Source organism: Luteimonas sp. MC1782, assembly GCF_014164605.1.
Lineage (GTDB): Bacteria > Pseudomonadota > Gammaproteobacteria > Xanthomonadales > Xanthomonadaceae > Luteimonas.
This window is the reverse complement of record NZ_JACJFT010000001.1, coordinates 1,475,332-1,532,008: the sequence shown is the minus strand read 5'-3', so window position 1 is coordinate 1,532,008 and position 56,677 is coordinate 1,475,332. Positions and strand designations below refer to the sequence as shown.

Here is a 56,677-nt window from a genome sequence, read left to right as displayed (position 1 = left end):
GCGACCGCGAGTTCAACGCCGACGTCAGCCACGAGCTGCGCACGCCGCTGGCGGTGATCCGCGGCGCGATCGAGCTGCTGCTGTCGCGTCCCGACCTCGATGAGAAGACGCAGGCACGCCTGCAGCGCATCCAGCGCGCCGAACAGCAGTGCACCGACCTGATCAGCGCCCTGCTGCTGCTGTCGCGCGCCGAGCGCGGCCACGGCACCACCGACGTCGGCCGCGTCGCCGAGCAGCTGCTCGATGCGCACAGGGCACAGCTTGGCGGCAAGGACCTGGTGCTGCGCCTGGAAGGCGGGCCGGGGCGCCTGGTGGTCGACGCGCCCGAGTCCGCCGTGTCCGTCGCGCTGGGCAACCTGATCGGGAACGCCATCAAGTACACCAACTCCGGCGAAGTGGTCGCGCGGCTGCACGACGACGCGATCGACGTCATCGATTCCGGCCCCGGGCTCAGCGCCGAGGACGCGGCGCGGCTGTTCGAGCGCGGCTACCGCGGCAGCCACGCCGAACATACCCAGGGCGGCGGCATCGGCCTGTCCATCGTGCGCCGCCTGTGCCGGCTCTACGGCTGGCAGGTGCGGGTGGTGCCCGGCGCCGAACGCGGCGTGGTGGCCACGCTGCGCTTCAGCGACGACAGCGGCGGGCACGCCCAGGCGTGAGCCCGCGCACGTCGGCGGCTCAGGACTGCAGCGGCTGCAGCCAGCCGTGGCGGTCCGGTGTGCGGCCGTCGAACAGGCCGAAGAACAGCTCCTGCATGCGCAGCGTCACCGGCCCGGCGCGGCCGGCCCCGATCTGGCGGCCATCAACCGAGCGGATCGGCGTGATCTCGGCCGCGGTGCCGCACATGAACAACTCGTCGCACAGGTACAGGTACTCGCGCGGCAGGTCGCGTTCGACAACTTCGATGCCGACATCGCGCGCGAGGCGGATGATTGAATCGCGGGTGATGCCGTTGAGCAGCGCGGCGCTGACCGGCGTGGTGTGCAACGCGCCGTCGAACACCAGGAACAGGTTCTCGCCAGCGCCTTCCGAAAGCAGTCCGGTGGAGGCCAGCGCGATGCCCTCGCCGAAGCCCAGGCGCCGCGCTTCGCGCGCCACCAGCTGGCCGGACAGGTAGTTGCCGCCGGCCTTGGCCCCGGCCGGAATGGTGTTGGGCGCGAAGCGCTGCCAGCTGGACACGCAGGCGTCGATGCCCTCGGTCAGCGCACCCTCGCCCAGATAGGGACCCATGTGCCATGCGGCGACCGCGACATCGATCGGCGTCTCGGCCGACAGGCCGAATCCGCCGAGTCCGCGCCAGGCGACCGGGCGAAGGTAGGCGCGCTCGAGACCGTTGCGGTTGATCACCTCGTGGCAGGCTGCGTTGATCTCGTCGGCGCTGTACGGGATGGCCATCTCGTAGATGCGCGCCGACGCATGCAGGCGCCGGGTGTGGTCGTCGAGGCGGAAGATCGCCGTGCCGGACGTGGTCTTGTATGCGCGGATGCCTTCGAACACCGACGAGCCGTAATGCAGGGCGTGCGACATGACGTGCGTGGTGGCATCGGCCCAGCGCTTGATGATGCCGTTCTGCCAGATCCATTCGGGGTACTGCTGCATGCCGCTGCTCCGCTGCGCGTGGGCCGTCATTTTGCAGCAAAGCGGAAGCGTGGCGCGCTCAAAGCGTTACCCACCAGCAGTCCATGTGCCGGCGCAGGCCGAACGTGGTGCGTGATGGCGTGATGCCGTCCGATAGCACCTGGTCGATGCGCAGCGCCACCGGGCGTTGCGGGGCGCGCAAGGTGGCGTGCTCGGCGGCGATGCGGGCCGCGTCGGCGGCCGTGCCGGACAGCGACCACCCGCTCGCGGCCGGGCCGGTGCCGGCGTGGGCCATGGTGGCCGGGTCGGCCACGACCACGGTGTCCGCCGGGCGCAGCGCGGTGATGTTGAGCAGCGGCCTGCGGGTGATGGCATCCAACCGGTCGATCGTGGCGTTGCCGCCGCGCGTCGAATGCCCCGGCCAGTGGTAGCTCGCCGCGAGGCGATTGACGTCGCCGGATTCGATCGCCGTGGTCACTTCGAACACCAGGTCCTGCAGTCGGCGCGAGCAGCCACCGCGGTAGCGCGTGCCGGTGGCCCCGCCGCCGGGTGGCGGGGCGGTATTCTCGCTCGCGCCGAACACCGCGCAGGGACGGTCGCTGTACAGCGTGCCGCCGTCGGCGGTGGTGCAGCGGTGCACCTGCGCCACAGCGGGGCGCATGGGCCCAAGCGCAAGGGCGAAGGCGATGGACAGCGCGCCGGCGGCGACGCGTTGGATCGGATGCGACATGCCCGAAGCCTACCGCCGCCGCGCCCCGCGCCGATAGCGCTGGAGGTCACGGAGCGGCGCGCGAAGTGCCGCGCGTGGCCCGCCGTTCAGGCCATGGCGTCGAGCACGGCCAGCGTGGGCCGCGCCAGGTTGAGCGTGTAGAAGTGCAGCGACGGCGCGCCGCCGTCCACCAGCCTTCGGCAGAGGTCGGCGACGAAGTCCGCGCCCAGCGCGCGCACGCTTTCGGCGTCGTCACCGTAGGCCGCCATGCGCTTGGCCAGCCAGCGCGGGATTTCCGCGCCGCAGGATTCCGAGAAGCGCCGCAGCTGGCTGAAGTTCGAGATCGGCATGATGCCGGCCGCCACCGGCACCTCCACGCCAAGCCGGCGCACCGCGTCGACGAAGCGGAAGTAGGCATCGGCGTTGTAGAAGTACTGGCTGATCGCGCCGTCGGCGCCGGCATCGACCTTGGCCTTGAAGTGGCGCAGGTCGGCCAGCGCATCCTCGGCCTGCGGGTGGGTTTCGGGGTAGCAGGCGACGTCGACGCGGAAATGGTCGCCGTGTTCGGCGCGGATGAATTCCACCAGGTCGGACGCATAGCGAAGGTCGCCGGGATGGCCCATGCCCGAAGGCAGGTCACCGCGCAGCGCCACGATGCGCCGGCAGCCCGCATCCCGGTACTCGACCAGCAATGCGGCGATTTCCTCGCGGGTGCCGCCGACGCAGGACAGGTGCGGCGCTGCGTCGAAGCCCTGGGCGAGCAGCCCGCGGATCGTGTCGCCGGTGTAGCTCAGGGTGGAGCCGCCGGCACCGAACGTGCAGGACACGTATTCCGGCGCATGCGGCGCGAGCCTGGCGGCGGTGCGTTCGAGCTGCGCGCGCTGCTCGTCGTTTTTCGGCGGGTAGAACTCGAAGCTGATCGGGGTCATCAGGCAGCATTCCGGCGGGGACGGCGAAGTGTATCGCTATATCGCGATGGATGGTAAGAGCGCGCGGCGTGCAGCGGCGTCCGTCGGCGCACGCACAAGCAGAACGGGCGCCTTTCGGCGCCCGTTGCTGCTGCATCGATCGGTGCGGCCGCTCAGTAGCGGTAGTGCTCGGCCTTGTACGGGCCGTCCGGCGACACGCCGAGGTAGTCGGCCTGTTCCGTGGTGAGCCTGGTCAGCTTCACGCCGATCTTTTCCAGGTGCAGGCGCGCGACTTCCTCGTCGAGCTTCTTCGGCAGGATGTACACCTTGTTCTCGTAGCTGTCCTTGTTCGCCCACAGGTCGATCTGTGCGAGCGTCTGGTTGGCGAACGAGTTGGACATCACGAAGCTCGGGTGGCCGGTGGCGCAGCCCAGGTTGACCAGGCGGCCCTCGGCGAGCAGGAAGATGCTGTTGCCGTTGCCGAACGTGAACTTGTCGACCTGCGGCTTGATGTTGATCTTCTCGACGCCGGCGAGCGAGTACAGCGCGTCGACCTGGATCTCGTTGTCGAAGTGACCGATGTTGCAGACGATCGCCTGGTCCTTCATCGCCTGCATGTGCGCGACGGTGATGATGTCCTTGTTGCCGGTGGTGGTGACGTAGATGTCGCCGCGGCCGAGGGTGTCCTCGATCGTGGTTACTTCGTAGCCTTCCATCGCCGCCTGCAGCGCGCAGATCGGGTCGATCTCGGTGACGATCACGCGCGCGCCGTAGGCGCGCAGCGAAGCCGCCGAGCCCTTGCCGACGTCGCCGTAGCCGCAGACCACGGCCACCTTGCCGGCCAGCATCACGTCGAGCGCACGCTTCAGGCCGTCGGCCAGCGACTCCCGGCAGCCGTACAGGTTGTCGAACTTCGACTTGGTGACCGAGTCGTTGACGTTGATCGCCGGCACCAGCAGCTGGCCGGCTTCGGCCAGCTGGTACAGGCGGTGCACGCCGGTGGTGGTCTCTTCGGAGACGCCCTTCCAGTCGCGGACCACGGTGGCCCAGAAGCCGGGACGCTCCTTGGCGACGCGCTTGAGCAGGTTCTTGATCACCTGCTCCTCGTGGCTCGACGCCGGGCCGTTGACGAAGCTCTCGTCGCCCTGTTCCAGCTCGTAGCCCTTGTGGATCAGCAGCGTCACGTCGCCGCCGTCGTCGACCACCATCTGCGGGCCGAGGAAGCCGCCCTTGCCGTCGGGGAAGGAAAGCGCCTCGAGCGTGCAGTCCCAGTACTCCTCCAGCGTCTCGCCCTTCCAGGCGAACACGGGGGTGCCGGTGGCGGCGATAGCGGCCGCGGCGTGGTCCTGGGTGCTGAAGATGTTGCACGAGGCCCAGCGCACGTCCGCGCCGATATCCTTGAGCGTCTCGATCAGCACCGCGGTCTGGATGGTCATGTGCAGCGAGCCGGTCACGCGCACGCCCTTCAGCGGGGCGTCGGCGGCGTGCTTGCGGCGGATGGACATCAGGCCGGGCATCTCGTGCTCGGCGATGTCGAGTTCCTTGCGGCCCCAGTCGGCCAGCGAAATGTCGGCGACCTTGTAGTCGCCTTCCTGGGAAAATGCTCGCTGAGAGCTGGTCTTGACCTGTGCGTTCATGCGGAAGCTCCGGTTTCTGCTCCCTGTCCCGCTCGGGGAGAGGGTGGGGTGGGGAACCGGGCGCCGTTGGGGTGTATTCCGCCGAGCCTGGCCGTGCTGGTTCCACGGTCGCAGCGCCCCTCGGCGGAGCCGCCGATTATATCCCCATGACCCCTGCCACGGTACGGGCGACCCGGCGGCGGGCTAGGCTGGCGGATCGCATCTGTACAGGATCCACGCATTGGCCACACTCGCCCTCAGGCATCTCGCCGCCCCATTCCTGGTCGCCACGCTGCTGTGGTCGTCCGCTCCCGCGCAGGCGCGCGACGCCCAGGCCGCCGCGGCGGCGGTAGCCGAATCCGGCTACCGCCTGCCGCCGCCGGCGCTGCGTGCGCTGGTCGACGCACCGCAGCCGCCGCGGCTGTCGTTGTCGCCACGGCGCGACCTGATCGCCTACATGCAGGTGCCTTCGCTGCCGGGCATCGACGTCGTCGCGCAGCCCGAGCTCAGGCTGGGCGGGCTGCGCATCCACCCGCGCACCCATTCCGCCAGCGCCTTCACCTTCGTCGACGACCTGTGGCTGCAGGCGGTGGACGGCGGTGCCGAGCGCCGCATCGCAGGCCTCCCGCAGCCGCTGGCCCTGGCCGCGATGCAATGGTCGCCCGACCAGCGCCATATCGCCTTCAGCCACGTGGACACGCGCGCCGGGCGCGTGGAGTTGTGGCTGGTGGACGTGGCGGCCGGCCAGGCACGCCGGCTGACGGACCAGCCGCTGGCGACGGTGGTGGGCGACGGCTTCGACTGGCTGCCGGACGGTTCCGGCCTGCTCGCCACGCTGCGGCCGCAGGGGCAGGGCGCAGCGCCCGCCAGCGACGGCGTGCCGCGCGGCCCGAGCATCCAGGAGACTGACGGCGACGGACGCGTGCAGAGCCTGCGCACCTACCAGGACCTGTTGCGCAATCCCCAGGACGCGGAGGTGCTGGCGTACTACATGACCACGCAGCTGGCGCGCGTCGGGCTCGACGGCCGCGTGACGCCGATCGCCGCGCCCGGCATGCACGTCGGCGCCGCGGTCTCGCCCGATGGCCGCCACTTGCTGCGCCAGCGCATCGAGCGCCCGTTCTCGTACCTGGTGCCGTATTCGCGCTTCCCGCGCCGGATCGACGTGATCGATCTCGACGGTCGCCTGCTGCACACCGTGGCCACGCTGCCGCTGGTCGAAGGCCTGCCGACCGGCAACGACGCGGTGGCGCCGGGCGTGCGCCGCGTCGCGTGGCGCGCCGATGCGCCCGCGACCCTGGTCTGGGCCGAGGCGCAGGACGGCGGCGATCCCGCACGCGAGGCCGAGGTGCGCGACCGCGTATTCGCCCACGCCGCGCCGTTCAAGGGCAAGCCGCAGGTGCTCGCCGACCTGTCGATGCGCTACGCCGGCGTGCGCTGGGGCCACGGCAGCCTGGCGTTGCTCACCGAGTCCTGGTGGAAGACCCGCAGGCTGCGCGAATGGCGGCTGGCGCCCGATGCCGGTATCGCACCGGTGCTGCTGCGCGAGGGTTCGCGCGAGGACCGCTACGCCGACCCGGGCGAGCCGGTGACGCACGCCGACGCGCGCGGATTCCAGCGACTGCTGACCACCGCGGACGGCGAGGGCATCTATCGCATCGGCGAGGGCGCCTCGGCCGAAGGCGACCGCCCGTTCCTGGATCGCCAGCAGTTCGGCGCGGGTGCCGGCACCAAGCGCCTGTTCCAGTCCGAAGCGCCGGTCTACGAAGCGGTGATCGCGGTGCTCGACGCCGCCGGCGCGCGCATCCTCACCACCCGCGAGTCGCCCACGTCGCCGCCGAACGTGTACCTGCGCGTACTCGGCAATGGCGCGGCACCGGTCGCGCTGACCGACGTCCCGCACCCCACGCCGGAACTGCGCGACGTCAGCAAGGAGCAGATCCGCTACACCCGCGCCGACGGCGTGGAGATGACCGCCAACCTGTACCTGCCGCCGGGCTACCAGGCGCAACGCGACGGTCCGTTGCCGATGCTGGCCTGGGCCTACCCGCGCGAGTTCAAGTCGGCGGATGCCGCGGGCCAGGTCACCGGTTCGCCGCACCGCTTCAACCGCATCAGCTACTGGGGACCGCTGGCCTACCTGGCGCAGGGCTATGCCGTGCTCGACGGTCCGACCATGCCGATCGTCGGCGAGGGCGATGCCGAGCCCAACGACACCTACATCGCGCAGCTGGTGGCGAGCGCGCAGGCCGCGGTGGACGAAGTGGTCAAGCGGGGCGTCGCCGATCCGGACCGCATCGCCATCGGCGGGCATTCGTACGGTGCGTTCATGACCGCCAACCTGCTTGCGCATTCCGACCTGTTCCGCGCCGGCATCGCGCGCAGCGGCGCCTACAACCGCTCGCTCACGCCGTTCGGCTTCCAGGCCGAGGAGCGCAGCTACTGGCAGGCCACCGACACCTACCAGGCGATGTCGCCGTTCGACCACGCCGATCGCATCGACGAGCCGGTGCTGATCATCCACGGCGAGCAGGACAACAACTCCGGCACCTTCCCGATGCAGAGCGAACGGCTGTTCTCGGCGATCAAGGGACTGGGTGGCCAGGCGCGGCTGGTGATGCTGCCCAACGAGTCGCACGGCTACCGCGCGCGCGAGTCGATCCTGCACATGCTGGCGGAAACCAACGACTGGCTGGAGAAGTACGTGCGCAACGCGCCGCCGCGGGCGGCGGGTGTCGAGGTGCGGGCTGCGGCCACTCCGTAACGGGACGCGGCGGGCCCCTGTGGTGGCCGTGAGGCCTTCGCGGCTCATGTCCCCCGGCATCCGCCTTGCAGCGGATGCCTCCTCCTTTACTTCCCCGCGAAGGCCTCACGGCCACTTCGGGGCTTTGCGCTCGCCGCGAGTACTGCAAGCATGCGACTCCGTACTTCGGGCTGTGCTCCCGGGCCAACGCGTAAGCCGGCACACCGGGTGCCAAGGCCCTTGAGGGCGAAGTCAAGGAGGAGGCGATGGCCGCAGGCCATCGCCGGGGGACATGAGTCCTCAAGGGCCTTGGTGCCCGGCGCCGGCGTTGCACCAGTACCGCGTGCTCGCATGGACCAAAAAAAACGGGCCGCGATGGCGGCCCGTTTCCTGTTGCACGCGTTGCCAGGGATTACTTCAGCTTCGCGGCCTTGCGCAGCTCGTCGGCCTTGTCGGTCTTCTCCCAGGAGAACGCCGTGGCGGTCTGGGTCTTGCCATCGGCGCCGACGTAGGTGACTTCCTGCGGCTTGCGGCCAAAGTGGCCGTAGCTGGCGGTGCGCTGGTAGATCGGGTGGATCAGGTCGAGCATCTTGATGATGCCGTACGGGCGCAGGTCGAAGTGCTTGCGGATCAGCTTCTCGATCACGTCGTCGCCGACCTTGCCGGTGCCGAAGGTGGTGACCGAGATCGAGGTCGGCTCGGCCACGCCGATCGCATAGCTCAGCTGCACTTCGCAGCGGTCGGACAGGCCCGCGGCCACGACGTTCTTGGCGACATAGCGCGCGGCGTACGCCGCCGAGCGGTCGACCTTGGACGGATCCTTGCCCGAGAACGCGCCGCCGCCATGGCGCGCCCAGCCGCCGTAGGTGTCGACGATGATCTTGCGGCCGGTCAGGCCGCAGTCGCCCACGGGGCCGCCGATCTCGAACTTGCCGGTCGGATTGATGTGGTACTTGGTGCCCTTGTGCAGCCACTTGGCCGGCAGCACGGGCTTGAGGATCTCCTCGCGGACGGCCTCGATGAGGTCCTTCTGGCGGATGCCCGGGGCGTGCTGGGTGGACAGCACCACCGCGTCGATCGCGGTCGCCTTGCCGTTGTCGTAGCGCAGGGTGACCTGGCTCTTGGCGTCGGGACGCAGCCACGGCAGCGTCGAGTTCTTCTTCTTGCGGATTTTCGCCTGCTGCTCGACCAGGCGGTGCGACAGGTGGATCGCCGCCGGCATGTAGCTGTCGGTCTCGTTGGTGGCGTAGCCGAACATCAGGCCCTGGTCGCCGGCGCCCATTTCCTCGGGCTTCTTGCGGTCCACGCCCTGCGCGATGTGTGGGCTCTGCTTGCCGATCAGGTTGAGCACGCCGCAGGTGGCGCCGTCGAAGCCGACGTCGCTGGAGTCGTAGCCGATGTCCAGGATCACCTTGCGCGTCAGGGCCTCGAGGTCGATCCACGCGGTGGTGGTGATCTCGCCGGCGACGATCGCCACGCCGGTCTTGACCATGGTCTCGCAGGCGACGCGGGCGCCCTTGTCCTGGCCGATGATGGCGTCGAGGACCGCGTCGGAAATCTGGTCGGCGATCTTGTCGGGATGGCCTTCAGAGACCGATTCGGAGGTGAACAGGGTGCTCGACATCGCTTATATCCCTTGATTCGGATGAAAAGATGGTCGGCATGATACACCGGCGCGCCGCTATGAGCATTCTGCCGGCATGTCGGGCGACACGGTCAAGCTTGGCGCGCTGCTAGCATCCGGCAATGGATTCCCTGACCCAGATCGTTCTCGGCGCCGCCGTCGCCGCCGCCGTCGCGCCTGCGCGACACCGGCGTGCGGCGCTGCTGGCGGGCGCCGCGCTCGGCACCTTGCCGGACCTCGACTCGCTGCCGATCGCCCTGCTCACCGACGATCCGGTGGCGCTGATGACGCTGCACCGCGGCGCCAGCCATTCGCTGTTCGTGCTGCCGCTGCTCGCCTGGGCGATCTGGACGTTCTTCCGGCACCGCGCCGGCCGCGTGGCCGAAGCGCCAGCGCGCTGGTTCTGGGCGATTCAGCTGGCGCTGGTCACCCACCCGCTGCTCGACGCCTTCACCGTATACGGCACGCAGCTGCTGTGGCCGCTGGCGACGCCGCCGGTGATGTGGTCCAGCGTGTTCATCATCGATCCGCTGTACACGGTGTGGCTGCTGCTGGCCTGCGCCGCGGCCTTCTTCCTGCGCGGGCGCGTGGCGGCGCAGCGTGCGCTGGTCGCCGGGCTGGTGCTGAGCACCGCCTACCTCGGCTGGTCACTGGCCGCCAAGGCGATGGTCGAGCGCGAAGCCGACCGCGCGCTGGCTGCCATGGGGCTGGCCCACGCGCCGCGGTTCTCGGTGCCGATGCCGTTCACCACGCTGCTGTGGCGGGTGGTGGCGATGACGCCGACGGGCTACGTCGAGGGCTTCCGCTCGCTGGTCGCGGACGACGGTGCGATGCACTTCGAAGGTCATGCCTCCAACGTGCAGGCGCTGGCCGAGGCATCGCATGTCCCGGCGGTGGCGCGCCTGGCGTGGTTCAACCACGGCTTCATGCGTGCGCGCGACGTCGATGGCGAGCTGGTGCTCAGCGACCTGCGCATGGGCAACGAGCCCGACTATTTCTTCAACTTCGCGGTCGCGCGCCGCGGTGGGCCCTGGCAGGCCATCGCACCGCGGCAGCTGCGCGTCACGCGCGACCTGGCTGGCACGTGGGACACCACGTGGCAGCGCACCTGGCGGGACCCCGGCGCGTGCCTGTCGCCGTGTCAGGCGGCCTCGTACAGCGACGGCGCGACGCCGGCGGAGAGCGCGTCGAAATAGTCGCGGGTCAGGTCGATCTGCGCGCGCGCGGTCTCGGCGCGGTTCACCACCGCGCGGAACGCGGCGTTTTCGGGCCGGTCCTTCGCGTACCAGCCGAGATGCTTGCGCGCGATGCGCACGCCCGACGGCTCGCCGTAGAACGCGTGCAGCGCCTCCAGATGCGCGATGAGGATGTCGCCGACCTCGCCCAGCGTGGGCGGCGGGAGGTGCGCGCCGGTCGCCAGGAAATGTGCGATCTCGCGGAAGATCCACGGCCGGCCCTGCGCCGCGCGCCCGACCATCACCGCGTCGCAGCCGGTGTGTGCGAGGACCGCGGCGGCCTTTTCGGGGGAGTCGATATCGCCATTGGCCAGCACCGGGATGGCCAGCCGCGACTTCACTTCCGCGATGGTGTCGTACTCGGCGTTGCCGGTGTACTGCTGGTCGCGGGTGCGGCCGTGCACGGCGAGCGCGGCGATGCCGGCGTCCTCGGCGATGCGCGCGATGGCCACGGCGTTGCGCTGGCCGGCTGCCCAGCCGGTGCGGATCTTCAGCGTCACCGGCACGTCGACGGCGGCGACCACGGCGGTGGCGATGCGCGCCACCAGCGCCTCGTCGCGCATGAGTGCCGAACCCGCCCAGGCATTGCAGACCTTTTTCGCCGGGCAGCCCATGTTGATGTCGATGACCTGCGCGCCGTGGTCCACGTTGTAGCGCGCGGCGTCGGCGAGCTGCGCGGGTTCGGTGCCGGCGATCTGCACGCCGACCGGATCGGGTTCGCCCGCGTGGTCCATGCGCCGCAGCGACTTCTCCGTGCTCCAGAAGCGCGGGTCGGAGATGGTCATCTCCGACATCGCCAGCCCGGCGCCCAGGCGCTTGCACAGCAGCCGGAACGGCTTGTCGGTGACCCCCGCCATGGGCGCCAGGACCACGTTCGGGGCGATGCTGAAGGGGCCGATGCGCATGCCGGCATTGTCGCCGATCACCGCCGCGTCGGCAGGCGCGCGCCCTTCCGCGTTCAGGCGTCCGCGGGCAGCCGTGGCATGGCCGATGCGGCCCCCGGCAGGCGGGTGGCCTCGCCGGCGTAGCGGCAGGCGAAGGCGACATGGGCCGCGAACGGCGCCGGCGTGGTGCGTGCCAGCGACGCCGCCAGCGCGCCGTTGAAGGCATCACCGGCACCGGTGGTGTCGACCACCTCGACGCGCGTCGCCGCGGAGCGGTAGAAGGCAAGCGCGTCGCCACGCAGCTGGTCCTCGCGGTGCGAGACGAAGGCACCTGCCGCGCCCAGCGTCACCACCACCGTGCCGCGTGGCAGCAGCGCGCGGCACAGGCGATGGAGCTGCGCGTCGTCGCTGCGCGCCACGGCGTCGGCGTCGATGTCGTCGTCGCAGTGGTGGGCGAGCAGGGCGGCGAACTCGGTTTCGTTCGGCGTCAGCACATCGGCGACCGCCAGCAGTTCACGCGGCGCCGCGACGTTCGCGGGGGCCGGGTTCAGAAGGGTGGTGGCGCGCGCGGCACGCGCGACGCGCAGCGCCTCGAGCACGCTGGCGACGGGCGACTCCAGCTGCGCCAGCACCACCGCGGCGGCGGCGATCGCCGCGCCCTGCGCGGACACGAACGCCGCCGACAGCGCGGCGTTGGCGCCGGCACCGATGACGATGCTGTTGCGGCCGTCGCGGTCGACGTAGATGCCGGCAGTGCCGGTGGGCCTGTCCGTCGGCTGCGCGCGCAGGTCGATGCCGTCGCCGGCGGCCAGGCTGCGCGCGAGCGCGCCGCCGGGATCGTCGCCGAGCGCGCAGATGAAGGTGGTCGCGGCGCCCGTGCGTGCGCTGGCCGTGGCTTGGTTGAAGCCCTTGCCACCGGGGCCGCTGGCGTAGGCGCCGGCGCGGGTCTCACCCGGCCGGGGCAGGGCGTCGCAGCTCCAGACGTGGTCGACGTTGAACGAGCCGACGACGACAACGCTCGCCATGGCCGGGTCCTCAGGCGCCGATGTTGGTCAGCACGCCGGCGATCGTGGCGGTCATCAACGTGGCCACCGTGCCGCCGAGCACCGCGCGCAGGCCGAACCGCGCCAGGTCGTGGCGGCGGTCCGGGGCCAGGCCGCCGATGCCGCCGATCTGGATCGCGATCGAGCTGAAGTTGGCGAAGCCGCACAGCGCGTAGGTCGCGATCAGCCGGCCTTCGCCGGTCAGCGAGACGCCTTCGACGCGGCCATTGACGATGTCGGCAAGCTGCAGGTAGGCGACGAATTCGTTGATCACCACCTTCTGCCCGATCAGCGAGCCGACGGTGCCGGCATCGGCCCACGGCACGCCGATCAGCCAGGCCACCGGCGCCAGCACGTAGCCGAAGATCGCGGACAGGTCGGTGGGCTTGCCGATCATCGCCTGCAGGCCGGTGATCTCGCCGAGCCAGGTGAGCGGCGCGTTGATCATCGCGATCAGGGCGATGAAGGCGAGCAGCATGGCGCCGATGTTGAGCGCCAGCTTGAGGCCGTCGCCGGCGCCGGCGGCGGCGGCGTCGATGACGTTGCTGGTGGTCTTCTCGACCTCCATCTTCACCGTGCCGCGGGTCAGCGGTTCGCCGGTTTCGGGGATCAGGATCTTGGCGATCACCAGCGTCGCCGGCGCGGCCATGATCGAGGCCGCGAGCAGGTGCTTGGCATAGAACGCCTGCTCCACCGGATCGCCCGCGCCGAGCATGCCCACGTAGGCGGCCAGCACGCCGCCGGCGATGTGCGCCATGCCGCCGATCATCATGGTGATCAGCTCGGATTCGGTCATGCGCGAAATGTAGGGGCGCACGGTCAGCGGCGCCTCGGTCTGGCCGATGAACACGCTGGCGCAGACGCTGGTGGTCTCCGCGCCCGACACGCGCATCACCTTGGTGATCGCCAGTGCCATGACGCGGACGACGAACTGCATGATGCCCAGGTGGTAGAGCACCGCCATCAGCGAGGCGAAGAAGATGATGGTCGGCAGCACCTGGAAGGCGAAGATGAAGCCGTAGGTCTGCACGTCCATCAGGCTGCCGAAGATGAACTCCGAGCCGGCATTGACGAACCCGAGGATGCGCACGAACAGCTGGCCGAGCCAGTCGAAGACTTCGCGCCCGCCCGGCACCAGGATCACCAGCGTGGCGAACGCGATCTGCAGCGTCACGCCGGTCGCCACCAGCTTCCAGTCGACCCGTCCGCGGTTGTTCGAGAACAGCCAGGTGAAGGCGATCAGTACGACCAGTCCGAACAGGCCGAAGCCGACGCGCGACAATACTTCCATCCTGACCCCGTTCCCCGGACAGCCGCGGGTGCGCGGCGACGGGGCAGACTAGTTCACGCCGGCGGTGCCGGCAACCGCGGTCAGGCGTCGCGGGCGGCGATGCGGTTGCCGCCGGTGGCCTTGGCCTGCTTGAGCCGGCGGTCTGCACAGCCCAGCAGCGCCGAGGTGTTGCCGCCGTCGTGCGGCCAGGCGGCCAGCCCGGCACTGAACGTGAACGCGAATGCGTCGCTGCCACGCTCCGGCAGGAACGGACGCTCCGCGAGGTCGCGCCGCAGGCGGTCCAGGCGTTCCCAGGCACTGCCCACCGGGCACTGCAGCACGAGCACGAACTCCTGGCCACCGATCCGGGCGAGGTGTTCGTCGGTGGCCAGCACGCCGCTCATGGTGGCGGCAATGTGGCGCAGGGCGCGATCGCCCACCTCCGCACCGGCCTCGTCGTTGACGCGCTTGAACCGGTCGATGTCGAGGAGCACCAGGGTGAGCGAGGCGCCGGCGTTGCGCGCGGCGGCGAACACATGCGGCATGCGCTGCAGCAGCCATGAGCGATTGGGCAGGCCGGTCAGGCCGTCGTGCCCGGACAACTCGACCAGGCGCTGCATGCGATGCACCACGGTGGCCGCCAGTCCGGTGGCGATCACCAGCAGCAGCAACCGCCAGGCCTGCCCGCCCATCCCGACCGCGCCATGCTCCGGTGACAGCAGCGCGTCGTGCGCGGGCGCGGCAGCCAGCAGCACCGCCAACAGGAGCGTGTACTGCGCGATCGCCAGCGCGCCGACGAACAGCGTGAGGCGGCCGTTGTTGCGCAGGGCCGTGAACCAGATCGCGATCAGGTAGAAGCACCAGGCCACCGGGTTGGCCAGGCCGGCCACGGGGTCTTCCAGCGCCAGCAACGCGAGCGCGGCCGAGGTCAGGGTCACGTCCCAGGCGCCGGTGGCGTAGGGCAGCCACGGCCAGCGGCGCGCATGTCGCGCCAGGGCGAGCCACAGCATCGCCATGCCATTGGCCAGCACCGCCACGCCCAGGGCCAGCAGCAACCGCCGGGTACCGGCCCCGGTGGCCGCGGCCACCAGCGGCAGCAGCAGGATCAACGCCGACAGCGCCGCCCGCACCCGGGCGACCAGGAGTTCCCCCGATGCGCCAAGCTCGCGCATGAGTTCGTCCGGCGGCGCCAGCAGGCGCTGCAGCGTGTCGCGGATCCGGATTTCGCTGGCATGCATCGGTCTGTGTCCCCCACATCCGGGCTGCAGGATAGCGCGCCGCGCCGCGCGTACACTGCGGCGTTCGAGAAGGCTGGAGCAGCGCGATGGACTACCGCAGGCTTGGCGCGTCAGGACTCGCGCTGTCGGCGCTCTCGCTGGGCGCGTGGACGACGTTCGGTGCCGGCATCGGGCGTGGCGCGGCACGCGACCTGGTGGCCGCCGCCTGGGACCACGGCATCAACTTCTTCGACAACGCCGAGGGCTACGCCAACGGCGAGGCCGAGCGGGTGATGGGCGACGTGATCGCCGACCTGCGCCTGCCGCGCGACGGGTTCGCGGTGTCGAGCAAGGTGATGTTCGGGTCCGCCGCCGATCCGCTGCCCATGCAGCGCGGGCTGTCGCGCAAGCATGTGCACGATGCCTGCCACGGCGCGCTCAGGCGCCTGCGCGTCGACTACCTTGATCTGTACTTCTGCCACCGCCCCGATCCCGACGTGCCGGTGGCGGAAACCGTGGCCGCGATGGACGCGCTGATCCGCCAGGGCAAGGTGCTGTACTGGGGCACCTCGGAGTGGCCGGCGGCGCTGGTGCGCGAGGCGCATGCGGTGGCGCGTGCCCACCACCTGCACGCGCCCTCCATGGAGCAGCCACAGTACAACCTGCTTCATCGCCGTCGCGTGGAACTGGAGTACGCCCCGCTGTACGCCGAGTTCGGCATGGGCGCCACGGTGTGGTCGCCGCTCGCGTCGGGCCTGCTTACAGGGAAGTATGGCGCCGGCATTCCGGAGGACAGCCGGCTCGGGCGTGATCCCGGCCTGGCGCGCATGGTCATCGAAGGCGACGGCGAGGCTCACCGTGTCGCGCGCGCGCAGCGCTTCGCCGCGCTCGCCGCGGAACTGGGCGTGGCGCCCGCCGCGTTGGCGATTGCCTGGTGCCTGCGCAATCCGCACGTGTCCACGGTGCTGCTGGGCGCGAGCCGGGTCGGGCAGCTGTTGGAGAACCTCGGCGCACTTGCGCTGGCCAATCGCCTGGATGATGCCGCGTTCGCGCGCGCCGAGGCGGTCACCGCGGGCTGAGGGCTTGTCGGGTCACAGATGGCGTCGGGGCGCCGTCTATACTCCAGATCAACAACTGGGGAGTGTGTGCAATGGCCGGTGGAACCTTCATCGCAGCGGTACTGGCGGTCGCGTTCATCGTGTTCTTCTTCAAGATGGTCCGCATCGTGCCGCAGGGCTTCGAGTGGACGGTCGAGCGCTTCGGCAAGTACACCCACACACTGTCGCCGGGCCTGCACCTGCTGATCCCGGTGATGCAGGCCATCGGCCGCAAGGTCAACGTGATGGAACAGGTCCTGGACGTGCCCTCGCAGGAGGTCATCACCAAGGACAACGCGGTGGTGAAGGTTGACGGCGTGGTGTTCTTCCAGGTGCTCGATGCCGCGAAGGCCGCCTACGAGGTGTCCAACCTCGAGATCGCCACTATCGCGCTGGTGCAGACCAACATCCGCACCGTGATCGGCTCGATGGACCTGGACGAGTCGCTGTCCAACCGCGAGACCATCAACGCCCAGCTGCTCAACGTGGTCGACCACGCCACCAATCCCTGGGGCATCAAGGTCACCCGCATCGAGATCCGCGACATCCAGCCGCCGCGCGACCTGATCGATTCCATGGGCCGGCAGATGAAGGCCGAGCGCGACCGTCGCGCGGTGATCCTGGAAGCCGAAGGCCATCGCAGCTCGGCGATCCTGCGCGCCGAGGGCGAGAAGCAGGCGGCGATCCTGCAGGCCGAAGGCGAGCGCGAGGCCGCCTACCGCGAGGCCGAGGCGCGCGAGCGCCTGGCCGAGGCCGAGGCCAAGGCCACCGAGATGGTGTCCAACGCGATCGCCGCCGGCGACGTGCAGGCGATCAACTACTTCATCGCGCAGAAATACGTGGAGGCGTTCCGCGAACTGGCCACCGCGCCCAATGCCAAGTTCGTGATGATGCCGATGGAGACCAGCGGCATCATCGGCTCGATCGCCGGCATCGCCGAACTGGGCAAGGAAGCGCTGGGCAAGCAGCAGGTCGACACGCGCGCGCGGATCGACGCCAAGCGCGGCGGGGCCTGAGCCATGCGCTGGGGCGCCGATACCACCGTCTGGGCCGCGATCGCGCTGGTGCTGATCGCGGCCGAGACCTTCATGCCGGGTGCGTTCCTGCTGTGGATGGGCATCGCCGCGGCGCTGGTCTGGCTGGTCGTGCTGCTGGTGCCGGGCCTCAGCATGCTGGCCCAGGTGATCCTGTTCGTCGTGCTGAGCGTGGTCGCGGTGCTGGCCTACAGGAAATGGTTCCGCCGTCGCGAGCGCCCCAGCGACCGGCCGCTGCTGAACCGGCGTGCCGACCAGCTGGTCGGCCGCGTGGTGCCGCTCGACCACGCCATCGTCGGTGGCCGCGGACGGGTCAAGATCGACGACGCATACTGGGTCGTCCGCGGCGTGGAGCTGCCGGCCGGCACCCTGGTGCGGGTGGTGGGCAGCGACGGCATGGTGCTCGAGGTCCTGCTGGCGGAGTGAAGTATCCGCCGCGGGCTGGGATAATGCGCGGTCACCGACCAGGAGCCGCGCCATGACCCGCAAGACGATCCTCAACGACGCCCACCGCAGCGCCGGTGCGAAGATGGTGGACTTCGGCGGCTGGGACATGCCGCTCAACTATGGCTCGCAGATCGACGAGCACCACCAGGTGCGCCGCGATGCCGGCATGTTCGACGTCTCGCACATGACGGTGGTCGACCTGCACGGGGCCCGGGTCAAGGACTTCCTGCGCCACTTGGTGGCCAACTCGGTCGACAAGCTCAAGGTCACCGGCAAGGCGCTCTACACCTGCATGCTCAATCCGCAGGGTGGCGTGATCGACGACCTGATCGTCTACTACCTCGGTGACGACTTCTATCGCCTGGTGGTCAATGCCTCCACGCGTGACAAGGACCTGGCGTGGATCGGCGGCCAGGCCGGGCCGTTCGACATCGAGGTCCGCGAGCGCGATGACCTGGCGATGATCGCGGTGCAGGGCCCGAACGCACGCGACAAGGTGCTGGGCCTCATCGACGAGAGCGACCGCGCGGCGGTCGCCAAGCTCGCCAAGTTCGCCGCGCGCGACGTGCAGGCGGCCACGGGCGCGCCGTTGTTCGTTGCACGCACGGGCTACACCGGCGAGGACGGCTTTGAGGTGGTCATGGCGCAGGAGCACGCGGTGGCGTTCTGGGATGCGCTGCTGGCGGCCGGCGTGGCGCCCGCCGGGCTCGGCGCGCGCGACACGCTGCGCCTCGAAGCCGGCATGGGCCTGTACGGCCAGGACATGGACGAATCGGTGAGCCCGCTGGAAGCGTCGCTGGCGTGGACCGTGTCCTTCGACGAGGGTCGCGACTTCATCGGCCGCGCGGCGCTGGAGTCGCAGCGCGACGCGGGCGACGCGCGGCAGATGATCGCCGTGGTGATGGACGACAAGGGCGTGCTGCGCCACGGCCAGAAGGTGGTCGCGGGCAACGGCGAGGGCGAGATCCTCTCGGGCACGTTCGCACCCACGCTGGGCAAGGCGATCGCGTTCGCGCGCGTGCCGGCGGGCGAGCCGGGCGAGGTGCGCGTCGACATCCGCGGCCGCGAGGTGCCGCTGCGCGTGGTGCAGGCGCCGTTCGTCCGCGATGGCAAGGCACGCGACGGGATTTGATGCGCCCGGCCCGGCCTTCGCTAAACTAGCCCCCCACTTCCCCAGTCAGCCGTATCCGGAGCACAAGCCATGACCGATATCCCAGGCGACCTCATGTTCATGAAGTCACACGAATGGACCCGCATCGAGGGTGACGGCAAGGTCACCGTCGGTATTTCCGACCATGCCCAGGGCCTGCTCGGCGACCTGGTGTACGTCGATCTTCCGGGTGTCGGCGATCGTGCCGAAGCGGGCACCGCCGCGGCGGTGGTCGAGTCGGTGAAGGCGGCGTCGGACGTGTACGCGCCGGTGTCGGGAACGATCGTCGCGGTCAACACCGCGCTGGCCGACAAGCCCGAGACCATCAACGAGGATGCGTTCGGCGAAGGCTGGCTGTTCGTCATCGAGATGGACGAGCCGGAACAGCTCAAGGAACTGCTCGGGCCGGACGAATACGCCGAGCTGATCGAAGCCGACGAGTAACGTCGTCCGCGGCGCGCCGGCGACATGCCGGCGATGCCGGTTGGATGCAACGCCGGGCGCATGCCCGGCTTTTTTTTTGCCTCGCACGGGTCGTCGGACGCGTCGGGAAGTTTGCGCACTTTCGCGCAATCCGACATCCGCGACGCCTCGCAAGGCAATCCATGGGGGCATGCGTGCACGTCGCGTTCACCGGCGCAGCGACGCCGTCCACCGCTGAGGCGGCAGCGCTCGCGTTGTCGGCGCTGCATCGACTGCATCGCGCAGTCGATTGGCGATAGCGCCTAAAACAAGCGCTTTCGCAATGGCCCGCCGCGCGCGTCGCTGGCGCGCGCCCGGAACACCATGGTCGACGCGGCAGGCCGTCAACTCGGTTCGCGGGTCGCGCGCGGTGTGTTCGACGCGCGCGTTCGTCGTCGGGGTGTTGACAGCGAAAAAAACCGTGATTAGGTTTCGCCACAACAACAGGTGGCCACAGCAGCGAGTGAGTGCGAACCCGGCGACAGCAAGCAGCACAACACAGTCCTCCGCCCGCAAGGTCGTCATGGTGGACTCGGGATTTGTCTCCCTCGCAAAACCTCAAGGTGGGCAACGACACGCGACCCGCGGCGCCGAGCGCAGCGGGTTTTTTCGTGCCGTGCCAACCGGAGTGATCCGTACCGACGCGCCCGGCGCGTCGGCGGTTGATCGCGGGTCCGATACCCGCGGTGCGTTTCGTACTGGGCAGTAGTACCTGCAAGACCCACTGACGAGGAGAGCCATCTCATGGCCACGAAGAAAGTCGCGAAGAAAAAAACCGCCAAGAAGGCGACCAAGAAAGCCGTCCGCAAGGCGGCACCGGCGCGCAAGGCCGCCAAGAAGGTCGCCAAGAAGAAGGTCGCCGCCAAGAAGGTAGCCAAGAAGACCGCGAAGAAGGCCACCAGGAAGGTCGCCAAGAAGGCCGCCAAGAAGACCGCCAAGAAGGCAGTGAAGAAGACCGCGAAGAAGGCCGCCAAGAAGACCGCCAAGAAGGCGGTGAAGAAGACCGCCAAGAAGGCCGCCAAGAAGACCGCCAGGAAAGCGGTGAAGAAGACGGCGAAGAAGGCTGCCAAGAAGACCGCGAAGAAGGCCACCAGGAAGACCGCGAAGAAGGCGGCGACCAAGGTTGCCAAGCGCCCGGCCAAGAAGGCGGCGAAGAAGTCACCTGCAAAGAAGGCCGCGAAGAAGGCCGGCACCAAGAAGGCGAAGCCGGCCCGCAAGGCCAAGGCTCCGGTTGTCGCGATTCCCGCGGCGCCCGCGCCCCTGATGTAAGCAACCCGATTGCCGTAAGACGCGACCCCTCTCCCGTTGCCCAGGCGGGGGAGGGGTTTTTCATTTGCGCGGTGCCGCGGCGCGCAAGGCGCCGTGGCGGAGCCTCAGTCGGGACGCGCCACAGAGGCCGCCGCACCGCCGGCGCCCGCCTGCGCCGCCGTGATCGTCGCGGCACCAGCCTGTGGCCGCCCGCCGCTTTCGGTCCCGGCCTGCAGCATGTCGTCCACCGCATCGAAGTCGACGTCGAGCCAGCGCTGCGGGGCCAGCCCGATCGCGCTGTCGAGGATCGTCGGCAGCAGGCCGGAGGGCACGCTGCTGTCGCTGTTCCACAGCAGCACCACGCCGAGGTCGCGCTCGGGGATCATCGCCATCAGCCCGCGGTAGCCCTGCACGGCGCCGCCATGGAACACCACGCGATGGCCGGAGTAGTCGTACACGCGCCAGCCGAGCGCATAGCCCGCCTCGTTCAGGCGCTGGCGCCGCCATGACGAGCTGCGAAGTTCGCCCGGGGTGGACACCAGCGACTGTTGCAGCGTCGCGAGCAGCGGCGCGGGCAGCACGTCGGGTCGCCGACCGGACTGCGCAAGCAGCCACTGCGCCATGTCACTGATGCTGGCGTTGACGCCGGCCGCCGGCGCGACCCGATAGTAGGTGGGCTTGGGCGTGAGCGAGGTCCAGCCGCCGCCGGCGCGCACGTGCGGCCGTGCCCAGCGCGGGCTCGCCTGGATGCCTTCGAGGCCGTAGCTGGCATCGTTCATGCCCAGCGGCTTGAAGATGCGCCCGGTCACCGCCTCGCTGAAGAACTGGCCGGTGGCGCCGAACACGACGTCGCCGACCAGGCTGAAGGCGATGTTCTGGTAGCTGTAGCAATCGCCGACGCCGCAGGTCATCGGTGCGCTGGCCAGCTGCTGCACCAGGGTGCGGTAGTCGGCGTTGCGCTCGAGGTCGCGGTCGAAGGTGTTGCGGCCAAGGCCCACGCGGTGGCTCAGCACGTCGGCCACGGTGAGCCGGCTCGCCGCCTGCGGGTCGGAGAAGCGCAGCGACGGCATGTAGTCGGCGACATGGCTGTCCCAGCGCAGCGCGCCCTCGGCGACCAGCAGTCCGGTGACGGTGCCGGCGAACGCCTTGGACAGCGACGCCAGGCGGAACACGGTATGCGCGTCGACCGGCTCGGCGGCGCGCACGTCGGTGATGCCATAGCCGCGCGCGCTCAGCACCTTGCCGTCGTGGACGATGGCCATCGCCAGGCCGGGCACGCGCTGGTTGGCGACGATCGCCTGCGCCATCGCCTCGAAGCGGGCGACATCGAAGTCGCCCGCCAGGGGCATCGACTTCACCCCGGGCGGCAGCAGCGGCGCGACGTTGGCCGCGACCGTGGTGGTGGTTGCGGCGGCGGGCGCCGATGCCGCGTTCCAGCCCTGTGGCTGCGCGGCCGAGCCCACCGCGACCGGTACCAGTGCGGCGAGCAGGCCGACCCCGGCAATGAGTCGGCGCGGGCTGCGTGCTATGCCTTTCATCGGGTGTATCCCCTGCGTATGCTGCGACGGCAGGCCGATCATATTCGCCTGCTTCCGCGATTGCATGAACAAGGGGAGCTTTGATGTCCAGCTTGCTGATCCTGCTGGTAATTGTGGGTCTGGCCGTAGTCGCGCTGATGTGGGGCGTGGGCATCTACAACGGCCTCATCGCCGCCCGCAACGCATTCAAGAACGCATTCGCGCAGATCGACGTGCAGCTGCAGCGCCGTTTCGACCTGATCCCCAACCTGGTGGAAACCGCCAAGGGCTACCTGACGCACGAGCGCGAGACGCTGGAAGCCGTGATCGCGGCACGCGCCGCGGCGGTGTCGGGGCTGGCGGCAGCCAAGGCCGATCCCGGCGACGCGGCCGCGATGGCCGAGCTCGCGCAGTCGCAGGGTGCGCTGAACGGCGCACTCGGGCGGCTGATGATGGTGGCCGAGGCCTACCCCGACCTGAAGGCCAACCAGAACATGATGCAACTCAGCGAAGAGCTGACATCCACCGAGAACCGCGTCGCGTTCGCGCGCCAGGCCTTCAATGATTCGGTGATGGCCTACAACAACCGGCGCGAGGTGTTCCCGTCGAACATCCTGGCCGGGATGTTCAACTTCCAGCACGCGGCCCTGCTCGAGATCCCGGCCGACAAGGCCGAGGTCCGCGAGGCGCCGAAGGTCCAGTTCTGACGCGGGATGAACTTCTTCGAGCAGCAGGCCAAGGCCCGCAGCACCAGTAGCCGCCTGGTCGTCCTGTTTGCGCTGGCCGTGGCCGGCATCGTGCTGGCCGTCGACCTGGCGGTGGCCGTGTTCCTCGGCGTGCACTGGGGCGTGCTGGGATTCACCACGCTGGTGACGCTGGCGGTGATCGGCCTGGGGTCGCTGTACCGCATGGCGTCGCTGCGCGGCGGCGGCGACGCGGTGGCGCTGCAGTTCGGCGGCGTGCCGGTGCCGGAGGAGACCAGCGACCGCAACCTCAGGCGCCTGCGCAACGTGGTCGAGGAGATCGCCATCGCCTCCGGCGTGCCGGTGCCCAAGCTCTACGTGCTCGAGGACGAGGCCGCGATCAACGCGTTCGCCGCCGGCTACTCGCCGTCGGATGCCGCCATCGCGGTGACGCGCGGCGCGCTCGACCGGCTCAACCGCGACGAGCTGCAGGGGGTCATCGCGCACGAGTTCAGCCATGTGCTCAATGGCGACATGCGCCTCAACATCCGCCTGATCGGCGTGCTGTTCGGCATCCTGATGATCAGCCTGATCGGCCGCAAGATCCTCTGGCTGGGCGGCGGGCGAAGCCGCAACGGTGCCGCGGTCATGGTTGCCGCGCTGGTGGCGCTGGCGGTCGGCAGCATCGGCCTGCTGTTCGGGCGGATGATCAAGGCCAGCGTGAGCCGCACCCGCGAGCGGCTGGCCGATGCCTCGGCGGTGCAGTTCACGCGCCAGACCTCCGGGCTTGCCGGCGCGCTGAAGAAGATCGCCGGCTTGCCCGCGGGCGCGCGCCTCAATGACCGCGCCGACGCCGAGGAGGCCAGCCACATGCTGTTCGGCGACGGCGTGGGCTTCAGCGGGCTGTTCGCCACGCACCCGCCGCTGCTCGAGCGCATCCAGGCGCTGGAGCCGTCGTTCCGCGCCGACCAGCTCGAACACCTGCGCGTGCAGTGGATGGTGGCCGCGCCTTCGGGACTCGAGGAAGACGTGCGGCTGGGCCTCGACAGCCAGGCCGGCGGGCTGCCGGCGCGCGACGCGCGCATCAACGTGACGCCACCCATGGTGGCCGCGCAGGTGGCCAATCCCGAACCCGGCGACTACCTGCGCGCCGACGCGATCGCGCGCAGCATGCCGGCATCGCTGCGCGCGCTGGCGCAGTCGCGCGAGACCGTCGTGCCGCTGCTGCTCGGCCTGCTGCTCGATGCCGATGACACGCTCCGCACGCGCCAGGCCACCGAGGCCAGCGCCCGCCTGGGCCACGCCGTGGCCGATGCGGCCACGGCGCTGCAGCGCGGCGAGCTGGCCGGCCTGCACCCGATGCTGCGCCTGCCGCTGGTCGCGATCGCGTTCCCGGTGCTGCGCCGCAGGCCACGCCCGGAGCTGGAGTCGATCCTCGACACCGTGCACGCGATGGTGCACTGCGATGGCCGGGTCTCGCTGTTCGAATACTGCATGGCGCGCCTGCTGGAGGTACAGCTGCGCGAATCGCTGGATCCGCGCCGCCACGCGCGCTTCGGCCGCCGCAAGCCGGGCAGCGTGCGCGAGGAGTTCGCCACCCTGCTGGCGGTCGTCGCGCAGGCCGGCAATCCGTCTGACCGCGCCGAGGCGCAGCGCGCCTATCTCGCCGGCCTGCAGCGCGTGCTCCCGCGCGACCACCTGCCGTATGCGCCGCCGGCCGATGGCGTGCTGGCGCTGGACGACGTGTGGCCGGCACTGGACGGCCTGGAGCCGCTGGCGAAGCAGATGATGGTCGAGGCGGTGACCGCGGCGGCCAGCCACGATGGCCGCATCTCGGTGGCCGAGGCGGAGCTGCTGCGCACGATCTGCGCGGTGCTGCACTGCCCGCTTCCGCCGATGCTCGAGCACGGCTGAGCGATCCAACCGATGGCGGCACGACCATGAACGACGTGACCGCGGGTGCCCGCGGACGGTTCGGGCGCTTCCGCGCCGAGCTGGGCGTATCGCCGCAGCTGTGGTGGGCGATGCTGTACTTCTTCTGCCTGCTTTGCGGCTACTACGTGCTGCGCCCGGTGCGCGACGCCATGGGATCGTCCGCCGATGCCGCGGCGGTGTTCCCGCGCGCGCTGATCGCCTTCGGCGAGCGCCATGGCTTCGCGGTCGGCGACTTCACCCTGCAGCTGCTGTTCACCGCCACGTTCGTGGTGATGGTGCTGCTGCAGCCGCTGTACGGCGCGCTGGTGTCGCGCTTCCCGCGCCGCGTGTTCCTGCCGGCGGTGTACCTGGTCTTCATCGCCTGCCTGCTCGGGTTCTGGTGGGCGTTCGACAGCGGCGCCGCCGGGCGCGGCGCACTGTTCTTCGTCTGGGTCGCGGTGTTCAACCTGTTCGCGGTCACGGTGTTCTGGAGCTTCATGGCCGACGTGTTCGACAACGCGCATGCCAAGCAGGTCTACGGCTATATCGGCGCCGGGGGCACGGTGGGCGCGCTGCTCGGGCCGGCGATCACGCGCCTGCTGGTGGAGCCGGTGGGCGTGGCCAACCTGCTGCTGGTCTCGGCCGGCTTCCTGTGCGTGTGCCTGCTGTGCATCTACAAGCTGCGCCCGTGGGCCAAGCGGCGCGAGCAGGCGCAGGGCGGCGGCGACGGCCGGGCGATGGGCGGTTCGGTGCTCGCCGGCCTGCGCCTGGTCTGGCAGCGCCCGCTGCTGCGCGCGCTGGCCGTGCTGATGTTCTTCGGGGTAGGCGTGGGGACGATCCTCTACAACGAGCAGGCGGCGATCGCGCGCGCCGCCTTCCCCACCGCCGAAGCGCGCACCGCCTACTACTCGATGATCGACGGCGCGATCAACCTGCTGACGATCCTGGTGCAGCTGCTGCTGACCCGGTTCCTGCTGCAGCGCTACGGCATCGCGCCGCTGCTGTTGCTGCCGGGCCTGGCGATCGTGCTCGGCTTTGCGTTGCTGTCGGCGTCGCCGCTGCCGGTGCTGGTGGCCATGGTGCAGATCGTCACCCGGGCCAGCGAGTTCTCGCTGGCCAAGCCGGCGCGCGAGACGGTGTACACGCGCGTCGAGCGCGAAGAACGCTACAAGGCGAAGGCGGTGATCGACACGGCGATCTATCGCGGTGGCGACCTGACCTTCGTGTGGGCGCACAAGGCGCTGTCGGCGATGGGGTCGCACGTGGTGTTCATGGCCGGCCTGGGCATCGCCCTGGGCATGACCTACGGCGCATGGCGCGTGGTGCGCGCCGAGCGCACTCTCCCGCAGGACCCCCGCGTGGAGCCTGTGCATGGCACGTCGACGTGAACTGCTGAAGGCAGGTCTGGCCTGCGCCGTGGCCGCCGCCCTGCCGGCCTGCGCGCGCACCGCCGCCGGCGATGCCGCGCCCGCTGGCGGTGCGCCGCTGAAGATCCTGGTGCTCGGCGGCACCGGCTTCCTCGGCCCGCACTTCGTCGCCGCCGCGCGTGCGCGCGGCCACGCGCTGACCCTGTTCAACCGCGGCAAGAGCAATCCGGGGCGCTTCGAGGGCGAGGCGTTCGCCGATATCGAGCAGCTGCGCGGCGACCGCAAGCTCGACCTGTCCGCGCTCGGCGACTCGCGCCGCTGGGATGCCGTGCTCGACACCTCGGCGTATATCCCGGCCGACGTGACGCGTTCGGCGCAGCTGCTGGCGAAGCGGGTGGACCGCTACCTGATCGTCTCGACGATCTCGGTGTATGCAAGGACCGACACGCCGGGGCAGGACGAAGCCGCGCCGCTGGCGACGCTGGTCGACCCGACCGCGACCGAGGTGACCGGCGAGACCTACGGCGGGCTGAAAGCGTTGTGCGAGCACGCCGCGCAGGCCGGGTTGCCCGGCCGCACGATGGTGGTGCGCCCCGGCCTGATCGTCGGCCCCGGTGACACCACGGACCGCTTCGCGTACTGGCCTGCGCGTGCCGACCGGGGCGGCGAGATCCTCGCGCCCGGTTCCGCCGACGATCCCACCCAGTTCATCGACGTGCGCGACCTCGCCGACTTCCTGCTGCTGGCGCTCGAGAAGCGCTACACGGGCATCGTCAACGCCGACGCGCCCGCAGGTTCGATCACGATGGGCCGGCTGCTGTCGACCTGCCAGGCAGTGTCGCGGCGCATGAACACCATCCAGTGCGTGCGCGCGCCGTGCCCGCAGCCGCCCGGTCACGATTCGACGCTGACCTGGGTGCCGGCGGACTTCCTCGAGGCGCAGGGCGTGTCCGCCTGGCAGGACATGCCGGCGTGGATTCCCGCCGAAGGCGACTACGCCGGTTTCGGGCGCATCAGCACGGCTCGCGCGCAGGCGCTGGGACTGCGCACGCGTCCGCTGGACGACACAGTGGCCGCGACGCTCGAGTACTGGCGCTCGCTGCCGGACGAGCGCAGGGCGCAGCCCAAGGCGGGGTTGTCACCGGCGCGCGAGGCCACCGTGCTCCAGGCCTGGCACGCGCGCGGCTGAAGCGCGCGCTTGCGTCAGGCCGCCTCGCGCGAGGATGCCGGCCGCGGCGTGTCGTAGTAGCTCGCCGCGCGCAGCTCGTGCACGTCGAAGTCGTCGACGGTGATCGCATCGAGCGTCAGCGCACGCAGCTCCTCGAGCTGGACGCGCTCCTCGGCGGTGATCCAGCCCTCGCGCACGCCCTCGTCGAGCTGGGACGCGAAGTCCAGCGCCTCGATGCCCTTGTTCTTCAGCGCCTTGAGGAACTTGCGTTCGACCGGCTCGGCGGCCACCGCGGCCGCGAGGCTGGCATTGATGCGGCCGGCGGGATTGTTCTCGCAGGGCGTGGTGAACACGCCCTGCGCGAGGCGGTCGCGGGCCTCGTTGGGCGTCATCAGCAGGGCCGCCACGCGGTGGCCGAGGCGGTCGCCGGGCGCTTCGGCACGCCGGCCCAGCGGGAAGATCAGCGCCCACATCAGCCAGCCCACCGGACGGATCGGGAAGTTGCGCAGCGCCGCCGACAACGCCGTTTCGATCTGGTGGATGCTGTCGTGGAACGCCCACGCCAGCAGCGGCTGGTCGGCCGCCGGCGCGCCGTCGTCGTGGTAGCGCTTGAGCATGGCGCTGGTCATGTACAGGTGGCTCAGCACGTCGCCCAGGCGCCCGGACAGCGACTCCTTGAACTTCAGCTTGCCGCCGAGCATCAGCATCGACACGTCGGCCATCAGCGCCAGGTTGGCGGAGTGGCGATCGAGCTTGCGGAAGAAGCGCCGCGTGTAGTCGTCGCCGGGCGCCTTGCCGAAGCGCGCCGCGGTCAGGCCGTACCACAGCGAGCGCACGGCGTTGGAGATGGCGAAGCCGATGTGGCCGAACAGGCTGCGGTCGAAGGCCTCCAAGCCGGCCTGCGCGTCCGGGTCCTGCGCCGCCTTCATTTCCTTCATCACCCAGGGATGGCAGAGGATCGCGCCCTGGCCGAAGATCAGCAGGCTGCGGGTCATGATGTTGGCGCCCTCGACCGTGATCGCGATCGGCGAGGCCTGCCAGGCGCGGCCGGCGAAGTTGCGCGGGCCGAGGATGATCCCCTTGCCGCCGATCACGTCCATCACGTCCTTGGCGACCGCGCGGCCCATCTCGGTGCAGTGGTACTTGGCGATCGCCGACGGCACGGCCGGCACATCACCGCGGTCGACCGCGGCGGCGGTCGCCTGCGACAGCGCGCTGATCGCGTATGCCTTGCCGCCGATGCGGGCCAGCGCCTCTTCCACGCCCTCGAAGCGGCCGATCGACAGGCCGAACTGCTTGCGGATGCGCGCATAGGCGCCGGTCGTCACCGCGCCCATCTTGGCGCCGCCGCTGGCGGTTGACGGCAGGGTGATGGAGCGGCCGATGGACAGGCATTCGCTGAGCATTCGCCAGCCCTCGCCGAAGCCGTTTTCCTCGCCGATGATCTGGCTGAGCGGCACGAACACGTCCTTGCCGCGGAGCGGGCCGTTCTGGAACGGCGAGTTGAGCGGGAAGTGGCGGCGGCCGATCTCCATGCCCTCGACATCGCGCGGCACCAGCGCCAGGGTGATGCCGATGTCGCGGGTGTCGCCAAGCAGGCCGTCCGGGTCGTACATGCGGAACGCCAAGCCGATCAGCGTGGCGACGGGCGCCAGGGTGATGTAGCGCTTGTCGTAGGTCAGCCGGACGCCAAGCACCTGCGCGCCGCCCCATTCGCCCTTGCAGACGATGCCGAAGTCGGGGATCGAGGTGGCGTCGGAGCCGGCGAACGGGCCGGTCAGGCCGAAGCAGGGGACTTCGGTGCCGTCGGCCAGGCGCGGCAGGTAGTAGTCCTTCTGCTGCTGGGTCCCGTAGTGCATGAGCAGCTCGCCGGGGCCCAGCGAATTGGGCACGCCGACGGTGGAGCTGACCACCGACGAGATCGAGGAGACCTTCTGGATGACCTTGTGGTGGGCGAGCGCCGAGAAACCGAGGCCGCCGTAGGCCTTGGGAATGATCATGCCGAAGAACCTGTTGGCCTTGATGAACTGCCACAGCTCCGGCGACAGGTCGGCATCGACGTGGGTGATCTGCCAGTCGTTGGTCATCCGGCACAACTCTTCCACCGGTCCGTCGAGGAATGCCTGCTCCTCGGCGGTCAGCTGCGGCTTCGGCTGCGACAGCAGCATGTCCCATGCCGGCTTGCCCGAGAACAGTTCGCCTTCGAACCCCACCGAGCCCGACTCCAGCGCGATGCGCTCGGTCTGCGACAGCGGTGGCAGGATTTTGCGATAGAACGTCAGCGCCGGCGCGGTGATGAACGGCTTGCGGATCTGCGGCACCAGCAGCGGCACGGCGATCAGCGCGAGCAGCACGGCCGCGACGCCGGTGGCAACGGTGCTGGCGCCCAGCAGCACGCAGGCGACCAGGCCGGCGGCGCTGGCTGCCACCCAAGTGGCCAGCCGCAGGCGGTGGTAGGCGGCGAAGGCGCCGGCCAGAAGCAGGACCAGGAACGGGGCGAGGATACTCATGGCGTGGGCTCCGCGAGCACGTGCTCGCCTGGGTTCGGGACGGAGGCCAGCACGCGCCCGCCATCGTGGCGGAAGAGTACTGACCATACTTTGCAGTATGGACATTGCCATGACCGGGTGTCAACGCGCAGGCCGATACTGTTCCGCACCCGGCCGTATGGATACACTCGGGGCCATGGACAGCCGCCCCGTAAAGACCGAACGCACCCGGCTCAGCGCCGATGACTGGGCGGAAGCCGCGCTCGACATGATTGCCGAGCAGGGCGTGTCCGCGGTGGCGGTCGAGCCGCTCGCGCGCCGCCTGGGTGTCACCAAGGGCAGCTTCTACTGGCATTTCCCGTCGCGCGACGCCTTGCTGCAGGCCGCGCTGGAGCGCTGGGAGGCGGTCGAACAGGAAGACGTGTTCGGCAAGCTCGAGGCGGTGCCGGATCCGCGCGCGCGGCTGCGTGCGCTGTTCCAGCTGGTGGCGCACGAGTTCAAGTCGCACGTGGTCTACAGCGCGCTGCTGAAGTCGCTCGACCATCCCGCGGTGCAGCCGGTGATCAACCGCATCTCGGCGCGCCGACTGGAATATCTCACCGCGTCGTTCCGCCAGACCGGTCTGGGACGCAACGAAGCGCGCCATCGCGCGCGCCTCACCTACGCCGCCTACGTCGGCTTCCTGCAACTCAACCTGCAACTGCAGCAACCACGCATGCCGCAGGACGAGTTCGAGGACTATGTCGAACATCTTGCGAGGACCCTGGTGCCGGGCTGAGGCCGGCGCCGGCGTGCGCTGCGGGATGCGGGATGCGGCAGTGCGGCAGGCATCGCCCGCGTCCGGCGGCTAAAATGGCCGGTCTTTCCAGTCCAGTGGCGCAGCCCGGAGTCGCAAGCCAATGAATGCAGTTCCCCAGCAGGCCAAGGCGCCTATTTCAGGTTCCCGTTTGGCCGTGCTGCAGCAGTGGGTCGACGACATGGCCGCGCTGACCCGTCCCGACCGCGTGCAGTGGTGCGATGGCAGCGAAGCCGAGCGCGAGGCGCTGGTGGCCGGAATGCTTGCCGACGGCACCCTGCTTGAACTCGACCAGCAGAGCCATCCCGGCTGCACGCTGCACCGCTCGCACCCGGACGACGTTGCGCGGGTGGAGCACCTGACCTTCGTTTGCCACCAGGACGAGGCCGACGCCGGCCCCAACAACCACTGGATGGCCCCGGCCGAAGCGCATGCCAAGGTAGACGCCCTGTTCGACGGCTGCATGCGCGGGCGCACGATGTACGTGCTGCCGTATTGCATGGGCCCGATCGATTCACCGCTGGCGCGCTGCGGCGTGGAGCTCACGGACTCGCCGTACGTGGTCGCCAACATGCGCATGATGACGCGCATGGGCGCCGCCGCGCTGGCACGCATCGAGCGCGAGGGCGCCGAACGTGCCGCACGCGGGGAGCAGGGCGACACCTTCGTGCGTGGCCTGCATTCCACCGGCGAGCTCGACCCGGCGCGCCGCTACATCATGCATTTCCCCGAGGAGCTGGCGATCAAGTCGTATGGCTCCGGCTACGGCGGCAACGCGCTGCTCGGCAAGAAATGCCACGCGCTGCGCATCGCCTCGCACCAGGCGCGCCACGAGGGCTGGCTGGCCGAGCACATGTTGATCGTGGGCATCGAGAACCCGCGGGGCGAGGTGCATTACGTCGCGGCCGCCTTCCCGAGCGCCTGCGGCAAGACCAACCTGGCCATGCTCATCCCGCCCGAGTCCTATCGGGAGAAGGGCTGGAAGGTCTGGACGGTGGGTGACGACATCTGCTGGATGCGGCCCGGGGAGGACGGCCGGTTGTGGGCCATCAATCCGGAGGCAGGATACTTCGGCGTCGCCCCGGGCACCTCGGAAAAGTCGAACCCGAATGCTCTGGCGAGCCTCCAGCACGACACCATCTTCACCAACGTCGCGGTGACCGCGGACAACCAGCCCTGGTGGGAAGGCCTCGACAAGCGCGTGCCGGCGAAGGACTGGCAAGGCCGCGACTTCGACGGCAGCCACGGTCCGGCCGCGCACCCGAACTCGCGCTTCACCGTGAGTGCGACGCAGTGTCCGAGCTGGTCGCCACGCGCCGAGGATCCCCAGGGCGTGCCGATCAGCGCGATCGTCTTCGGCGGCCGTCGCGCCTCGCTCGTGCCGTTGGTATTCGAGGCCCGCGACTGGTCGCACGGCGTGCTGGTCGGTGCCGCGATGGCTTCGGAGACCACCGCCGCCGCCACCGGCGCGGTCGGTGTGACGCGGCGCGACCCGATGGCGATGAAGCCTTTCTGCGGCTACAACTTCGCCGATTATTTCGCGCATTGGCTGTCGTTCGACAAGCCGGGCGCAAACCTGCCGAAGGTGTTCCACGTGAACTGGTTCCGCAAGGGCACGGAGGGCGAATTCCTGTGGCCGGGCTTCGGCGACAACCTGCGCGTCCTGGAGTGGATCATCGGGCGCGTCGAAGGCACGGCCGCGGCGTCGGAGTCGATGATCGGCAGGCTGCCGACCGCGAGCGATCTGAATCTCGACGGTCTCCACCTCGACGAGCAGGCGATGGCGAAGCTGTTTGAAGTCGACACCGCCGGATGGCTCGAGGAGTTCGAACGCATCGACGCCTACCTCGACCAGTTCGGGAGCCGGGTTCCGGCCGTGCTGCGCAATGAACTGGCGAAGATGGGAACGTGGCCGGCGAGAGAATGAACCCCGCCAGCCCGGACGACCGTGCCGACGCGGGTTGGCAGGCGGGCGAACAGATGTTGCAGCGGGGTGACTCCGAAGGCGCGATCGTCGCGTTCGAAGCCAATCTGTCGCGCACACCGGGGCACGTGCAGACGTTGCTGGCCCTGTCGGCGGCCCTGTCGCGCAAGGGCCGGCACCGGCGGCCGCGGCAGCTGGTGGTGCAGGCGCACGACGCGGTTCCGGATGTCGCGCAGCTGTTGTTTGCCGTTTCCCTCGGACTGTACCGCTTCAACGAATTCGCCCGCTTGAAGGAGACCTTGGCGCGGCCGGTGTTCCGCGCCGAGGCGCCTCCGCGCATCCTGGCGGAAGCCGCCGCCGGCCTGGTCGCCGCCGGCGACACCGCCTCCGCCATGCAGTTGGTCGAGCGTGCGCTGCAGATCGACCCGGGCTGCGCTGCAGCCCTCTACTTTCGCGGCAACCTGCGCTCGTTCGGCGGCGACACGGCAGGCGCCCGCGCAGACTACCTCGCCTGCCTCGACAGTGACCCGCGCATGTTCCAGGCCTCCTGGATGCTGACCGGCCTGCGTACGGCGACCCCCGGGGACAACCGGATCGACCGGTTGCTCCGCGAGGCGACCGAGGCCGTTCCCGGTGGGCATGGCGAGTGCTTCGTGCGCTATGCGCTGTACAAGGAAGCCAACGACCTGGGCCGCCATCAACTTGCCTGGCAGAGCCTCGAGCGGGCGTGCCAGATCGGGAAGCGCACGTCGCGGTTCGACCGCGACCGGTTCACGCGACTCGTGGACCGGATGCTGGCCACGTTCGATGCGCGAATGCTGGCCCGGCAATCGACGGTCCGGCTGGCCAGCACGCCGGTCTTCATCGTCGGCATGTTCCGTTCGGGCACGACGCTGCTGGAGCGCATCCTGGCTGGCCACTCGGTGGTCACGGACGGCGGTGAGACCTACGCCTTCGCGGAGGAGGTCAGGACGGAGGTGGATCGCGGGTTCGATGGTGCGTTCGACGTGTCCGTGCTCGACGGCATCGATTGCATCGACCTGGATGCCATCGCGACGCGTTATTCGGCGAGTGCGGCATGGTTGTCCAAGGGGCGCGCGATGTTCACCGAGAAGCTGCCGAGCAATTTCATGAACGTCGGGCTGATCGCCATGGCGCTGCCGCGGGCGAAGATCATCCATATCCGCCGTGATCCCATGGACACCTGCTTCGCGAATCTCACGACGTTGTTCTCCGGTGCCGTCGACCACGCCAACGACCAGCACGACGTCGCCGCGTATTACAACGGCTACGCCAGGTTGATGAGGCATTGGGAGGCGCTCCTGCCCGACAGGGTGCTGACGCTCGACTACCGGGCGCTGGTGGAGGACCCCGCGTCCCACGCGATGCGGATCGCGGAATATTGCGGGCTCGACTACGAGCCGGGAATGCTGGATGTCGGTCGCGCCGGTGGCAGCATTGCGACGGCCAGCACCGCGCAGGTGCGCCAGGGGATCCTGCGCGGGCGAAGCGGCGCCTGGCGTCCGTACGCGGCCCACCTGCAGCCGATGATGCGTGACCTGGGGGTCCCGGTCCCGGCGGTTGCTGCCGGAAATCCCGCCTGAGGATCCGACCACGTGCCACGTTGCAGCGTTCCAAGCGGCGATTGGGCGCCTGTCAGGGCGGCGATCCTGCTTGCCATGCTGTTCTTCCTGGCGTGCGTGTCCGGCCTCGCACGTGCGGTCGACTTCGAGGCCGAGCGCGCCGAACGCGCGGCACGGTACGCGTTCGCGCATGGTGCCGTGGCGTTCATCGTGCTGCGCGGGGACGCCACCGTGCTCGAACGGTACGCGGACGGCGTCGGCCCGGACAAGCTGCAGATGCTGTTCAGCGGCAGCAAGGCTTTCAGCTGTGTGATCGCCGCCGCCGCCGTCGACGATGGCCTCCTCGACTGGGACGCGCCCGTGGAGCAGTACATCGCGGAGTGGCGGGGGCGCGGACGGTCGGGAATCACCATTCGCAACCTGCTGTCGCTTGATTCCGGGCTCGATCCCGCGCGGGGCGGGGGGCGCGACAGCGAAATGATCGCAGGGCAGTCGATCGCCGCGGCGCTCGAGGCCCGCGTCGCCGCGCCACCCGGACGGCGCTTCGGCTACGGCCCCTATCCCTTCCTCGTCTTCTCCGAAGCCGTACGGCGGGTCACCGGCATGGAAGCGGCCGATTACCTCGCCCGGCGGGTGCTGGAGCCCATCGCCGCGCGGGCGTCGTGGTTGCCCACCGCGGACGGCCACCCGCATCTGGCCGACGGCGCACTCATGACCCCGGGCGACTGGCTGGCGTTCGGCAAGCTGGTGCGCGACGGCGGGCGCTGGCAGGGCGGGGCCCTGCTGCGCGAAGCGACGCTGTCGGAGTGTTTCAAGCCGTCACGGGCCAACAGCAGCTACGGCGTCGGCTGGTGGCTCGATTCGCGCACCGCGACATGCCATGCCGGTCGTGGCGGCGAATCCCCGGCGCGCCCGTGCATGGTGTCCGCGCTCGGGCGCCACTCGAACGCATTGCACGTGTTGCCGGCGGCCGACCTGGTGGTACTGGTGCTGGGAAGCGTCCGTGGCAGGCAGGAGATCGACCAGGAAAGGCTCCTGCGCCTGCTGCTGGCAGGCAACGAAGGCTAGCAACCGCGCCCGATAGCCGGTGCGTTGTCGCCAATGTCCATGCCGCCTGCAACCAGCAGCGAGCGGAGCGCGTCGAGACGTGCGCCATAGCGCTTCCAGCGCTCCAGCGAATCGCGGTTGAGCGGCGAGCGGACCTGTGCGGCGCTGGCGCTGGCGGCAGCCGCGGAATTGCGCTCGAAGGAGAGGCAGTCTTCTTGCCAGGAGAGTCCGCAGAACTCCAGCACCCCGCGGATGGTCGGCTCGGGGGCGCTGACCAGGACCTCGTAGTCCACCTCGAGGATCCGACCCGGCAGGACGGATTGCCAGTGGCGCATCAGCCGGTCGAACAGCAGGTAATAGCGGCCGGTCTGGAGGAGGTCGAACGAATAGTCATAGTCGACGGCCTCGGTCGAGAACAGCTGCCTGAAGTTGCTGAGGCAGGTGTCCATCGGGTTGCGCCGCATGCAGATGATCCGCGCGCCGGGAAGTGCCCGCGCGATGTCGGCGACGAACAGGAAGTTCAGCGGGTGCTTGTCGGTGAAGCGTCGCGTGTGGCCCGTCGCGGGACGCGTGCTGGCGACATAGTCGTCACCCAGTCGTTGCCAATCCTGGAAGCCGGGTGGCAGCGCAATGGCGGTCTCGAGCAGGCTGCGGGCCGGCGCTCCCGAAAACCGGCGCAACTGCATGCCGAAATTGTCGAGTTCGCCCGCCGGGTGCACGTCGTCATGGCTCGAAATGATCCGGTCGATGAGCGTCGTGCCACTTCTCGGCATGCCGATGATGAAGACCGGCTCGCCGCTGCGGTACCCGCCGCCATCTGGCGGCGACGTCGCGTGCCGCTCGATCAGCCGGGTTACGCAGCGTTCGGCGAGGTCGACAAGCGGCTTGGCACGGTGGCCCAGCTGCCCCTTCCCGGAAGTGTAGTGGTCGAAGGCCGCCCCGGTTTGGCCCAGATCCTCGAGCTCCTTGGCCAGGGCGAGGTTCAGGTAAAGCTGTGCCCCTGGTTCCGCCGCATGTCGCGACAGCCGCTGTCGCAGGCGCGCGACATGGTTGTCGTCCGCAGTCTGCCGGCGCAATTGTGCAATCGAGAAATCGGCGCGCCAGTGGCGCGGATCGAGCCTCAGGCACTCTTCGTACTCGCGCTCGGCACCGGCCAGGTCGCCATGGAACATCAGCGACGTGGCGAGGTTGTAACGGAGGTTCGGGTCGGAAGGCCTTGCCGCGACCGCGCGCTCGAATGCGGCTGCCGCTTCGGCATGCAGGGCTGCCCGGCCGAGCACGATGCCCAGCGTGTCCAGTGCGCTCGCGTCCAACGACGGCGCCTGCAGTGCAAGGCGCGCCGCTGCGGCGGCCTGCGGGAGATCGCCGTGCACCACGAGTGCACGCGCATGTTGGGCCTGGTAGTCGCCACGGCCCGGCTCGAGTGCGCAGGCGCGTGAGAGGCGGATGACCGCGTGTTGTACCTGGTCGAGCTGGAGGGCCGAGATCCCGGCAATGTAATAGGGGCCCGCCACGTTCGGGGCTGTCGGGATGATGCTTTCCGCCAGCGCCTGGGCCCGTATCCATTGGCCGCGCTCGACCGCTTCGAGTGCCTCCGCAAAAACCTCGACTGCCGATTTCATGCGGGACGACAAGGGGTGCTCCAGGGCAGGTGCCTGGAAGTGCCAGGCACGGTCGGCGGGGGCGGGGCCCAAAAAACTACGGCCCCGATAACGGGGCCGTAGCATATCAAGCAATAACGCCCTGGATCAGAAGCGCTGCTGGTACTTCAGGTACACGAAGCGACCAATGTCGAAACCGCCGTAGTACGGGTACTGGCTGTTCGGATTGGTGTACATGATCGGACCCTGGTGGCCGGTGATGTTGTTGGCACCGAGGGCAACCGTACCATTCCACGGCAGCTCGATGGACGCCTGCAGGTCGTGGAACGTGTTCGAGCCGGTACGGTTCTGGCGGGCCACGGCACCGTAGACGTCACGATTGGTCGGGTCGTCGCAGGGACGCGGCGCCGAGGCGCAGCTTTCCTTCATGCCGGAGAAGTAACGGCCCATGTAGGCAAGCGTCACGTCACCCATCTCCCAGGTCAGGCCCAGGTTGGAGCGCAGGCGGAAGACACCGGGGGTGCCCACGTAGCCCTCGACAAGGGTTGCCGGATCCAGGTCCGCCAGCTGGTCGTACTTGCTGACGTAGCTGCTCTGCCAGTTGACGCCGAACTGGCCAAAGCTCATTTCCGGCAGACGGTACTTCACGCCGAGGTCGTAGCCTTCCGTCTCCAGCTCGCCCAGGTTGGTCAGGCCGAAGAACATGTTGGTGATGGCGCCCGCCGCGTTGCGCGTGATGCCGTCGCAACGCGAAGCGATCCCGGAGACGTAGCAGTCACGCAGGATGCTGTCCACGGTGTCCGAAGCGATCACGTTCTCGAGCCTGACGTTGTACCAGTCAAGGCTGATGTCCAGACCTTCGACGAACTGCGGGCTCCACACGAGGCCGGCGGTCTTGGAGGTTGCGATTTCAGGCGTCAGGTTCGGGTTGGAACCGGTGATGAACTGGAAACCGGTCTGGCACGGCAGCGTGGTGCAGGGAATGCCGCCCTGGCCGAGCTGCACGTAGTTCACCGGCACACCGGCCGCGACGCAGGCCGCGCTGCCATAGCCCGGCTGGCCCACGGCGCAGACGTCCGTGTAGAACTCGAAGCTGCCGCCAACGCCACCGTACAGGTTGTCGATGGACGGGGCACGGAAGCCGTCGGCGTAGGTCGCACGCACCAGCAGGCTGTCGATCGGACGCCAGCGGAGCTGGAACTTGTTGTTGGTGGTGTCACCGAAGTTCGAATAGTCCGAATAGCGGCTGGCCACGTTGAGCGTCAGTTCCTGCGCGAACGGGACGTCCGCCAGAAGCGGGACCTCGAGTTCGACGTAGGCTTCGGAAACGTCGTACTGGCCCTGCGTGGTCGTCGCCGGCAGGCCGGTGCTGATGCCCGCCTGGTTGAACGCGTCCGGCACGAAACGACCCTTCTCGCGACGGTGCTCGACACCGACGGCCAGGCCGACGTCGCCGGCCGGCAGGCTGAACAGCGAGCCCGACAGGTTGGCGGTGTAGTCGGTGGTCTCGGTGCGGCCCGAGTCGTGGTAGGTCGGGAACAGGAACGTCTGCAGGTCCGGGTTACCCAGCGAGCCCTGGCCGGCGACGCCGAACGGGACGAACGGGTTGAACGGGATGCACTCGCCGCTGCCGATGTTGGTGCCGTAGTTGATCGGGTTGGCAGCCGTGCCGCACTCGACGCGGCCGGTGGCCGTGTTGAGGTACGACGCGCCCAGGGCCTGCTCGAGCGCCGGAACGCTGGCGTCGCCGTGGCCGATCTTCAGGATCGAGTTGCGGTTGGTCATTACGCCAACGTCCCAATCCCAGAACTTCTCGCCGAACTGCAGCGCGCCTTCGAGGGCCAGGTTGGTGCGGAAGGTGTCGAGCTCGCTGCTGGTGGTGCGCGGAACTTCCCAGAAACGGCGGTACCAGTACGCGTCACCCGCGGTCGGGTTCGGGTTGAAGTAGCTGTCGGCGGACATCATCGCGAAGCCGTACTGGCCCGGATAGCCGGCAACCTGCTGGTCCGTGGTGCGCTGGTTGTAGTTCAGGTCGGCGCGGAAGCGGACGTCGTCGGTGATGTCGTAGTTGCCGCTGACGAAGATCGAGCGACGCTCCATGCCCGTCTGCAGCATCATCTGCTGGTTGGAGTTTGCGCGCTCGGCGGTGGTCAGGTTGTGGTAGTCAGCCGGGTTGCGCGGGTCGCCGCCGGCGTTCAGCGTGCAGAGGCCGCTGGAGCAGGACGGATCGGTGAAGTCGCCGGCGTCGTTGACGTTGCCCAGCCACACGCCGTTCTGCGAGACAGCGCTCCAGCCCGAACCCGGGAACGCCGGACCGGAGTTGCCGAACGCGCTGAAGTCGCGGTCCTTCGCCCAGACCGGATCTTCCTTCGCATACTCGGCGCTGAACGTGACACTGCCGCGGTCGAACGAAGAGCCCATCGTGAAGTCGTAGCTCTGCTTGAAGCCGTCGCCGTCGGAGAACTGGCCGATGTAGGCGTTGGCTTCGGCGCCTTCGAAGTTGCGGCGCGTGATCACGTTGACGACGCCGGCGATGGCGTCGGAGCCGTAGATCGACGAAGCGCCGTCCTTCAGGACGTCAATGCGCTCGACGACAGCAAGCGGGATCTGGCCGAGGTCCTGGAGACCGGTGGTGTTGACACCGAGGCGCTTGCCGTTGAGCAGCACGAGGGTACGCGAGGCGCCCAGGTTGCGGATGTCGATGTAGTAGCCGCCGACGTTTTCGCCGGAGGCAAGCACTTCGGAACGGCTGATTGCCGGGGAGCCGGCCGAGGTCATGTTCTGCAGCACGTCTGCAACGGAGCTGAAGCCCTGCTGCTGGATCTGCTCGCGCGAGATCGTGATGATCGGCTGCGCGGTTTCAAGTTCGGCGCTGCGGATGCGCGAACCGGTGACCTCGATGCGGTCGAGGGTGGTCGCCTGCTGCTCCGTGGTGGCGTCCTGGGCGAATGCAACGCCCGATCCGGCCAGTACGGTCGCGCCGGACACGAGCGCGAAAGTAATCGCGTCGCGGAGCTTGGTGGTCTTAACTGTCATCTCTCTCTCCAAGTGAGTCTTGGGTAAATCCCATGGGAACCCCGCCGGTGGCGTCAAAGCAGACACCAAGCCCGGCAAGGCCGGAACCGATAGTAGTCCCGACGGAGAGAAAATTAAAGTGTTGTTAAAACGGCGACGCTTCTTTTCACGAAGCGTAAGAAAATCAGCGGCTTAGAGATCCTGCTCGTAGCGCACGTAGGGCACGGTGCCCTCGTCTTCACGCCCGTCGATGGTCGGGGTGAAGGGATTCCTGCCGCGGGTGACCAGGTTGTCGGCGCCAACCGTGAGCTGTCCGCTCCACGGGGTACGCCAGGTCAGGCCCAGGCCGAGGCCTTCCCATTTCGGCTGGCCGGGCGTGTCCACCACGTGTCCCACGATGCTGGCGCCGAATCGGCCATAGCCGCCGCCGACGCTCAGGCTGCGCGACGTCCACTGGTCGGACAGGCCGAGGCTGGTCGCCTCGGCCGGGGTCATCAGGGTGGCCTTGGCCATGGTGCCGGCGATCGATACCACGCCCTCGCGGCCGATGTTGCGCTGCGCGAACACGGTCAGGTCGTTGACGTCGATCTTGCTGGACGCGACGCGATTGCCGGGGCTCAGCCAGCCGGGCAGGGTGCCGGTGCCAGCGCCGGCGGTCACGCCGATGCGGTTGCTGCCGGCATTGAGCGCGGCGGTGCCGCTGGCGCGGCGGCTTTCACCGTCGCCGAAGCTGGCCAGCATGCAATTGTTGGCGAGGTTGCCGAGCGCGCTGCCCAGGCCGGTTTCGCGGTCGCAGAAGACGCCGAGCGAGTTGCCGGCCTCGATGCCGAACGCCGCATCGAGCGTGCTGTCGCCAAAGCGCAGCCGCGACCCGGCTTTGCCGTTTGTTGGTTCCAGCAGTAGTACGGCTTCGATCTTGCCGCTGGCCTGGTTCCATACCGGAAGCACGGCCTGGTCACGCTTGGACGACTGCGCATGCGCACCGGCCGCCACGCCGAAGGCGAGCAGCAGGGACAGCGACAGTTGTGCAATGCGCAGCTTCATGGCCCGCTTTCGACCCCGTTTTACGGAAGGAAGTTCCCCGACCCGATGCGTCGGACTTTAGTGGATTTATGTTTCCTTAACAATCCCCTGCGCGCCTCGCCGGGCCTTATTGCAGGCGGGGCGGGGCATCCATTGGGCTCCGCTGCTGCGTGAAGATCGCGTGTATCCCGGCCGCGTCGAACGCGTACGCCTGGCCACAGAACTCGCAACGTACCGAAGCGACGCCATCGGCCAGGGCGGCCTCGGCTTCGGTCCGCCCGAGTGAGGCCAGCATGGCCTCCACGCGCCCGCGCGAGCACGAGCATGCGAACTCCAGCGGACGGCCGCCCACGATCTGCGGATCCTCCTCGTGGAACAGGCGGTGCAGGAGTTCGCCGACATCCGTTTCCAGGAGCTCCGCGCAGCGCAGGGTGGAGAACAGGGCGCTGGCACGGTCCCAGCCGTCCACGTCGGCGACGCTGTCGCCAGGCAGCTTCTGCAGCATCAGCCCGACCGCGGAGTCGCCGTCGGCCGCCAGCAGGATGCGCGTGGGCAGCTGTTCGGACTGCACGAAGTACGCCTCGAAGGCGGTCGACAGGTCGGGCGCGTCCAGTGACACCAGACTCTGGTAGCGCACCGGATCGCGGTCGCCGATGCCCGGGTTCTCGATGGTGATCGCCAGCAGCGCGTCGTCGCCGATGGCGTGCAGGCCGGCGATGTCACCGGCGTCGTCGGCCATGCGCGCGATGCCGCGCAGGGTGCCGGCGGCGGTGCATTCGGCAAACAGCGTGCGCAGCGCGGACGTGCCGCGGAGCTGCACGGAGAGCCGGCCGTCGACCTTGGTATGCCCGGTGAACAGCGCCGCGGCCGCGCTGGATTCGCCGAGCATGGCGCGCACGGTCGGCGGGTAGTCGTCGCTCGAGGTGATCGACCGCCATGTGTCATCGAGGTGCACGTGCACGCCACGCACGCCGGCGCGCGGCAGCAGGAAGCGGGTGAGGTGGTCGCGGTCTGGATGGGTCATGGCGGTTCCGGTGCATTGCCGGGCGTGGACGGGGGCGGATAATCCCCGGTCCGGGCCCACTGTGGGAGACCGGGGGAGATGGGGATGATCGCTTCGCGTGACAAGGACGGCCTGTCGCCGGCACAGGCGGCACCTGCGCGCCGGCGCAGCCGTTGGCACTGGCTGTGGAAGCTGCCGCTGCTGCTCGCCCTGCTGAGCGTGGCCCAGGTGCTGGCGCTGCGCTTCATCGATCCCCCATTCTCGGCGTTCATGGCGATCCGGCAGTTCGAGGCGCTGCGCGCCGGCGACACTGGCTTCCGCGTTGCCTACGACTGGCGCGATCTCGACCAGCTGGCGCCGTCACTGCCGCTGGCGCTGGTCGCCGCCGAGGACCAGAACTTCCTCGCCCACCGCGGCTTCGACATCAAGGCCATCGAGCAGGCGCGCGCGCACAACGCCCGCGGCGGGCGCACCCGTGGCGCCAGCACCATCAGCCAGCAGCTGGCCAAGAACCTGTTCCTGTGGAGCGGGCGCAGCTGGGTGCGCAAGGGCGCCGAGGCCTGGTACACGGTGCTGATCGAATCCCTGTGGCCCAAGCGCCGGATCATCGAGGTGTACGCCAACATCGCCGAGTTCGGCGATGGCATCTACGGCGCGCAGGCGGCCGCCCGCAGCTACTGGGGCAAGGACGCGTCCCGGTTGGCGGCGTCGGAGAGCGCGCGGCTGGCCGCCGTGCTCCCCAGCCCGAAGCGCTACAGCGCGCACCGGCCGGGCCCCTACGTGCAGCGCCGCGCGCGCTGGATCGAGCGCAACATGCGCAACCTGGATGGCCCGGCGTGGCGCGAAGCGCTGGAATGAGACCGCGCTACGATGCCGCCATGGAACCCGATCGCCTGACCGTGGTGGTGGCCGCCTTCAACGAGGCCGAGCCGCTGCCGGTGCTGCACCGCCGCCTGGCCCAGGTGCTGGACGCGCTGCCCGCGGCCAGTGGCGTCGAGGGGCGCGTGCTGTATGTCGACGATGGCAGCAGCGACGGCACCTGGCAGGTGATGCAGGCGCTGGCGGCGGCCGATGCGCGGGTGTCGCTGCTGCGCCTGTCGCGCAACTTCGGCAAGGAAGCGGCACTGACCGCCGGCCTCGACCGGGTGACGCACGGTGCCGCGCTCATCCTCGACGCCGACGGCCAGGATCCGCCGGAGCTGATCCCGGAGTTCGTGGCGCGCTGGCGCGAGGGCTTTGACGACGTGCACGGCACGCGCCTGGCGCGCGAGGGCGAAGGCTGGATCAAGCGCGGATCGGCGCATGCGTTCTATCGCGTGATGCAGCGCCTGTCGAAGACCCCGGTGCCGGCCGACACCGGCGACTTCCGCCTGCTGTCGCCCCGTGCGCTTGCCGCGCTGCGCGAGCTGCGCGAGCGCCACCGCTTCATGAAGGGCCTGTTCGGCTGGATCGGCTTCAACCGCATCAGCGTGCCCTACCTGCGCGACGCGCGCCTGTCGGGCAAGAGCAAGTTCAACCTGTGGCAGCTGTGGAATTTCGCGCTGGAAGGCATCACCAGCTTTTCCACCGCGCCGCTGCGCTTGGCGACCTATCTCGGCGTGGCCACCGCGCTGGTCGCCTTCGCCTATGGCCTGTGGGTGATCGTCAAGGCGTTGTTGTGGAGTGACCCGGTCGCGGGCTGGCCGACGATGATGGCGGTCATCCTGTTCCTCGGCGGGGTGCAGTTGATGGCGCTGGGCCTGATCGGCGAATACCTGGGGCGCCTGTACGAGGAGTCGAAGCAGCGTCCGCTGTACGTGGTCGACGCCTGGCATCCGGCCGGCGGGGTATGCTCGGGCGTGCCATCCAACATCGAGGGAAGCCGCCATGCGCACGGTGAGGCATCTGCTGGAGTCCAAGGCACCTGAGGTGCATGCCATCGGCCCGGACGCCCCGGTGATCGACGCGATCCGCCTGATGTCCGAGAAGGGCATCGGCGCGCTGCTGGTGCTGGGCAACGGCGGCAGGCTGGTCGGGATCCTCTCGGAGCGCGACTACGCGCGCAAGGTGGTGCTGGCCGGGCGCTCGTCGAAGGACACCCCGGTGCGCGACATCATGACCGCCGACGTGGTCACCGTCGGCCTGGGCGATGACGCGTCCGCCTGCATGCGCATGGTCACCGAGCGCCGCATCCGTCACCTGCCGGTCGTGGATGGCGATGCGGTGCTGGGCGTGGTGTCAATCGGCGACCTGGTGAAGGCGGTGATCGAGGAGCAGCAGGAAGAGCTCCAGCAGCTGCAGCGCTACATCACGTCGTGAGCGCCTCGCGGGCCGCGGCTACTTCGCGTAGTCGCCGCCGCAGCCGCTGTCCTCGCCGCCGCCGAGTTCAAGGGTCGCCAGCAATGCCGCAGGTGGCGCGATGCTGGCCAGCGCCAGGGCGATGGCGCCGCGCAGGCCGAGGCGCCCCATGTCCGGGCGGAAACGGGGGTCGCGGAAGCTGCCGTCGAGCACCAGCGGCGAGCGCAGCGACAGGAAGCTGCGGTCTTTGGGCCGCGGCTTCAGCAGCAGGTCCAGGCGTTCGTCGCCAAGGTCGATGGTGCCCTCGCCGACGATGATCGTGTCGCTGGTATCGAACGCCAGCGCGCGCGAGGTCATGAGGCCGTCCTTGACGCTGAAGTCACCGAACGCGCAGCGGATGGCGACCCTGCGGTCCTTGCCGATGAGGAACTTCAGCGCCTCGTAGATGTCGATGCCGGCCAGCTCCATCAGCAGGTTGCTCACCTGGCCACGGCCCATGCCGAGCGCGATGTCGCCGTCGGCGGAGCCGAGCATGTCAGCGATCGAATTGCCGTTGCCGGCGATGTTGATGTTGCCGCCGACGCGCCCCACTGCGTCACGGGTCAATTCGATGTTCGGGAACAGTTTCGCAAGATCCAGGCGCCGCGCCTGGATGTCGGCGTCGGTGCGGATGACGTCCTTGCGCGCATCCATGCGGATCGTCGAGCGGATGGTGCCGCCGGCCACGCCGAAGTCGAGCGGATCCAGGCGCAGCTGCCCGGCCTGCAGCTTGATGTGCGCGTCCATGTCGTCGAGCGGCCAGCCGGGCGCCTGGATGCGCGCGGACTTCCAGCGCACGTCGGCGTCCATCGCCCTCAGTTTGTGCAGCGCGTAGGGCGTGTCGGGCAGCAGGCGGCCACTCGCCGCCTGTTTGGCGGCCTGCGCCTTGAGCTCCGGGTTGCTGGTTTCGCCGCCTCCGGATTGCGGCGCGGCGCCGACGAAGCCCGCCAGGTCGTCGAAGTCCAGGCGCGCCGAGTGCAGGTTGGCGCGCAACATGAGCCGCTCGCCGCCGGTGGTGACGCTGGCCGAGCCGCCGAGGTCGCTGTCGCCGACCTTGCCGGTGAAGTCGTCGTAATGCCAGGTGGTGCCGTCGCGGGTGAAGCGGCCATCGAGCGAATAGGGCGCGGTGGGTGGCAGGGCCACCCCGATCAGCGGGTAGAGGTCTTCGAGGTTGCGTCCCGACAGCGCCATGCGCAGGTCGAAGTCGGCCATGCGCACGGGGTCGGTCACCGTGCCGCGCGCATGTGCACGCGTGGCGCCCGCCGCCGCCCGCAGGTCGATCGCGTAGGGGCGCCTGGCGGCCTGCAAGGCCAGCGGCGAGGCCGCCGCACCGGACAGGGTGAACGCCTCGCCGCGCCAGTGGCCGCTGCCCTTGAGGGTGATCGGCGGCGCGGTCGTGCTGTCCTTGGGCGCGCGGCTCGCCACCGCCAGATCGATGTCGGTGCCACCCTTGGCGTCGATGAAGCGCAAGCGACCGTCATCCACCCACAGGCGCTCGAACGCCGGGCCGGGCCCGTCGCCATCCATGGCGGGGAACACCCAGTTGCCGGCCTTGTCGCCCTTCTCCAGCAGCAGGTCGGGGTTGGTCAGGCGCAGTTCGGGAATGCGCGCCTGGCGCCCGGGCAGCAGGGTGAACGGGCGCACGTGCAGTTCAAGCTGGTCGGCGGTGGCCATCATCGGCTCGTCCGACCAGTCGGCGTTGCCGAGCCGCAGCTTGCCGGCGCGCACGACGGTGGTGCGCCCGAGATCGACATCGAGGTCGCCGCCGATCTCGAAGCTGCGGCCGGTCTTCGCCGCCACGATGCGCTCCAGCGGCCCCTTGAACCAGTTCCAGTCCCAGAGCAGCACCAGCGCGACGATCGCCACGGCCAACGCTCCGGCAAGCGTCCGCCACGGATGCGCGGTGACCGCGTCGAGTGCACGCGGCCGCGGTGCCCGTGGGGGCGGCGCGGCGGCAGGTGGCGGGGTTTCAGGAGGCATGCGCGGCCCGGTTGCGGTCAGGCCGCCACCTTCCACCGTGGTGCATCAAACGGGAGTGAATCCCCGCCGCCGGTGCACGTGGCCTTCATGTTCAGGCGAGCGGAACCGCCACCTGGGCCATGACCGCGATGTAGTGGCAGGCGCTGCCGGCGATGCAGAACAGGTGCCAGATCGCGTGCGAGTAGGGCAGCGACTCGCGGTGGTAGAACACCGTGCCCAGCGTGTAGGCCACGCCCCCGGCGACCAGCCACGCGAAGGTCCATGCGTCCAGCGCCACCAGCACCGGCTTGATCGCGACCAGCACCATCCAGCCCATGGCCACGTAGATAAGCGTGGACAGGCGCTTGAAGCGCCCGGTGTAGAACAGCTTGAAGACCACGCCGGCCAGCGCCAGCGACCAGATGGCGGCAAACATCCACCAGCCCAGCGGGCCGCGCAGGCCGATCAGGGTGAAGGGCGTGTAGGTGCCGGCGATCAGCAGGTAGATCGCGCAGTGGTCGAAGATCTTCAGCCGGCCCTTCAGCACCGGATCGCGGAACGCGTGGTAGAGGGTCGAGGCCACGTACAGCAGCAGCAGCGACGTGGAGAAGACGATCGCCGAGCCAAGCTGCCAGCCATCGCCATGCATCGCCGCCAGCGTCACCAGCACCGCGCCGGCGGCGAGCGCCGCCGTGGCACCCAGGCCGTGGGTCAGCGCACTGGCCAATTCCTCACGCTGCCGGCGCGGGCCCATCGTGTTCAGCGCGGCCTCCCGGGGGCTGGTCGGATGCGCCATCACGCTGTGCTGGACGCCTCGCGGCAGCGGCGGATCGCGTCCTCGCCCTTGCCGGGATCGAACTCCACCACGCCCCCGATCCTGCGCAGTCCCTGGCCCTGGCCCACGTAGACCTCGCCGCCGTGCTCGGCACTGGCTTCGGGCGAGAGCGCCAGGGTCGCGACGTTGTCGAGGCCGATGCTCACCCTGGCCTGGCCCCCGCCATAGCGCACGCGCAGGTCGCTGCCGTCGGCACACAGGTAGGTGACTTCGGTGGCGTCCGGCAACGGCATGGTGGGGGTGGTGCGCGCCGGCAGCGGAATCGACTGCGGCACACCGCTCAGCACGTCGTCGCCGTCCGTCGGAGCGGTGGGCGTGGCGTCGCCACTGGCAGCGCCCGGGTCGCGCGCGGCGGCATCGCCCGCAGGTCCGGGCGCGTTGGCACTGGCCGCCTGGGTGGCGTCATCCGCGGGCGCGCGCGGACCACAGCCCGCGAGCACGCACATCAGGGTGATGGCAACCGCGAGCGCGGTCGGGTAGGCGGTGCGAGGTGTCATGGCGGGCAACCTGGGCGGCGAGGCCACGATCTTAATCTCCCGCCATGTCGCGTGCCCGTCAGCCGTCGCTGCGGGCCGTGGCGTGTTCGCGCGTGGCGAGCAGTTCCACCCCGGGCCAGCGCTCGGTGGTGAGCTGCAGGTTGATCCGGGTCGGCGCCAGGTAGACCAGTTCGCCGGCGCCATCGATGGCCAGGTTGGTGGCGTTCTTCTCGCGGAACTCCTCCAGCCTCTTGGCGTCCTTGCAGCGCACCCAGCGCGCCGTGGCCACGCCGACCGGCTCGAACATGGCGTCGACGCCGTATTCGTCCTTCAGCCGGTAGGCGACCACGTCGAACTGCAGCACGCCGACCGCGCCGAGCACCATGTCGTTGGACATCATCGGCTTGAAGAACTGGGTGGCGCCTTCCTCCGACAGCTGCGCCAGGCCCTTCTGCAGCTGCTTGAGCTTGAGCGGATCGCGCAGGCGCGCTCGGCGGAACAGCTCCGGCGCGAAGTTGGGGATGCCGGTGAACGCGAGCTGCTCGCCTTCGGTGAAGGTGTCGCCGATCGAGATCGTGCCGTGGTTGTGGATGCCGATCACGTCGCCCGGCCAGGCCTCGGCGGCGATCTCGCGGTCGCTTGCGAGGAACGTCAGCGCGTTGGCGAGCTTGAGCTCCTTGCCGGTGCGCGCCTGGAACACCTTCATGCCGGCCTCGAAACGGCCCGAGCACACGCGCATGAACGCGACGCGGTCGCGGTGCAGCGGATCCATGTTGGCCTGGATCTTGAAGACGAAGCCGGTGAGCCTGGGTTCGGACGGCGCGACCGCGCGCGTGGTGGTGGGCTGCGGTTGCGGCGACGGCGCGTGCTTGATGAAGAAGTCGAGCAGCGGCTGCACGCCGAAGTTGTTGACGCCGGAACCGAAGAACACCGGGGTCTGCCGGCCGGCGCGGTATTCCTGGAGATCGAAGGCATGGCTGGCGCCCTGCACCAGCTCCAGCTCGTCGCGCACCTGCGCCAGCATGTCCGCGCCGATGCGCTCGGCGAGCCCCGGCGCATCGAGCGACGGGAAGATGGTGGAGTCCTGGCGGGTGAAGTTGCGGCCCTGCTCGTACAGGTGCACTTCGCCGGTGATCAGGTGCACCACGCCCTTGAGCCGCTTGCCCATGCCGATCGGCCATGTCACCGGCGCGCACTGGATCCCGAGCACGGTCTCGACCTCGTCCAGCAGGTCGATCGGGTCCTTGCCCTCGCGGTCGAGCTTGTTGATGAAGGTCATGATCGGCGTGTCGCGCATGCGGCACACCTCCATCAGCTTGATGGTGCGCTCCTCCACGCCCTTGGCGACGTCGATCACCATCAACGCGGAGTCGACCGCGGTCAGCACGCGATAGGTGTCCTCGCCGAAGTCGGCGTGGCCGGGGGTGTCGAGCAGGTTGATCACGCAGCCCTCGTAGGGGAACTGCATCACCGAGCTGGTCACCGAGATGCCGCGCTCCTTCTCCAACGCCATCCAGTCGGACGTCGCATGGCGGGTGGTCTTGCGCGACTTCACCGAGCCGGCCATCTGGATGGCACCGCCGAACAGCAGCAGCTTCTCGGTGAGCGTGGTCTTGCCGGCGTCGGGGTGCGAGATGATCGCGAACGTGCGGCGGCGGGCGGCTTCGGCGGAAACGTCAGGCATGGCGATACGCGCCGCGCTGGCGCCGGGAGTGTGCGGGAAGCCGGCGATTATACGGCGCGGTGGCGGTTGGCGCGGGTGCCGGGTGTCAAGGCTCGCTGAAGCGGAGGATCCCGCCCGGGCCGAACATCCGGAACGGCAGCGACACCAGGCGCATGCCGCGGTTGGCCTGGACCACGAAATGCAGGTGCGGACCGCCGCTGTAGCCGGTATTGCCGGAGCGGCCGATGCGCTGGCCGCGGCGGATGCGCTCGCCCGGGCGGACGTCGGCACCGCCGGGGGCGAGATGCGCGTACACGGCCATCGAGCCGTCGTCGTGGAGGATGCGGACGACGTTGGCGCGCGCCATGTCCTCCGGCCGGTCGAGTCCGCCTTCGGCGAATCCGGCTTCGACCTGCATCACCACGCCATCGCGGGCGGCGAGCACCGGCGTGCCCACGGGCGTGGCGAAGTCGACCGCGTGCCGGTTCTCGTCGTCGGCGTGGCTGAAGCGCCCGCCCCAGGCCTGTTCGATGCGCAGCGCCGCGGTTCCCAGCGGCCAGGCGTATTCGACGTCGCGCACCTGCGCTGCGGGATGGCCGGGTACGGCGTCCAGGCGCAGGCGGGCATCGGCCGCGGCCACGCGCGCGACGAGAACGCGTCCACGGGCCGGCACCGTCGCACGCGCGGGCAGGGCCGGCTGGGCGGCCGGCGCGCGCCCGGCTTCGATGCGCAGCACCACCTCGATCGGGCCGGCGAGCAGGTTTTCGGCCCAGGCTTCGTGGCCGTTGCCGCGGTCTTCGATGACCAGCCGCGCCAGCGGCGCCGGCGCCTCCTGCAGCGGCACGCGCTCCACCTGCGCCGGCGGCACGCCGTCGTCGACGCGATCCCCGAAGTGCACCACGCCCCGGGCATCCGTCCAGCGGTAGACCTCGGGCGGGGCGCCGGCGGCTCCGCAGCTTGCCACCAGCAGCAGGCAGGCGACGAACGCGCGCATCGTGGTCAGTGCAGGCAGGCCGGGTCCAGGCGCAGCGCCTGCACCAGGTCGCGGAGATCGAACGCGGCCACGGCGAGGTCGTTGTGGACCGCGTAGAACGCACCGGCCGGGAAGCGCGTGGTGGCCGCGGCGTGCAGCGCGATGCCGTCGGTACGCGCCACCCTGGCGCCGTGGAAGCTGCCGACCGGCGCCAGGTCGGCGCGCGCGAAGACATGGAAGCGGGTCAGCGGCGCCTGCTGGTCGACGGCGATCCAGTAGCCGCTGTCGACACCGCAGGACCACAGCGCCACGCCTTCGGCCTCGCCGTCGAAGGTGCCTTCGGGGAGGCTGCGGCCGGCGAAGCGGCCGGCGAGGTCGTATTCGCGCAGGTTGGATGGACGGTTTCGATCCTCCTCGGCGATCAGCAGGCGGTCATGCGCGGGATCGCCGGCGATCGACTCGACCATGTGCAGCTTGCCGGCACCGCTGGTGGCGCCGAACGCGCCCAGGTAGCGCGCAGCCATGCCGTCGTCGCGGGGTTCGAGGCGGTAGCGGCGCACGCGCTGGTCGAGTTCCTGGTCGGCGGGCAGCACGTCGAAACGCGCGCCGTACATGAAGCTGTCGGTGACGTAGGCATCGAGTTCACCCGGCGCGACCTCGTTGAGCCAGATGCCGTAGGGGCTGCGCAGTTCGGCCTGGCCGAAGGCACCGAGCGGCTCGAAGCCGGGAAGCGACAGCACCTGCACACGGCGGTTGTCGCGCTCCACCACGAACACCAGGTCGCCGAACACGGTGATCCCGTTGGGGCGGTTGAAGCTGCCGTGGCCTTCGCCACGCGCGCCGACGGTGCGCGACACGGCACCGCTGTCGCCGTCGAACAACGTCAGGCGATGGCCCGACTTGCCGGTGGCGAGCAACCAGGTGCGGCCGTCTTCCGCGCTCCACGTGGCCAGCGAATCGAGCTCCTCGCCCACGACATCGGCGGAGATCCACGCCTCCTGGACCAGCGTTGCGCCCTCGGCCACGCCCGGGGTGGCGGGAGGCGGGGTTCGGGGTTGCGTGGCCTGCGTGGCGCAGGCGGACAGGAGCACGGCCAGCGCGCCGGCGACAAGTGTTCTTTGCATCGCGGGATTATGCGGCAGCCCCGCCCGCGCCGGCGATCGACTTCGCATCGGCGACGCACCGAACGCTATCCATCGCTTGATCCGCATGAAGCGATTGACAAGCCGCGCAGGCGCTGCCAACCTGCACGTCATCCATCGTGACCGGCCGAGGGACAGGCCCGAAGACGCCGGGGCAACTGGATGGAGCGCAAGCTCCGTCCGCTGTGCCAAGTCCTGCGGGGACCTGTGTGTCCACCGGAAGATGGTTGCGGATCGCCTCACGGCATCCGTGGCGCTGCGTGCCGCCCGGCGCGTGGCACATCTTCGGCATGCCCCGTTGGCGTCGATGGCCTTGTCCCCTCTCGGATATCGCCATGAGCCTCGTTGAACGCACCGCGCCCGCCTGCGCCTCCACGCCCCCGCACCACGATGTGGCGGTTGCCGCGCCATACGCTGCGGCCGCCGACCCGCCGTGCCTCGCCCTCCGTGGCGAGGTCGAGCTGGCGCTGCCGATGCGCCACGCCGGCCTGCGCCCGCTGCGGCTGGCGTACGAATTGCAGGGTCCGGTGGACGCACCGGTGGTGCTGGTCGCCGGCGGCATCTCCGCCGATCGCCACCTCGCGCCCTGCGCGGTGTTTCCCGCGCGTGGCTGGGCCGGCGCGGTGGCCGGTGTTGGGACAGCCCTCGATCCCGCGCGCACGCGCCTGCTCGCATTCGACCATGTCGGCGCCGATGGCCTCCTGGACGCACCGATCGACACCACCGACCAGGCCGATGCCGCGGCGCTGCTGCTCGACGCGCTCGGCATCGCGCGCCTGCACGCATTCGTCGGCTATTCCTATGGCGCCATGGTGGGCCTGCAGTTCGCGGCGCGCCACGGCGCGCGCCTGGAACACCTGGTGGCGGTCAGCGGCGCGCACCGCGCGCATCCCTGGGCCGCGGCCTGCCGCGCGCTTCAGCGCAGGGCGCTCGCGCTCGGGCAGCTGCAATGCGCAGACGGCCAGGGGCTGTCGCTCGCGCGCCAGTTCGCGATGCTCGGCTATCGCAGTCCGCAGGAATTCGCCGAGCGCTTCGCGGCCGCGCCCGTGGTGGCCAACGGCCGCGTGCGCGTGGCCGCGGAGGACTATCTCGATGCCGCCGGCGCGCGCTTTGTCGCGCGCACGCCGGCCGTCGCCTGGCAACGGCTTTCGGAATCCATCGACCTGCATCGCGTGGATCCCGCAGCGGTGCGCGTGCCCACCACCGTGGTCGCGGTGGACGGCGACCAGCTGGTGCCGCTGGCCGATGCCGTCGACCTGGTCGAAGGCATCGGCGGCGCGGCGCGCCTGCGCGTGCTGCGCTCGCCGCACGGCCACGATGCCTTCCTCAAGGGCGGGGCGCGCATCGACGCGATCCTGCGCTCGGCGCTGGGCGCAACGGCGTCGGCCAACGCGCAGGTGGCGGCATGAACACGCCCGCGCGCCGCTTCGACGCCGCCACCCGCGCCGTGCGCGCCGGCATCGACCGCGACACCGCGTTCGGTGCGGTCACCCCGCCGCTGGTGCTGTCGTCCAACTTCAGCTTCGCCGGCCTGGGCGACAAGCGCGAGTACGACTACACGCGCAGCGGCAACCCCACGCGCGACCTGCTGGGCGAGGCGCTGGCCTCGCTGGAAGGTGGCGCCGGCGGCGTGGTGACCGCCAGCGGCATGGCGGCGATCACCCTGCTGCTGCACGCGCTGCTGGAGCCGGGCGACCGCCTGGTGGTGCCGCATGATGCCTACGGCGGCAGCTGGCGGCTGTTCGACGCGCTGGCGCGCAAGGGACATTTCGAACTCGTCACCGCCGACCTCACCGACCCGCGCGCGCTGGGCGACGCGCTCGCCATGTCGCCGAAGCTGGTGCTGGTGGAAACGCCGTCCAATCCGCTGCTGCGCATCACCGACCTGCGCTTCGTGGTGGAGGCCGCGCACCGCGCCGGCGCGCTGGTCGCGGTGGACAACACCTTCCTGTCGCCGGCACTGCAGCAGCCGCTCGCGTCCGGCGCGGACGTGGTGCTGCATTCCACCACCAAGTACATCAACGGACACAGCGATGTCGTGGGTGGTGCCGTGGTGGCGGCATCGCCGGAGTTGCACGCGCGGTTCACCTGGTGGGCGAACGCGTTGGGCATCACCGGCGCGCCGTTCGACAGCTTCCTCACCCTGCGCGGGCTGCGCACGCTGGACGCGCGCATCCGCGTGCACGAGCAGAACGCGGCGCGGGTGGCGGACTGCCTGCAGGCGCATCCGGCGGTCGCCCGGGTGTACTGGCCGGGTCTCGCAGCACACCCGGGACACGCCGTCGCGGCGCGCCAGCAGCGCGGCTTCGGCGCCATGCTGTCGTTCGAACTGGCCGGCGGCGTGGTGGCCGTGCGCGCGTTCGTCGACGGCCTGCAGTGCTTCACGCTTGCCGAGTCGCTGGGCGGCGTGGAGAGCCTGGTGGCGCATCCGACGACGATGACGCACGCGGCGATGACTGCGGAGGCGCGTGCGCGTGCCGGCATCGCAGACGGCCTGCTGCGCCTGTCGGTGGGCATCGAATCCGCCGACGACCTGCTCGCCGACCTCGCCGCGGCGCTCGACCGCGCACAAACCACGGCCACGGTCGACACGCGTCGCACGGTGGACGCATGAACGCGGTCGCCAGCCTGCTGCGGCCGGGGGCCGTGCCGCGTGCGGTGCCGCCGGCGCAACCGCCACAGCCGCGCCTCGGGCTGCTGGGCACCGGCACGGTGGGCGCCGCGTTCGTGGCGCGCTGCGCGCATCTGCGCGGGCAGGGCGTCGCACTGCCGGAGTTCGCCTGGCTGTCGAACTCGCGCGCGCTGGCGGGCTGCGACCCGGGTGCGGCCGGCGAGGTGCTGCAGCGGCTGCGCGCGGCACCGGCGCGCGGCGGCGGATTCCCGCCGTGGGTGGAGAGCGAAGGGCTGCGCCGAGGAGACGTGATTGTCGACGCCACCGCCAGCGACGTCGTCGCCAGCTGGCACAGCGAGTGGTTGCTGCGCGGTATCCACGTGGCCACCGCCAACAAGCTCGGCGCAGGCAGCGACTCCGTACGCGCGCAGGCGATCGTGCGTGCCTGCAGCGAAGGCGGCGGACGCTACGGCGATGCCGCCACCGTGGGGGCCGGGTTGCCGCTGCTGCGCTCGATCCGCGCGCTGGTCGCCGGTGGCGACCGCATCCACGCCATCGAGGGCGTGCTGTCAGGCTCGCTGGGGTGGCTGTTGGACCGCCATGACGCCAGCACGCCATTCGCGGACCTGGTGCGTGCGGCCTGCGCTGCCGGCTACGCCGAGCCCGATCCGCGCATCGACCTGTCCGGCGAGGATGTGCGCCGCAAACTGCTGATCCTGGCGCGCGCGGCGGGCTTCGCGATCGAGCCGCGCGAGGTCGTGGTGGAGTCGCTGCTGCCGCCTGCGCTTGCAACGGCCGATGCCGCCGATGTCGATGCGCGCCTGGGCATGCTGGACACGCCGCTGCGCGAACGCCATCGCGCCGCGGCAAGGCGGGGCGACACGCTCGCCTACGTCGGCCGCGTCGACGCCGCCGGTGCGCGCGCGGAGCTGCGCGCGCTCGACGCCGCGCATCCTCTGCGCGCGGGCGCGGGCACCGACAACCGGGTGGCGATCTGGAGTGACCGCTACCACGCGCGGCCGCTGCTGATCCAGGGGCCGGGCGCGGGCGCCGCGGTGACCGCGGCGGCCCTGCTCGACGACGTGCTGGCGATCACCCGCGGATGCGGCCGCGGATCAGCACTCGATGACGTTCACCGCCAGGCCACCGCGTGAGGTTTCCTTGTACTTGTCCTGCATGTCGCGGCCGGTGTCGCGCATGGTCTTGATGACCTTGTCCAGGCTGACCTTGTGCTTGCCGTCTCCGCGCATGGCCATGCGCGAGGCGTTGATGGCCTTGACCGCGCCCATCGCGTTGCGCTCGATGCAGGGGATCTGCACCAGCCCGCCGATCGGGTCGCAGGTCAGGCCGAGGTTGTGCTCCATGCCGATCTCGGCGGCGTTCTCGATCTGGCTGGGGGTGCCGCCGAGCGCGGCGGTCAAGCCCGCCGCGGCCATGGAACAGGCCACGCCCACCTCGCCCTGGCAGCCGACCTCGGCGCCGGAGATCGAAGCGTTTTCCTTGTAGAGGATGCCGACCGCGGCCGCGGTGAGCAGGAAATCGAAGATGCCCTGCTCGGTGCTGCCGGGGCAGAAGCGCTCGTAGTAGCGCAGGACCGCGGGCATGATGCCGGCGGCGCCGTTGGTGGGCGCGGTGACCACGCGGCCACCGGCGGCGTTTTCCTCGTTGACCGCCAGCGCGTACAGGTTGACCCAGTCGAGCGTGGTCAGCGGATCGCGCATGCCGGCCTCCGGCCGCGACGACAGCTCCGCGAACAGCGCCGGCGCGCGCCTCGAGACGTGCAGGCCGCCCGGCAGGGTGCCGCCGTTGGCGATGCCGCGCTGGATGCAGGACTGCATGGCCTGCCAGATCTCGCGCAGCCCCGCCTTCACATCGTCGCCGCTGCGCCACGAGGTTTCGTTGGCCATCATCATCTGCGCGATGCTCAGGCCATGTTCGCGCGCCTGCGCCAGCAGCGCGTCGCCGCTGGCGAACGGATAGGGCACGGGCGTGGTGTCGGCCACGATGCGATCCTCCGCGGCCTCGTCCTGGTTGACCACGAAGCCGCCGCCGACCGAGTAGTAGTCACGGCTGGCCACGACCTCTTCGTTGGCGTCGTAGGCGGTGAAGCGCATGCCGTTGGTGTGGAACGGCAGCTTCTGGCGCTTGTTCATCACCAGGTCGCGTTTCTCCTCGAACGCCACCGGGTGGCGGCCGGCCAGATTGACGCGACGCTCGCCGCGGATGCGCAGCAGCGCGTCGGGGATGATGTCGGGGTCGATCAGGTTGGGCACGTTGCCCTCAAGACCCATCAGCACGGCCTTGTCGGTGCCGTGGCCGCGCCCGGTCAGCGCGAGCGAGCCGAACACCTCGGCGCGCACGCGCACGACATCCTGGAGCTTGCCGGCGTCGGCCAGGTGGTGCTCGACGAAGCGCGCCGCGGCGCGCATCGGGCCCACGGTGTGCGAGGAACTCGGCCCGATGCCGATCTTGTAGAGGTCGAAGGTGCTGACGGCCATGGTGATCCGGTTGCCCCGGAGGCTGCCGGGTCCAGGCGGCGCGAGGGCGCGCGCGGCTGCCCGCTATCATAGCCGCGCCGCTGCGCCGCCCCTGCGCGGCGCGCACGTTTCAAGGCCCGGACCGATGCAGCTCATCCTCTTCCAGCGCGACGACTGCCACCTCTGCGACCTCGCGATCGCGGTGCTGGCGGAGGCGCGTGCGCCTGAATTCGACAGCGTGTTCATCGACGGTGACGAGGCGCTCGAGCACCGTTACGGCGTGCGCGTGCCGGTGCTGCGCGATGCCGCCGGTGCCCGTGAGCTGGACTGGCCGTTCGACGCCGCGGCGCTGGAGCGTTTCCTGACGGCCTGATCGCAGCTCCGCAGGCAGGCCGGCGGACGCGTTCGGTTCAGCCGCGCGCGCGCCAGCCGGGCAACATGCGCCGCAGCGTGTCGTCGCGCTGGAAGATGTGGTGGTACAGCGCGGCGCCGGCATGCGCCGCCACCAGCAGCACCAGCACCCAGAACATGGTTTCGTGCGCGTCGTTGGCCAGGTCGGCCAGGCCCTCGTTGGGCGGCGACAGCTTCGGCACTTCGGCCAGCCCGAACCAGCGGAACGGCCGCAGGCCGCTGGCGGAGTCGTACAGCCAGCCGCTGAGCGGCATCGCGAAGATCAGCGCGTACAGCGCCCAGTGGGTCACCGAGGCGATCATCGCCTGCAGGCGCGGGGTGCCCGCGACCGGCGGCGGCGCGCCGGCATACAGGCGCCAGCCGAGGCGCAGCAGGGCCAGCACCAGGATGGTGAGGCCGACCGACTTGTGCGCGGTGTA

Annotated in this window: 47 protein-coding genes and 2 riboswitches (2 of these 49 running past the window's edge); of the genes, 24 read left to right on the top strand and 23 right to left on the bottom strand. The window is 69.9% G+C overall.

The genetic code is table 11. The annotated features are described in order from the left end of the window. On the top strand, nt 1–659 hold the end of the coding sequence (locus H5368_RS07170) for a HAMP domain-containing sensor histidine kinase (RefSeq protein WP_182822779.1). 691 nt of this gene lie to the left of the window's left edge; 659 of the gene's 1,350 nt are visible here — the last part of the coding sequence; its start codon lies off the left edge, out of view; it ends in the stop codon at nt 657–659. A gap of 19 nt (nt 660–678) precedes the next feature. On the opposite strand, the gene H5368_RS07165 is transcribed toward H5368_RS07170, so the two are convergent. The 4 genes from H5368_RS07165 to ahcY form a co-directional block, all read right to left on the bottom strand. Continuing rightward, entirely contained in the window at nt 679–1,599 is a 921-nt protein-coding gene (locus tag H5368_RS07165; RefSeq protein WP_182822777.1) for a branched-chain amino acid transaminase, read from the bottom strand. A gap of 58 nt (nt 1,600–1,657) precedes the next feature. Continuing rightward, on the bottom strand, nt 1,658–2,308 hold the full coding sequence (locus H5368_RS07160) for a DUF4124 domain-containing protein (protein ID WP_182822775.1): 651 nt from the start codon (nt 2,306–2,308) through the stop codon (nt 1,658–1,660). 86 nt (nt 2,309–2,394) lie between these two features. Continuing rightward, nucleotides 2,395–3,216, bottom strand: coding sequence for a methylenetetrahydrofolate reductase [NAD(P)H] (metF, locus tag H5368_RS07155; protein WP_182822773.1), 822 nt, complete (start codon nt 3,214–3,216; stop codon nt 2,395–2,397). 152 nt (nt 3,217–3,368) lie between these two features. Further along, a complete protein-coding gene (ahcY, locus tag H5368_RS07150) occupies nt 3,369–4,832 on the bottom strand; it encodes an adenosylhomocysteinase (RefSeq protein WP_182822771.1) in 1,464 nt (487 codons plus the stop codon). Between the two features lie 51 nt (nt 4,833–4,883). Continuing rightward, nucleotides 4,884–4,960: riboswitch (S-adenosyl-L-homocysteine riboswitch) on the bottom strand. A 146-nt stretch (nt 4,961–5,106) separates the two neighbouring features. On the opposite strand from ahcY, the gene H5368_RS07145 reads away from it, so the two are divergent. Further along, complete coding sequence (locus H5368_RS07145; protein ID WP_255486477.1) at nt 5,107–7,575, top strand: prolyl oligopeptidase family serine peptidase; 2,469 nt, start codon at nt 5,107–5,109, stop codon at nt 7,573–7,575. Nucleotides 7,576–7,966: 391 nt separating this feature from the next. Here the strand turns inward: H5368_RS07145 and metK are convergent, their stop codons facing one another. Then, on the bottom strand, nt 7,967–9,178 hold the full coding sequence (gene metK / locus H5368_RS07140; RefSeq protein WP_182822769.1) for a methionine adenosyltransferase: 1,212 nt from the start codon (nt 9,176–9,178) through the stop codon (nt 7,967–7,969). 122 nt (nt 9,179–9,300) lie between these two features. On the opposite strand from metK, the gene H5368_RS07135 reads away from it, so the two are divergent. Beyond that, nucleotides 9,301–10,374: a metal-dependent hydrolase gene (locus H5368_RS07135; protein ID WP_182822767.1), complete on the top strand. Its 1,074-nt coding sequence runs from the start codon at nt 9,301–9,303 to the stop codon at nt 10,372–10,374. Here the strand turns inward: H5368_RS07135 and dusB are convergent. The 4 genes from dusB to H5368_RS07115 form a co-directional block, all read right to left on the bottom strand. Then, nucleotides 10,320–11,318 (bottom strand): tRNA dihydrouridine synthase DusB, encoded by a 999-nt coding sequence (dusB, locus tag H5368_RS07130; protein WP_182822765.1) that lies wholly within the window; start codon nt 11,316–11,318, stop codon nt 10,320–10,322. The genes H5368_RS07135 and dusB overlap by 55 nt on opposite strands. 53 nt (nt 11,319–11,371) lie before the next feature. Next, entirely contained in the window at nt 11,372–12,322 is a 951-nt protein-coding gene (locus tag H5368_RS07125; RefSeq protein WP_182822762.1) for a ribokinase, read from the bottom strand. A gap of 10 nt (nt 12,323–12,332) precedes the next feature. After that, on the bottom strand, nt 12,333–13,631 hold the full coding sequence (locus H5368_RS07120) for a nucleoside transporter C-terminal domain-containing protein (protein WP_182822760.1): 1,299 nt from the start codon (nt 13,629–13,631) through the stop codon (nt 12,333–12,335). 80 nt (nt 13,632–13,711) lie between these two features. Further along, nucleotides 13,712–14,848, bottom strand: coding sequence for a GGDEF domain-containing protein (locus tag H5368_RS07115; protein ID WP_182822758.1), 1,137 nt, complete (start codon nt 14,846–14,848; stop codon nt 13,712–13,714). A gap of 86 nt (nt 14,849–14,934) precedes the next feature. On the opposite strand from H5368_RS07115, the gene H5368_RS07110 reads away from it, so the two are divergent. From H5368_RS07110 to H5368_RS07085, 6 genes are all read left to right on the top strand, one after another. Further along, nucleotides 14,935–15,906 carry an aldo/keto reductase gene (locus H5368_RS07110; protein ID WP_182822755.1) on the top strand — a complete coding sequence of 324 codons (972 nt, stop codon included), beginning with the start codon at nt 14,935–14,937 and terminating at the stop codon, nt 15,904–15,906. A 71-nt stretch (nt 15,907–15,977) separates the two neighbouring features. Then, a complete protein-coding gene (locus H5368_RS07105; protein ID WP_182822753.1) occupies nt 15,978–16,940 on the top strand; it encodes an SPFH domain-containing protein in 963 nt (320 codons plus the stop codon). A gap of 3 nt (nt 16,941–16,943) precedes the next feature. Further along, nucleotides 16,944–17,384, top strand: a complete 441-nt coding sequence (locus tag H5368_RS07100; protein WP_182822750.1) for an NfeD family protein — start codon at nt 16,944–16,946, stop codon at nt 17,382–17,384. Between the two features lie 52 nt (nt 17,385–17,436). After that, complete coding sequence (gene gcvT / locus H5368_RS07095) at nt 17,437–18,537, top strand: glycine cleavage system aminomethyltransferase GcvT (protein ID WP_182822748.1); 1,101 nt, start codon at nt 17,437–17,439, stop codon at nt 18,535–18,537. Between the two features lie 69 nt (nt 18,538–18,606). After that, nucleotides 18,607–18,999, top strand: coding sequence for a glycine cleavage system protein GcvH (gene gcvH / locus H5368_RS07090; RefSeq protein WP_182822746.1), 393 nt, complete (start codon nt 18,607–18,609; stop codon nt 18,997–18,999). 762 nt (nt 19,000–19,761) lie between these two features. Next, a complete protein-coding gene (locus tag H5368_RS07085; protein WP_182822744.1) occupies nt 19,762–20,286 on the top strand; it encodes a hypothetical protein in 525 nt (174 codons plus the stop codon). A gap of 104 nt (nt 20,287–20,390) precedes the next feature. On the opposite strand, the gene H5368_RS07080 is transcribed toward H5368_RS07085, so the two are convergent. After that, a complete protein-coding gene (locus tag H5368_RS07080) occupies nt 20,391–21,803 on the bottom strand; it encodes a serine hydrolase domain-containing protein (RefSeq protein ID WP_182822742.1) in 1,413 nt (470 codons plus the stop codon). 83 nt (nt 21,804–21,886) lie between these two features. Here H5368_RS07080 and H5368_RS07075 point away from each other — a divergent pair, with 83 nt between their 5' ends. The 4 genes from H5368_RS07075 to H5368_RS07060 are packed head-to-tail and all read left to right on the top strand — an operon-like array spanning nt 21,887 to nt 26,935. Continuing rightward, nucleotides 21,887–22,489, top strand: coding sequence for a LemA family protein (locus tag H5368_RS07075; protein ID WP_182822740.1), 603 nt, complete (start codon nt 21,887–21,889; stop codon nt 22,487–22,489). Nucleotides 22,490–22,495: 6 nt separating this feature from the next. After that, nucleotides 22,496–24,379, top strand: a complete 1,884-nt coding sequence (locus tag H5368_RS07070; protein WP_182822738.1) for a M48 family metallopeptidase — start codon at nt 22,496–22,498, stop codon at nt 24,377–24,379. 26 nt (nt 24,380–24,405) lie between these two features. Beyond that, nucleotides 24,406–25,767, top strand: a complete 1,362-nt coding sequence (locus H5368_RS07065) for an MFS transporter (protein ID WP_182822736.1) — start codon at nt 24,406–24,408, stop codon at nt 25,765–25,767. Further along, nucleotides 25,751–26,935, top strand: coding sequence for an NAD-dependent epimerase/dehydratase family protein (locus H5368_RS07060; protein ID WP_182822734.1), 1,185 nt, complete (start codon nt 25,751–25,753; stop codon nt 26,933–26,935). The genes H5368_RS07065 and H5368_RS07060 overlap by 17 nt, the downstream gene beginning before the upstream one ends. A 14-nt stretch (nt 26,936–26,949) precedes the next feature. On the opposite strand, the gene H5368_RS07055 is transcribed toward H5368_RS07060, so the two are convergent. Continuing rightward, nucleotides 26,950–29,424 carry an acyl-CoA dehydrogenase gene (locus tag H5368_RS07055; RefSeq protein ID WP_182822732.1) on the bottom strand — a complete coding sequence of 825 codons (2,475 nt, stop codon included), beginning with the start codon at nt 29,422–29,424 and terminating at the stop codon, nt 26,950–26,952. A 157-nt stretch (nt 29,425–29,581) separates the two neighbouring features. On the opposite strand from H5368_RS07055, the gene H5368_RS07050 reads away from it, so the two are divergent. The 4 genes from H5368_RS07050 (at nt 29,582) to H5368_RS07035 (ending at nt 34,774) form a co-directional block, all read left to right on the top strand. After that, nucleotides 29,582–30,181, top strand: coding sequence for a TetR/AcrR family transcriptional regulator (locus H5368_RS07050; RefSeq protein WP_182822730.1), 600 nt, complete (start codon nt 29,582–29,584; stop codon nt 30,179–30,181). A 121-nt stretch (nt 30,182–30,302) separates the two neighbouring features. After that, nucleotides 30,303–32,126: a phosphoenolpyruvate carboxykinase (GTP) gene (locus H5368_RS07045; RefSeq protein WP_182822728.1), complete on the top strand. Its 1,824-nt coding sequence runs from the start codon at nt 30,303–30,305 to the stop codon at nt 32,124–32,126. Next, nucleotides 32,123–33,727, top strand: a complete 1,605-nt coding sequence (locus H5368_RS07040; protein WP_182822726.1) for a sulfotransferase — start codon at nt 32,123–32,125, stop codon at nt 33,725–33,727. Before H5368_RS07045 ends, H5368_RS07040 begins: the two co-directional genes overlap by 4 nt. A gap of 75 nt (nt 33,728–33,802) precedes the next feature. After that, on the top strand, nt 33,803–34,774 hold the full coding sequence (locus tag H5368_RS07035; protein WP_182822723.1) for a serine hydrolase domain-containing protein: 972 nt from the start codon (nt 33,803–33,805) through the stop codon (nt 34,772–34,774). Here the strand turns inward: H5368_RS07035 and H5368_RS07030 are convergent. The 4 genes from H5368_RS07030 to H5368_RS07015 all read right to left on the bottom strand — a co-directional run bounded on the left by H5368_RS07030 (nt 34,771) and on the right by H5368_RS07015 (nt 41,416). Next, nucleotides 34,771–36,387, bottom strand: coding sequence for a sulfotransferase (locus H5368_RS07030; protein WP_182822721.1), 1,617 nt, complete (start codon nt 36,385–36,387; stop codon nt 34,771–34,773). The two genes, H5368_RS07035 and H5368_RS07030, sit on opposite strands and share 4 nt — an antisense overlap. A gap of 114 nt (nt 36,388–36,501) precedes the next feature. Further along, a complete protein-coding gene (locus H5368_RS07025; RefSeq protein WP_182822719.1) occupies nt 36,502–39,390 on the bottom strand; it encodes a TonB-dependent receptor in 2,889 nt (962 codons plus the stop codon). A 171-nt stretch (nt 39,391–39,561) separates the two neighbouring features. Next, on the bottom strand, nt 39,562–40,377 hold the full coding sequence (locus H5368_RS07020) for a hypothetical protein (protein WP_182823861.1): 816 nt from the start codon (nt 40,375–40,377) through the stop codon (nt 39,562–39,564). Between the two features lie 142 nt (nt 40,378–40,519). Then, a complete protein-coding gene (locus H5368_RS07015) occupies nt 40,520–41,416 on the bottom strand; it encodes an Hsp33 family molecular chaperone HslO (protein WP_182822718.1) in 897 nt (298 codons plus the stop codon). Nucleotides 41,417–41,500: 84 nt separating this feature from the next. Between H5368_RS07015 and mtgA the strand changes: the two genes are divergently transcribed. Genes mtgA through H5368_RS07000 form a run of 3 tightly spaced genes read left to right on the top strand, consistent with a single transcriptional unit; the run spans nt 41,501 to nt 43,693 of the window. Further along, nucleotides 41,501–42,253, top strand: coding sequence for a monofunctional biosynthetic peptidoglycan transglycosylase (mtgA, locus tag H5368_RS07010; protein WP_182822716.1), 753 nt, complete (start codon nt 41,501–41,503; stop codon nt 42,251–42,253). Between the two features lie 20 nt (nt 42,254–42,273). Continuing rightward, complete coding sequence (locus tag H5368_RS07005; protein ID WP_182823859.1) at nt 42,274–43,302, top strand: glycosyltransferase family 2 protein; 1,029 nt, start codon at nt 42,274–42,276, stop codon at nt 43,300–43,302. Continuing rightward, nucleotides 43,262–43,693: a CBS domain-containing protein gene (locus H5368_RS07000; RefSeq protein ID WP_182822714.1), complete on the top strand. Its 432-nt coding sequence runs from the start codon at nt 43,262–43,264 to the stop codon at nt 43,691–43,693. The genes H5368_RS07005 and H5368_RS07000 overlap by 41 nt, the downstream gene beginning before the upstream one ends. 18 nt (nt 43,694–43,711) lie before the next feature. Here H5368_RS07000 and H5368_RS06995 read toward each other — a convergent pair whose 3' ends face one another. The 6 genes from H5368_RS06995 to H5368_RS06970 all read right to left on the bottom strand — a co-directional run bounded on the left by H5368_RS06995 (nt 43,712) and on the right by H5368_RS06970 (nt 50,741). Beyond that, nucleotides 43,712–45,691 carry an AsmA family protein gene (locus tag H5368_RS06995; protein ID WP_182822711.1) on the bottom strand — a complete coding sequence of 660 codons (1,980 nt, stop codon included), beginning with the start codon at nt 45,689–45,691 and terminating at the stop codon, nt 43,712–43,714. 91 nt (nt 45,692–45,782) lie between these two features. Continuing rightward, nucleotides 45,783–46,424 carry a hemolysin III family protein gene (locus H5368_RS06990; RefSeq protein ID WP_182823857.1) on the bottom strand — a complete coding sequence of 214 codons (642 nt, stop codon included), beginning with the start codon at nt 46,422–46,424 and terminating at the stop codon, nt 45,783–45,785. Nucleotides 46,425–46,465: 41 nt separating this feature from the next. After that, the gene (locus H5368_RS06985) at nt 46,466–47,002 is read right to left on the bottom strand and encodes a hypothetical protein (protein WP_182822709.1); all 537 of its coding nucleotides are present in this window, start codon (nt 47,000–47,002) and stop codon (nt 46,466–46,468) included. Nucleotides 47,003–47,060: 58 nt separating this feature from the next. Further along, nucleotides 47,061–48,665 carry a peptide chain release factor 3 gene (locus tag H5368_RS06980; RefSeq protein WP_182822708.1) on the bottom strand — a complete coding sequence of 535 codons (1,605 nt, stop codon included), beginning with the start codon at nt 48,663–48,665 and terminating at the stop codon, nt 47,061–47,063. An 85-nt stretch (nt 48,666–48,750) separates the two neighbouring features. Next, nucleotides 48,751–49,638: a peptidoglycan DD-metalloendopeptidase family protein gene (locus tag H5368_RS06975; protein WP_182822706.1), complete on the bottom strand. Its 888-nt coding sequence runs from the start codon at nt 49,636–49,638 to the stop codon at nt 48,751–48,753. A gap of 5 nt (nt 49,639–49,643) precedes the next feature. Then, nucleotides 49,644–50,741, bottom strand: a complete 1,098-nt coding sequence (locus tag H5368_RS06970) for a phytase (protein WP_182822704.1) — start codon at nt 50,739–50,741, stop codon at nt 49,644–49,646. Nucleotides 50,742–50,870: 129 nt separating this feature from the next. Further along, nucleotides 50,871–50,989, top strand: a riboswitch (SAM riboswitch). A gap of 105 nt (nt 50,990–51,094) precedes the next feature. Here H5368_RS06970 and H5368_RS06965 point away from each other — a divergent pair. The 3 genes from H5368_RS06965 to H5368_RS06955 are packed head-to-tail and all read left to right on the top strand — an operon-like array spanning nt 51,095 to nt 54,524. Further along, the gene (locus tag H5368_RS06965; protein WP_182822702.1) at nt 51,095–52,168 is read left to right on the top strand and encodes a homoserine O-succinyltransferase; all 1,074 of its coding nucleotides are present in this window, start codon (nt 51,095–51,097) and stop codon (nt 52,166–52,168) included. Continuing rightward, entirely contained in the window at nt 52,165–53,373 is a 1,209-nt protein-coding gene (locus tag H5368_RS06960; protein ID WP_182822700.1) for an O-succinylhomoserine (thiol)-lyase, read from the top strand. Before H5368_RS06965 ends, H5368_RS06960 begins: the two co-directional genes overlap by 4 nt. Then, nucleotides 53,370–54,524, top strand: coding sequence for a homoserine dehydrogenase (locus H5368_RS06955; RefSeq protein WP_182822698.1), 1,155 nt, complete (start codon nt 53,370–53,372; stop codon nt 54,522–54,524). The genes H5368_RS06960 and H5368_RS06955 overlap by 4 nt, the downstream gene beginning before the upstream one ends. Here H5368_RS06955 and H5368_RS06950 read toward each other — a convergent pair. Further along, nucleotides 54,486–55,868, bottom strand: a complete 1,383-nt coding sequence (locus H5368_RS06950; RefSeq protein WP_182822696.1) for an L-serine ammonia-lyase — start codon at nt 55,866–55,868, stop codon at nt 54,486–54,488. The genes H5368_RS06955 and H5368_RS06950 overlap by 39 nt on opposite strands. Nucleotides 55,869–55,992: 124 nt before the next feature. On the opposite strand from H5368_RS06950, the gene H5368_RS06945 reads away from it, so the two are divergent. After that, a complete protein-coding gene (locus tag H5368_RS06945; protein WP_182822694.1) occupies nt 55,993–56,220 on the top strand; it encodes a glutaredoxin family protein in 228 nt (75 codons plus the stop codon). A gap of 37 nt (nt 56,221–56,257) precedes the next feature. Here the strand turns inward: H5368_RS06945 and H5368_RS06940 are convergent, their stop codons facing one another. Continuing rightward, nucleotides 56,258–56,677, bottom strand: partial view of a cytochrome b gene (locus tag H5368_RS06940; RefSeq protein WP_182822692.1) — the 3' portion only. 138 nt of this gene lie beyond the right edge of the window; only the last 420 of its 558 coding nucleotides appear in the window; the start codon falls outside the window, past its right edge — the gene reads right to left on this strand; its stop codon occupies nt 56,258–56,260.

What these genes read in the sequence shown, in the direction of transcription:
- H5368_RS07165 (WP_182822777.1), bottom strand. Translation starts at nt 1,599, where the DNA reads ATGCAGCAGTACCCCGAATGGATCTGGCAGAACGGCATCATCAAGCGC.
- H5368_RS07160 (WP_182822775.1), bottom strand. Translation starts at nt 2,308, where the DNA reads ATGTCGCATCCGATCCAACGCGTCGCCGCCGGCGCGCTGTCCATCGCC.
- metF (WP_182822773.1), bottom strand. Translation starts at nt 3,216, where the DNA reads ATGACCCCGATCAGCTTCGAGTTCTACCCGCCGAAAAACGACGAGCAG.
- ahcY (WP_182822771.1), bottom strand. Translation starts at nt 4,832, where the DNA reads ATGAACGCACAGGTCAAGACCAGCTCTCAGCGAGCATTTTCCCAGGAA.
- metK (WP_182822769.1), bottom strand. Translation starts at nt 9,178, where the DNA reads ATGTCGAGCACCCTGTTCACCTCCGAATCGGTCTCTGAAGGCCATCCC.
- H5368_RS07135 (WP_182822767.1), top strand. Translation starts at nt 9,301, where the DNA reads ATGGATTCCCTGACCCAGATCGTTCTCGGCGCCGCCGTCGCCGCCGCC.
- dusB (WP_182822765.1), bottom strand. Translation starts at nt 11,318, where the DNA reads ATGCGCATCGGCCCCTTCAGCATCGCCCCGAACGTGGTCCTGGCGCCC.
- H5368_RS07125 (WP_182822762.1), bottom strand. Translation starts at nt 12,322, where the DNA reads ATGGCGAGCGTTGTCGTCGTCGGCTCGTTCAACGTCGACCACGTCTGG.
- H5368_RS07120 (WP_182822760.1), bottom strand. Translation starts at nt 13,631, where the DNA reads ATGGAAGTATTGTCGCGCGTCGGCTTCGGCCTGTTCGGACTGGTCGTA.
- H5368_RS07115 (WP_182822758.1), bottom strand. Translation starts at nt 14,848, where the DNA reads ATGCATGCCAGCGAAATCCGGATCCGCGACACGCTGCAGCGCCTGCTG.
- H5368_RS07110 (WP_182822755.1), top strand. Translation starts at nt 14,935, where the DNA reads ATGGACTACCGCAGGCTTGGCGCGTCAGGACTCGCGCTGTCGGCGCTC.
- H5368_RS07105 (WP_182822753.1), top strand. Translation starts at nt 15,978, where the DNA reads ATGGCCGGTGGAACCTTCATCGCAGCGGTACTGGCGGTCGCGTTCATC.
- H5368_RS07100 (WP_182822750.1), top strand. Translation starts at nt 16,944, where the DNA reads ATGCGCTGGGGCGCCGATACCACCGTCTGGGCCGCGATCGCGCTGGTG.
- gcvT (WP_182822748.1), top strand. Translation starts at nt 17,437, where the DNA reads ATGACCCGCAAGACGATCCTCAACGACGCCCACCGCAGCGCCGGTGCG.
- gcvH (WP_182822746.1), top strand. Translation starts at nt 18,607, where the DNA reads ATGACCGATATCCCAGGCGACCTCATGTTCATGAAGTCACACGAATGG.
- H5368_RS07085 (WP_182822744.1), top strand. Translation starts at nt 19,762, where the DNA reads ATGGCCACGAAGAAAGTCGCGAAGAAAAAAACCGCCAAGAAGGCGACC.
- H5368_RS07080 (WP_182822742.1), bottom strand. Translation starts at nt 21,803, where the DNA reads ATGAAAGGCATAGCACGCAGCCCGCGCCGACTCATTGCCGGGGTCGGC.
- H5368_RS07075 (WP_182822740.1), top strand. Translation starts at nt 21,887, where the DNA reads ATGTCCAGCTTGCTGATCCTGCTGGTAATTGTGGGTCTGGCCGTAGTC.
- H5368_RS07070 (WP_182822738.1), top strand. Translation starts at nt 22,496, where the DNA reads ATGAACTTCTTCGAGCAGCAGGCCAAGGCCCGCAGCACCAGTAGCCGC.
- H5368_RS07065 (WP_182822736.1), top strand. Translation starts at nt 24,406, where the DNA reads ATGAACGACGTGACCGCGGGTGCCCGCGGACGGTTCGGGCGCTTCCGC.
- H5368_RS07060 (WP_182822734.1), top strand. Translation starts at nt 25,751, where the DNA reads ATGGCACGTCGACGTGAACTGCTGAAGGCAGGTCTGGCCTGCGCCGTG.
- H5368_RS07055 (WP_182822732.1), bottom strand. Translation starts at nt 29,424, where the DNA reads ATGAGTATCCTCGCCCCGTTCCTGGTCCTGCTTCTGGCCGGCGCCTTC.
- H5368_RS07050 (WP_182822730.1), top strand. Translation starts at nt 29,582, where the DNA reads ATGGATACACTCGGGGCCATGGACAGCCGCCCCGTAAAGACCGAACGC.
- H5368_RS07045 (WP_182822728.1), top strand. Translation starts at nt 30,303, where the DNA reads ATGAATGCAGTTCCCCAGCAGGCCAAGGCGCCTATTTCAGGTTCCCGT.
- H5368_RS07040 (WP_182822726.1), top strand. Translation starts at nt 32,123, where the DNA reads ATGAACCCCGCCAGCCCGGACGACCGTGCCGACGCGGGTTGGCAGGCG.
- H5368_RS07035 (WP_182822723.1), top strand. Translation starts at nt 33,803, where the DNA reads ATGCTGTTCTTCCTGGCGTGCGTGTCCGGCCTCGCACGTGCGGTCGAC.
- H5368_RS07025 (WP_182822719.1), bottom strand. Translation starts at nt 39,390, where the DNA reads ATGACAGTTAAGACCACCAAGCTCCGCGACGCGATTACTTTCGCGCTC.
- H5368_RS07015 (WP_182822718.1), bottom strand. Translation starts at nt 41,416, where the DNA reads ATGACCCATCCAGACCGCGACCACCTCACCCGCTTCCTGCTGCCGCGC.
- mtgA (WP_182822716.1), top strand. Translation starts at nt 41,501, where the DNA reads ATGATCGCTTCGCGTGACAAGGACGGCCTGTCGCCGGCACAGGCGGCA.
- H5368_RS07005 (WP_182823859.1), top strand. Translation starts at nt 42,274, where the DNA reads ATGGAACCCGATCGCCTGACCGTGGTGGTGGCCGCCTTCAACGAGGCC.
- H5368_RS07000 (WP_182822714.1), top strand. Translation starts at nt 43,262, where the DNA reads ATGCGCACGGTGAGGCATCTGCTGGAGTCCAAGGCACCTGAGGTGCAT.
- H5368_RS06995 (WP_182822711.1), bottom strand. Translation starts at nt 45,691, where the DNA reads ATGCCTCCTGAAACCCCGCCACCTGCCGCCGCGCCGCCCCCACGGGCA.
- H5368_RS06990 (WP_182823857.1), bottom strand. Translation starts at nt 46,424, where the DNA reads ATGGGCCCGCGCCGGCAGCGTGAGGAATTGGCCAGTGCGCTGACCCAC.
- H5368_RS06985 (WP_182822709.1), bottom strand. Translation starts at nt 47,002, where the DNA reads ATGACACCTCGCACCGCCTACCCGACCGCGCTCGCGGTTGCCATCACC.
- H5368_RS06980 (WP_182822708.1), bottom strand. Translation starts at nt 48,665, where the DNA reads ATGCCTGACGTTTCCGCCGAAGCCGCCCGCCGCCGCACGTTCGCGATC.
- H5368_RS06975 (WP_182822706.1), bottom strand. Translation starts at nt 49,638, where the DNA reads ATGCGCGCGTTCGTCGCCTGCCTGCTGCTGGTGGCAAGCTGCGGAGCC.
- H5368_RS06970 (WP_182822704.1), bottom strand. Translation starts at nt 50,741, where the DNA reads ATGCAAAGAACACTTGTCGCCGGCGCGCTGGCCGTGCTCCTGTCCGCC.
- H5368_RS06965 (WP_182822702.1), top strand. Translation starts at nt 51,095, where the DNA reads ATGAGCCTCGTTGAACGCACCGCGCCCGCCTGCGCCTCCACGCCCCCG.
- H5368_RS06960 (WP_182822700.1), top strand. Translation starts at nt 52,165, where the DNA reads ATGAACACGCCCGCGCGCCGCTTCGACGCCGCCACCCGCGCCGTGCGC.
- H5368_RS06955 (WP_182822698.1), top strand. Translation starts at nt 53,370, where the DNA reads ATGAACGCGGTCGCCAGCCTGCTGCGGCCGGGGGCCGTGCCGCGTGCG.
- H5368_RS06950 (WP_182822696.1), bottom strand. Translation starts at nt 55,868, where the DNA reads ATGGCCGTCAGCACCTTCGACCTCTACAAGATCGGCATCGGGCCGAGT.
- H5368_RS06945 (WP_182822694.1), top strand. Translation starts at nt 55,993, where the DNA reads ATGCAGCTCATCCTCTTCCAGCGCGACGACTGCCACCTCTGCGACCTC.